Below are 49,691 nucleotides of genomic sequence, written 5' to 3' on the forward strand. Positions count from 1 at the left end.
GAAAGGATTGGTTGGGACGGTTAAGAAATTGAAGAGTTTTAAAAGGAATAAAAAGGAGAAAAGTACAGAAGTGGAGCAAAACGTGTGAAAAATCAATTGTATACAAAATAAAAATCCCTCTTTTATATTCGTTAAAGAGGGATTTTTATTTTGAAAAAAGTTTGTAATCAAAGTCATTTTATTAATCAAATAGTTCATCAGGGATATGCTTTATAAAGGTTTGATTCGTAAAAAAATGAACAGCTAAATTCTCAAGGGGAACATCTTCAATTATTACTAATGTATCATTTTTAATCGGTAAAAAAGCTATTCCTTTTCCATCAGCAATAAACTCTTCCATAAGCGAATAAGAATCCAACTGTTGAAGTTGTCGCTGAGATAGATTGTTTTCTTTTAGAAATTGTATTGTCTTATTCCTAAAAGGGCACTTTTTGTCATTGCTAACGAAGAAAATTTCTTTTGAATAATCAATGGTACATTTTTCTTTCGCTTTTAATAAGCCTACAGAAATTGAGGTTGTGAACACTTTTTTAAACGATGCGTCAGGATAATCCTCATAAGTTATGACCATATCAACTTTTTGTTGCTGCAGTAATTTTTGCAAATGACTACTACTTTCTACATATATTTGATAATTTCTGAAATTTACTTTAATACGCTTACTTAAATAATTTGTCAAAATAGATTGTGACGTCGCTATTATATAAGAAGAACCACTCGTTTTAATTTCATCTTTTACTTCTTCTAATAGAGTTAATATTTTATTCGTGTAATCTAATAAAATGTCACCAGCAGGTAACAAGGAAACACCTTTGTTATCTCTATGTAGTAAAGGCGTTTCTAATTCTTGTTCTAATTTTTTGATTCGCTCAGTTACGTTCGGTTGAACATATCCTAACTCTTTAGCAGCTTTACTAATAGAACCCTCACTGGCCACAGTTTTGAATATAATAAGATCATTTATTTCCATGTATCTCAGCCCCTTATGCACTATCATTATAAATGATACCAAACATAATTTATACCTATTTTACGTTAGCTACTTATCGATTTATCATAATGTATATAAGATTGAAAGCGAGTGATAAACATGATTGGAATGCAATATAAGGTCATTTTGCCAAAGGATTATGACATGGAAATTATTAAGAAAAGGGTAAAGGATAATGGCTATAAAACTGATGGTTTCCAAGAACTAAATTTTAAAGCTTATTTAATTACGGAAACGGAGAAAGACGGGAATTTGTATAACTGCTATGCACCTTTATATATTTGGAATGGTCATGAAGGGATGAATAAATTTATCTTTGAAGGGTATTACGATAACATTTTACAATCTTTTGGATGGCAACAAATACATATAGGTGTTCCATTAGTGGTTAATCTAAGTGATGGATTTAAGAAAAGTAGATATGTTGTTGAATATGCAGGAAGTATTTCTCAAAGTAAAACACTGATTGGGACTCAATTAAGCACTATGAATGAAGATGTACAAAACAACGAAAAGTGTTTAGGGAATGTAATCGTTTATAATCCGGATAAATGGGGATATAGTAGGTTTGAGTTTTATGAAGAGAAGCCTGATATTGTAGTGAATAAGGGTGTTACAGTATATGAGATTTTACACATTTCACGATGAAATTTTGTTGTATATTAAAAATAAGAAAAGGAATGAAAGTCTATGCCTTTTGTGAAGATTTATTATCCTGAAAATAAATTAAAACAAAGAAGAGCTGAAAAAGATAAGTGAATGTAGCCTATATAAATGTAACTACAGCTAAAACCTCTGAAGATGTGACGTAAAGTAAGCGATATCTACAGTGGAGATGGTTTTTCTATTTTTTTAATCATAACTTACAGAATTATTCTTTTGAATAAGACGTCTTTCACCAGTGTTAATTGGTTCAATATCTTATAAAATAATGTATAGTAAATTAAAAACTAAAAGTGGAGTAAACATATGGACAAAAATCGGAGTTGAAAATGGAATATTATAAGGTTAGTTTTATAAAAATGAAGACTATAGTTCTATTATTGTTAGTGAATTCTAAATAGTAAATTACATTTTAGCTTACTGAACATGTGATAATCCCCATGCCCAGTAAGCTAAAAAAATTATAAATTTGTACATCAAAATTCCGGGCGTTTTGTAAGGTTTACACCAACCCCACTTTATGGAAGCCTATTAATCGTTTACGTCTATTGTCTGCTCTAGCCAATACATGCTCAGGAACCCTATAATTTAAGAGGGGATAAAATGACTGAGAAATATAAGATTTACTATAAACAACTTGCTGTACGATTCTTGGTTTTTGATTAAGGTTTAAACCGCCACGGTGCCAAACCTGATTGTTAAAAATTAGACAATCACCAGCTTTTGCTTTAAAAGTCACGGGTTTTTTTCCATTATAAACAGGGAGTTCTTGTTTAGTGTCTGGAAATTTACCGCTTCTATGGCTACCAGGAACTAATTGTGTAGGTCCCATATCTTCCTCAACATCCGCGAGATAGTATAGACAGTTGACAATAAATACTGGCATTTGAATATTATTATCCCAATCAACATTTTTTGGAAGTGGGAAAAACATTTCATCATCAATTAAATCGATATGCCATTGATCTATTCCTGTTCTTCTAGGGGTCTTAATTGCATTCATACTACGCAAATGACAATTATCCCCTAAAATTGCTTCGACTAAATTAATAACTGGAGGCAAATCGATTAAATTTTCAAAGACTTCACCACGTTCGAACATCATACCACGAAAAATAGGAGCGTACCCATTCCTTGGACCTCGAAAAGCTTCTTCAACCCCGGTATTCAATAAATTGATTTGGTCTTCATTTAGAACATTACTCATAAAAACAAAGCCATCACTATGAAATTGTTTCACTTTATCACTTAGATCATGCATAAAATATATCCCCCTGAATCCTAGAGTTTTTTATAATTTCCTATTGCTGAAGATAATTATTAGATAAAAAATTCACTTTACTGTTCAATAAAAACTAATATAACAGTACGAAAAAATGCAACCGATTGCATTTTGGAGGGGAGGAAGGTTTATTTAGAAAAAACATATTCTATCATCTCCGCCTCTTGGATGAAAGTGTTTTCATTCCACCTTCGGTAATTAGTCTAACATTATTTTTGGTAAAAATAAACAAGAGTAGTAACTTCAATTGTTTATTTTTCGAGTTTGATTTTTTTGAAAAGTATGTTTGATGAAGTAACAGGCAGTAAATATTATGAAAATATCTTGATTTATAAGCTTTTTGTATATTTTTCACAAAAAAATAATAGTAAAGAAGTTAATGTAGAAGTAGATATTGAATTATTATTAGAATATTTAATTTATTTATCAGGTTGCGTTTTGTTTTGTTGGATAATTCATAATTAGATAAAAATAGTCAAAAAATGTATTTACAATTTATAGTAATAGGTTTATAATCCATAACTGTGCAAACGTTTTCTTTTATGGTTTGAATTTTAAGAATCAATAAAATATTTGCTTAGTAAAATACATACGAAAGGATGAGATAGGTGAAAGTAGTTATTCTTTGTGGTGGTTTTGGAACGAGAATGCAATCGCATAAAGATAATATTCCTAAACCGATGATTATGATAGGGGACAAGCCAATATTATGGCACATTATGAAATACTATTCTTCATGGGGACATAATGAATTTATTTTATGTTTAGGTTATCAAGGGTGGAAAATAAAAGAGTATTTCATGAATTATAAGTTAATCAATAGTGATTTTTCAATATCTCTTAATCAGCCCAATGATATTCAATACCATAATAGATTGAGTGAGGAAGATTGGGAAATTACGATGGTAGAAACAGGTTTAGATTCAATGACAGGGAGTCGTATTAAACAAATTCAAAAGTATATTGGAGATGATTCAACCTTTATGCTTACTTATGGAGATGGAGTTTGTAATCTTAATATTAATCGTCAATTGGACTTTCATCATTCACATGGAAAAATACTAACTGTTACAGGTATTTCAAGAACAGGGCAGTATGGGGAGTTGCAATGTGACAGTGAGGGGCATGTAACAGAGTTTCAAGAAAAACCTCAAGTTGCTGATGCAAAAATTTCTGGTGGATATTTCATTTGTAACAGAGGGATTTTTGAATATCTAGACAATGATAAAGAATTAGTATTTGAAAAAGAACCGCTACAAAAATTAATGGGAAATAAACAAATGATGGTATATAACCATAGTGATTTTTGGGGAAGTATGGATACATATAAAGATCAATTAACTTTAAATCAAATGTATGAAAATATGGAGGCACCTTGGAAATTATGGAATTAACTAAAGACTTGTCTATATTTAAAGGGAAAAAGGTACTTGTTACTGGGGATACAGGATTTAAAGGTGCATGGCTTTGTATGTGGTTAGATATGTTAGGTGCAGATGTTGTCGGATATTCACTACCTCCTGATAAAAAAGATTGTCTTTACAATATATTAGGTTTAGAGGAAAGGATTTTACATATTGATGGAGACATACTAGATTTAGAACATCTAAAAGAAGTTTTCAGAAAACAAAATCCAGAATTTGTTTTTCATCTGGCTGCTCAACCACTTGTAGGAGTTTCGTATACAGAACCCAAACGCACTTTTGATGTTAATGTAATTGGTTCAGTGAATTTGTTAGAAGTTGTTCGTCACAATAAGTCGGTTAAGTCGGTAGTATATGTTACGTCTGATAAGTGCTATAAAAATAAAGAATGGTTATGGGGGTATAGGGAAAATGATGAATTAGGAGGAGGAGATCCTTATAGCGTTTCTAAAGCAGCTGCAGAGCTAATATTTACTGCATATATAGATGCTTATTTTTCTGAGGACAGTAAAATTGGTTTAGCGAGTGCGAGAACAGGAAATGTAATTGGTGGAGGAGATTGGGCGGAGGGGCGAATTATACCTGACTGTGTTAGAGCTCTTTCAGCGAAAAAAGTAATTGAATTAAGAAAGCCCTATGCTTTTAGACCTTGGCAGCATGTACTTGACGTATTGTATGGTTATTTGCTACTAAGTATAAATTTGTTTCACAACCCTAAAAAGTATAGTGGAAGTTGGAACTTTGGGCCAACTAATACTTCCATTTTACCAGTACAAAGATTAGTAGAAACGTTTATTGATAATTGGGGGAACGGGTCCTATAACTCCGAAAATTATAATGAAAATTTTTATGAATCTAATAGTCTAAGTGTTAATTCTGAAAAAGCTGTTTATCAATTAAAGTGGAATTCAAAATGGGATTTTAATCGTACAGTTAGTGAAACAGTAAACTGGTATAAAAATTTTGAAGAAGGTAAGGATGCTTATCATTTCACGTTAGAACAAATTCAGGCATATATGAAAATACATAAAGAAAGGGAAGTGAAACCTTGAAAGTATTAATTTTTTCGCGTGAGTATCCGCCTAATACAATTGGCGGAACAAGTACAGTAGCCAGATCATTGGCTGAAGGTCTAGCAAAATCAGGATATAAAGTAGGAGTAATTACAAATAATATAGAGGAAATTTTAGTAACAGAAGTAATTAATGATGTTAATATATATCGAATTAGCAATAAATCTTTATATACAGAAGAAGCTGGTATAAGTGACAATTCTCTTGTTTCTCATAGAAGATTAATGAAGGGTGTAAATCATTTCGTAAATAAGTTTGGTGCACCATCAATAATTATTTTTCCGGACTTGTTTTGTTTTCCTGAAGCTTCTATTTTAGCAAAACAGTTTGGATGCCCACTCATTAATATCCTTTTACAAGATTTTTCAAAGATGGTTCCTTACGATAGAAATGGGGTTCATCGAGTTTCAAATAATGTTGAAGCTAGAAAAGAGTTAATTCTTGAATTGGAGAGAAAAGCATTAATGCACTCTACCCATACTGTGTTTATTAGTAATGCGTTATCCGAAAGTATACATAAGCAGTATGAGGATTTATCGAGAGATAAAACAAGCGTAATTCATTTAGGAATTTATCCAGATGAACTTGCAAGAAAAGAAAATGTAAATTATAGACGAAGAAGAAGCGTTCTAGCAAAAGAGGAAGAAATTATAATTTTAGGTTGCGGTAGATTAGTACCAGTGAAAGGATTTGATTATTTAATTAAAGGATTTGCAAAAGTTTGGAGAAATTACCCAAAAGTTAAGCTCGGAATTATTGGTGTTGGACCAGAGCTAGAATATCTCAAGGAACTAACTAAAAAGTTAAATGTAAGCGATTCAGTAATTTTCTTAGGTGATATAACACGAGAGGAGGCAATTGAATACTTTCATGTAGCAGATATATGTGTAGTACCTTCATTATGGGAGTCGTTTTGTTATGTTGCTGCTGAATTTATGGCTGTAGGTAAGCCTATAATAGCCTCTTCGGTTGATTCGTTAAATGAGTTATTACGTGATAACAAAGAAGCTTTGAAATTAACTGTAAACGAAGATAAGTATGGTATACGTGAGTTAGATGAAAATGAAATTGCCTATAAGATTGAAAGATTGTTAAATAATCAAGAATTAGGTGATAGTTTAGCAAACGCGGCTAGAGAAAGAGTATCAAGGTATTTCATTAATCAACATTTTATTAATGGTGTATCAGAATTAATAGAGGAGAAACTCCATAAGAACACAGATAAAATTGCGGGGTGTTCTGAATGAAAGAGAATATTCAATCATTAAAAGAACTTATTGATAAGATAACACCTATCGATAAATATGCCGAAAGAAAATTTCACATTAGCCAAATGCGAATAGCAAAGCCATTAAAAAGTTTAGGGGCGTTAGATAAGATAGCCTATCAGATTGCAGGTGTACGAGGAATAACTCAGATAGATGATTTCAAAAAAAGTATTGTTATTTTTGCAGGTGACCATGGTATAGCATCAAAGCATGTATCATTATTTAAATCAAATGTTACGAGTAAGGTATTCAAAACGATAGCCGATGGTTTAGCACCTATTAATGTAATTGCTAAGCAGGTTGGGGCAGATATTACTTTAGTTGATTTGGGTTTGAAAGAATGTATTGATTCAGATAATTTTCTTAACTGGAAGGTTAAGGAAGGAACGAATGATATGACGAATACAGTGGCAATGAGTATATCTGAAACAATAGAGGCTATATTAAAAGGTGCTAAAGTACTAGAGACTGAAAAAAATCAAAATTCAAATATTATAGCAGTTGGGGAAATTGGTATTGGAAATACCACAGCCGCTAGCGCTATAACTTCAGTTGTTTGTAATATCTCACCAAATGATGTTGTAGGAAAAGGAACGGGTATATCGTGCGAAAAGGTTAAATATAAAACTGAAATTGTAAAAAAGAGTATAGATTATCATAATCTCAAGGTCACTGATGATCCTCTTCGTATAATTAGTTCTATTGGTGGACTGGAAATAGCTGGGGTAGTAGGGCTAATTCTGGGAGCAGCAGCACGGAAAATACCTATAATTATTGATGGATTTATAACTACAGCTGCGGCTAGTATTGCGCAATTATTATGTCCAGATATATCTAATTATCTTATTGCGTCCCATGTCTCTTCTGAACCTGGGCATAAATTCTTACTGGAAAAGATGGGGTTGTCACCATTACTTGATTTACAGATGAGATTAGGAATGGCTTCGGGAGCGGCAATTGCAACTTCATTAGTAGAAATAGCCTGCAAAGTAAGCTGTCAGACTGGACCATATATCGATATGAATATTGAACATATTGATCGAAATTTAAACTGGGGGAGTACTGAACATTAATGATTAATAAAGTATCCACAGTCATATTTGATTTAGATGGAACGTTGGTTAATAGTTGGAAAATTCATTTGGAAAGTTGTAAATATGCTTATTCAAGGGTTATGAATAAAACTTGTAGTACACTTCTAATCAAAAGATATGCTATGCCTACAGAAGAGGCTACACTTGGTTGTTTAGTAGGAGAAGAAAATAAAGAAAGAGCATTAAAATTTTATAATAAGTATTTCCTAGATAATTTGTGTGAATTATTTTTAATACCTCCAATTGATATACACAATATGTTGGAGTACCTAAAAGATAGGAAAATGAAACTAGGGATTTTTACGGGCAGATCAAGAGAAACGACTTACGCACTACTTAAATATACCGATTTAATTAAATATTTCGATGTAATTATTACTTCTAGTGATAATATACCAAGTAAACCCAATCCAGATGGATTAGCTTTAGCAATAGAGATGTTGGAGGCAAAAAAAGAAGAAAGTATATTTATTGGGGATACAGAGAGTGATTTGGATATAGGTAAGAAAGTAGATGTTTATACAATCAAAGTAGATTGGTTTACTGAAAATTTTTCAATGAATAAATCATACGAGGTAGTTACCGCTAGTACGCCAATGGATTTGAAAAATAGAATAACTTCAAAGATATGAGGGGTTTTTAGTGATATACAATCAGATCAAGAAGAACAATCCAGAACACATCGCTTTTATAAGAGACGAAAAAGAGGTTAGTTACAAAGAGTATATAGAAGAAATTGAAAAATGCCGTAGTACGATTATTAAGATTGGGTTATCTCAAAGTAAATTAGTAGGATTATGTTTAAAAGATTCATATAGATTCTCAATACTTTTCGTTTCATTATGTTCTTTGAAAATTCCAATTATACTATTGGATCCTTATACAAAAAGTGAAGAATTTCAAACTGTTATCAACATGTATAAGCCAAGTATTTTAATAACAGATACAAAAAAACTAATAGATATAGAAGATGATATGGTAATTGAAGAAAAAATGGAGTTTGAGAAGCCAATAAGACTATTTAATTTAAGAACACAAAATTTGTTCTTTAAGAAGAACAAAAGTGTTGATGAAGGGAACTTAGTTATCTTTTTATCATCGGGATCCACCAATATTCCAAAAGCTGTTTTGAAATCAGAGAAACGATTATTAAATGAAGGTTTACAACTTAAAAAAACATTAGATTTAAAAGAAGAAGAAAGAATACTGTCTATTGCACCAATATTCCATGCGTATGGTTTTGCTTTTGGGTTTATTGCACCATTAATTTCGGGTGTAACAATAACTTATTTACCCGCGTTAACTCTCGCAACAAAGATTGAGAAGGTAATTTTAGAAAGGGAAATTGAAATTTTAATTGCACTTCCAGTTCATTATGAGATGTTAGCAAGCCATTGTAAAAGTAAGTTAACAAACTTGAGATACGCTCTTACCGCAGGAGGGATATTAAACCAAGAAGTGTTAACAAAGTGTGAGGAATTAATTGGATTAAATTTAAACAATGTATACGGTATGACAGAAACAGGTGCCATTTCAATCTTACATGAAAAGTATGAAAATAAACTATATAATCAACCATCTGTTGGAAAAGTAATATCGGATACAAGTGTATTACTAAATTATTCAGATCCTGTGGAATCAAAAGGGTTACAAATTTTCGAAATACTGATCAAAAATAAAAGTATGACAATGGGTTATCTAGATGGTGAAGGTAATTTGGATTCCATTATCGATAAAAAAGAGTATTTTAAGACTGGAGATTTAGGGATATTAGATGAAAAGTGTCATCTTTATATATATGGGAAGCAAAAACTCACTATTAATGTATCCGGAAAGAAGGTAAATCCTTTAGAAGTTGAAGAGGTTATTCAAACTCATCCTGCTGTTAAAGAAGCAGTAGTAGTGGGACAAGAAGATTCAATTAGAGGAGAAATACCAGTCGCCCATATAGTTTTAAATCATCCTTCTAAGCAAGAAGAAATATTATCCCATTGCAGAAGGTATTTATCAGCATATAAGGTACCTAGAAAGATATTTTTTCAAGAAAAACTTGAGCAGACTTCAACAGGTAAGGTGAAAAGGCAAGCGTTGAAAGAGAATTTATAATCTAATTATAAAAAATAAAAGACAAAAAAGGGGTTAATAAAAATGAACACACATGTTGAGATGGAAAACATTCAAAAGGTATTAAAAAACATCATTGCTGAGGGTGTAACAGAAGGAACCGAAACTAATATTTCACCAAATGAAATCCCTAACGATAGCAATTTAATTGATTATTATAATATAGATTCAATAATGGTTTTAGAAATTTTATTGAAAATAGAACAAACATTTGAAATAGAAATTCCAGATGAAGAACTTAGTGTCGATCTTGTTAGCACAGTTGAATCTTTAACTACTTATATTATAGAAAAGTTAAATAAATAATAAGAAGAACTATGGGGGGAGGAAAAGGTGTGTATTCAATAAAAGTAAATAATCTTCAGAAAGAATATCGCTTTCATCGAAAGGAGCCTGGGTTTCTTGGTTCTATTAAATCTATGGTAAATAGAAAGTACGAGCAGAAAATAGCGGTTAATGATTTAAGTTTTAAATTAAAACAAGGAGATTTTGCTGGTTTTATTGGTCCTAATGGAGCAGGTAAAACTACAACTCTAAAAATCTTAACGGGAATTTTAACGCCCTCCCATGGTGAAGTTGAAATAATGGGATGTGTACCGTGGAAGAGAAGTTTGGAACATCGAAGACAAATATCGATTATGATGGGAAATCGAGGACAACTAATTTGGGATTTACCTCCATTGGAAACTTTTGAACTTAATAAGGAATTATATTCTATATCAAGTAAGGATTATAAAAATCGGCTTGAAGAATTATCTGGTTTATTAGAAGTTGAGCATTTGCTCAAAGTTCAAACAAGAAAATTATCTCTTGGTGAAAGAATGAAAATGGAAATGATTGCAGCTCTTCTTCATGCTCCTAAAGTTCTGTTTTTAGATGAACCAACTATAGGGTTAGATTTGTTTGCTCAAAAAAAAATTAGGGGTTTTCTCAAAGAATATAATCAACGTTATAATGCTACAATTCTGCTAACAAGTCATTATTTAGATGATATACAAGATCTTTGTGAGAAGTTAATGATATTAAATAAAGGGAATTTAGTATATAACGGTTTAACAGCAGATATAATGAAAGATTTTGATGTTAATAAGTATATATCTGTTAGTTTTAAAGAAAAAATATCCTCATCACAAATTGAACGATTAGGAGCAAAAGTTACATTGCAAGAGCAAAACAAAATGGTATTATGTGTGAATAAAAATGAAATGAAAAATGTAGCTACAATTTTATTAAATTCTTTTCCTATAGAGGACTTAACAGTAGAGAATATCTCAATAGAAGGCGTAATAGAGAAAATTTACTCAAAATCCAACAAACAGCTAATTAGGGGTTAATCACATGAAAAAAGCTATACCAATAAATGCTTATTTTAAAATTGCACAAACAAGTTGGCTTAGAGGAATAGAATATCGTTTTGGGGTATTCTATATGATTTTAGAAGCTTTTTTACCCACAGTTGCAATGTTTTTGATGTGGAAAGCTATTTATGCAAACGGAGATACAGTAGCTAATTATTCACTTAATCAATTAATAACTTATTTTATTGGTGCTCGAATAATAAACTATTTAATTTGGTATCAGGTAGATTGGGATTTGAATGAGAAAATAAATAAAGGAATATTAAGCAGTCTGTTATTGAAACCAATTGATGTTCAAGCTTACTATGTTTCTGAAATGATAGGTGATAGGTTTGTAAAGTTTTTCTTGGGTTGTATACCTTTGTCCATAATCATGCTAATTTTAAAAAAATATATTAGTATATCTTTAGATTTAAAGTCCATAATAATATTTATTATTGCAATTATAGGATCAGCGGCTCTATGGTTTCTATTGTCATGGATAATTGGCTGCTATGCATTCTGGGCACATAACCTGGTAAATATTTTATTTGTAAAGCATTTAATTATAACTATACTGTCAGGAGGATTTTTTCCGCTAGATTTGTTACCACATACAATAGTAAGGGTAATAGATTTTACACCTTTTCCATATCTAGCATTTTTTCCATTAAAAATAATTACTGGATCCGCTAGTCAAGATTATATAGTACATGGACTTATAGTCCAACTGATTTGGATAATATTATTTTTCATATTAGGGAGAGTAATTTGGAGAAAAGGGGTTAAAAATTATGTGGAAGTAGGTGGATAAAATGAATAAAATAAAGGTTTTTAAAAAAATAGCTACATTAAGTTTACAAAAGGATTTAGAATACCGAGCAAATTTTTTCGCTATGGTTGTATCAGGATTACTTTGGATTAGTGTACCATTAATATTCTTTAAAGCTATATATTTAAATGTAGAAAATATATTGGGATGGCAATGGGCCGAAATGTTAATTTTAGTAGGGACATATATGATTATTGATGCAATTATGATGTTCTTAATGATACATAATATGGGTATGCTTCAAAATGACATTATGGATGGAAGACTGGATTTATTGTTGATAAAGCCTATTGATTCTCAATTTTACGCATCATTTAGAACTTTGAATTATACCCAAATATTGAATGTAATTCCAGGGATGATAGTTGTAATTATTGGAATGAATTCAATGTCCAATGTTTTAAATTCAATTAATTTATTGGGATATTTTCTCTATTTATTTTCAGGAATGATTATTTACTACTGTATTTGGTTTATGTGGACCATTACAGCTTTTTGGTGGCCAAGTATTCAAAATAGAGAAGGAATGTTTTTAAGTACAATAATAATGGCTAGATTTCCAGATGATATTTATCAAGGCATAATAGGAATGATCTTCAAGTATATGTTCCCCATTGCTTTAGTTGCTAGCCCTGCTGCAAAAATAGTTACTGGAAAATTAGATATTGTATTGGGAATACTTACTTTTGGGATTAGTATAGTGCTTTTAATTATTACACGTTTTGTGTGGAATAGGGGATTAAAAGCGTACAATAGTTCTGGAAACTAAATAAAAGGAGTTTTATTAACATGGCAAATATCGCTGCTAGCATTGTACTAATCACAAGAAACAAGCTCGAACGTATACAGCATACTTTGAAATCGCTTTCTCTACAGAATACCAGGGGGATTCTTTTTGAAGTAGTTATTGTTAATAACGGTTCTACTGTGGATTACACGTCAGTAATAGAGTTGTATAAGGGGCAACTACATATGCAGTATACAGAAAGAGAAGCTGCATCTATTGCAAAAGCTAGGAATATAGGAATTAAAATGGCAAAAGGAGATATCATCATTTTTTTAGATGATGATATCTTATTTGGATCGCAATTTATATACGACCATATAAAACCGCATTTAGAAAGTAAAGATGAAGTCGTTGTTGTAGGTGACCGTTATAATGTATTTTTTGGGAATATAACTTCTCATAGGACAGAAACAATCATACATAATGCATTATTAAATGATATAAATCAACTAAATGGAACAGCTAGAGAAGATTTTTATGCCAAACAAACGTTTAAATTGTTTGGGTGGCATCCAAATGGAGGGCATATTGCATGGACCTGCTTTGTAACACGAAATGCCTCGGTTAGTAAAAAGTTGTTAGAAAAGGTAAATTATTTTGATGAAAAGTTCCTTGGTTGGGGGGGAGAAGATATTGAATTAGGATATCGCTTATATAATCAGAATGCTAGATTCATATATCAGAAAAACGCTAAAGTTTATCACATGGAACATCCAGTTGGTAAAAATAGAATTGAAAATTTGGCTAAAAATATGAACTATTTCTGTGAAAAATATTCTGAGCACTTAGATCCCAAATTATTTGTAAAATTTATAAATAATCAAATATCATTAGAGGAATTTTATAACTCAAATAATGCTTTAAAGCTACACATTAAAAATAGTTCACAAACCTATTTTAAAATGATTAGGTAATGAAGAACTGGAGAGTAGGAGGAAAATAAAATGAAGGTTTTAGGATTGGGTGGATCTTTACATGATTTTTCAGCATGTTTAGTTGATAATAGTGAAATTAAGGTTGCTGTAGAAGAGGAAAGGTTAGTACGGGTTAAATATGCATATAAGCTAGGTGAACGTGTTTCGAGGTGTAAGGCTGCAAAATATTGTTTAGATTCGGAAGGAATTTCTATTGATGATGTAGATTTAATAGTGGCAAATGATTATCTAACACCTGGTTATTACCTTAAATATAGAAAAAAAGTTAAGTTAATTAGTCATCATCTTAGTCATGCAGCTAGTGTATTTTATCCATCGAAATTTGAAAAATCAGCTATTTTAGTTTTAGATGGTGGAGGGAGCCAAATAAATAGTAAGAATCAAATATTTGGAGAAACAATAACATATTATTTAGGAGAAGGATCTCAGATTTCTACTTTAAAGGATATTAAAGGCGAAGTAGTAGGTGAGGATTATGAACAGGTTTATACAAATTCATTAGGATTTTTTTATGGAATAGTTACTAATAGCATAGGATTTAACTCACAGGGTTATATTGAACCTGGTAAAACAATGGGCTTAGCTCCTTATGGTACGGACAAATATGTGAAGGGATTTTATAAATTCTATAATTGTGATATAAATGGAAATTTCAATCAAAGCTTAGAGCAACAGAGAGAAATGGAACAGTACATAAATCACGTATTGGAAAATATGAAAACGCTTAAGAGATTGGAGCAAGCAAAAGCTGATTTTGCTTTTGCAGTTCAATATCATACTGAGGATATTGTAATTAAACTTTGCAATTATTTATATGAAAAAACTCAAATAAAAAACTTATGTATTTCTGGAGGTGTAGCTTTAAATAGTGTTGTAAACTATAAAGTTTTAGAGAATACTCCTTTTGAAAATGTATTTGTAATGCCTGCAACAGGTGATACCGGTACTGGAATTGGAGCGGCCCTTTATGGGTATTATGCTTTAGGAGGAAAGCATAGGAATCCCTCTAAAACAGATTTTTCTCCGTACTTAGGAAAGGAATACACTGAAATAGAAATAAAACAGTCTCTAGAACAATATAAAGAATCAATAATAGTATCAGAACCAAAAAATTTGCATAAAACGGTTGCTAGATTAATTAGTGATAAAAATATTATAGGGTGGTTTCAGGGGAAATCAGAAGTAGGTCCAAGAGCATTAGGAAATCGTAGTATATTAGCAGATCCTAGATATAATGATATGAAGGACCTTATAAATACAAGAATTAAGCATAGAGAACCGTTTCGACCATTTGCACCTGCTGTTTTAGAAGAAGAACAAGATAAATATTTTTCTATGAAAGAAAGTTCTTACTATATGTTGTTTGTTCCGAAAATCCATAATTCTAAACAAAAGGATGTACCTTCAATTACTCATATTGATGGGACTGGAAGAATGCAAACAGTATCAAAGGATATGAATCTGAATTTTCATAAATTAATTTCTGAGTTTAAAAATTTAACAGGTATTCCAATTCTTTTGAATACTTCATTTAATGATAATGGAGAACCGATAGTTGAATCACCAAATGATGCTATTAAATGCTTTTTAAATATAGATTTGGATTATTTAGTAATCGGAAAGTATTTAATTCAAAAAAATAAAAATTAGGAGAGAATGCCGTGTGCATATAAAAGAATACGAACTAAGTAGTTATGGGCGACTAGTGACATATACTAAATCTTCGATGACTGAATTACTAGAAATATACCATAATACTATTATAAAAGTGAATTTAATACGGCAGAATACAGATCTGCCTATACTAAAAGTATTTAATACAAAATTACCTGATTATTTCCTAGTTAGAGAAGCAACTTTAGAAAGTGAAGAAACAGGCGAAATATTCTTATATGCCATTTCTATTGTATTTATAGAAAAGTTTCAAAAAGAAGTTATGGAAGATTTGATAAAAGGGGTTGAGCCAATCGGAAAAATTTTAGATAAGTATAAGCTAGATACCAGTAGGAAAATTGAAAATGTAAATATATATCAAGAAGAGGGGATGGCTAAACATCTTCAAATAGGGTGTGAAGACAAAATTTTAGGGAAAACCTATACTATTAACAGTGAAAAAGAACCACTGTTTCTAATTTCTGAATTTTTCCCTTTAAAAAAACTAATTGAATAGGAGAAAATAATGGGTAAAAAAAAGTTGCCAATAGAAAAACCACCAGTTTATGGATATCAATTTTACGCCTATCCATTAGCCATTATCTTAAATCACGAAGAAGCGTATCCATGGTTCTATAGTAATTACATTCAAGTAGCATTTGATAAGGAATTTAAATCACCGGTACCATTTTGTTTTTATATGTATGATCATACTATTTGTCCATGGTTAAAAGTACAGAAGCTACAAAGAGATTTAATTAAATTTACAAATCAGGACATAATAGATTTTGTAATAAAGTCCCTGAATGAAAATTATTATGTGTATTTGAATGTAGATGAATATTATATTCCGGATAGACGTACCTATAAAAAGAGACATTTTTCTCATGATATATTAGTATATGGTTATGACATAAATTCAGAGACGTTTGATGTATTAGGGTTTAATAAGAATGTTTCTTTTAAGAGTTCAAAAGTAAGTTTTTCTGAATTTAGAAAATCCTATTTATACCTAGAGAATATAGAGAATGAATGTAATCAAGTTTACTTATATAAGTTTAATCCAGAAGGAGAATATGAATTTAATAAAAAATTAGTGATTGAATCTTTGGAAGATTATCTTCATTCGAGAAATACTTCTGAGAAGTTTAGTATGTTATTGGAACCCTGGGAAAGATTTTATGGTATGGAATCTTATAAGCAACTTTATAATTACTTCAAAGCATTAATCCAGGGAGAGGTATATATAGATATAAGAAATACACATATTTTGTGGGAGCATAAAAAGGTTATGGCCTCCCGGATTAACTTTATGTTAGAAAATCAAATAATAGAAACGAAAATATATCAAGATGCAAAGAAAATTGAAGATCGAGCATTAATTATACGCAATATGTTTGTTAAATATAGCTTAGTAAAAGATAATGATATTATTTTGAAAATTGTAGATAGGCTAGAAGAATTAAAAAATGATGAGGAAAAATTGATAAAAGATTTGATTAATGCATTAAAAATATAGATAAATTTCATTATTTCATTAGGTAGCTTCTTGGGCATGAATCCGATATTGTATCGGACTCATGCCTTTTAGTTTTGCCTTAATTCTTTTATGATTATAGTACGCTATGTACTTTGTTAGTTCGTGTTTAAAGTGGTCTATATTTTTAAATTCTTTTCGGTATAGAAATTCAGACTTCATGATTCCAAAGAGATTTTCAATTACTGCGTTATCGTAACAGCTGATGCATCCATATCAAAATTAAAATTGGTTATTAAATATTTAGGCATTAATTTATGAAATGCAGTAGAATTTGAAGGTGCTTCAGCTCTTATGTGCAGTTGAGATAACTAACTCAATTGGGAAATCAATAACACAGCTGTAATTACAACTATACTCCATTTTTTGAATAGATTTTGGCTCGTTTCTAGGATTCACATCGTTAAATAATCCATCAATTTTCTGAAAATAGATAAATCAGAAATTCATTAATAAGAATATTTGTAATTAATAAATGATTAACTTGAATTCATTTTACATACCTTCACAAATGTAATTAGCCGTACATAAGGATATTGTAGTAGATAGGATAAGGGTATAACCAGTGTTATATTACGCTATAAGAGTGATTATGAATATTCATTTTTTAGTTTTTTACATTTATTCAATAATTATTTATTATTTTCATACCCTAAAATCTACAAAGATATCAGAGTGTTAGGAAACCTAAAGGGTTTATCTAAGCACTCTTGTTTGTTTATTGGTGATTCAGGAGTTATATAGATTGGTTTAGTGGATACGTAATATAATGTCGAATACTTTTTCACTTGCATTACCATCACTTGAGTGGTAAAGTGATAGTAAGATGAACGCTAGGAAGTGATGAAACATGCGTGATAATACGATAGGATCATTAATATGGTTACGTTTAATACGATTTACGAACCAAAGTAATCAAATGTCAAATGAGTTTTTAAAACGTTTTGATTTAACGACAGCTCAATTTGATGTGCTTTTGCAAATACGTACGTATCAACCACTAACACAAATGGAGTTAGCTGAAAAGGTAACTGTTACACAAGGTGGCATTTCTCGAATGTTAACTCGTCTTGAAAAAGAAGGATATATTGTACGAAAACAAGATTGGAAAACGAAAACAATTAGTCTTACAGAGCAAGGAGAAGCAGCTTTAGAGAGAGCATTGCCAGAGCAACTTGCATTTCAATCTTCGTTTTTTGATGATGTATTAAATGAAGAAGAGCAGAAAATATTATACGAGCTGATGACGAAAGTTCATAAGCATAGCGAAAAAAAAGAATTACCGCAAGAGTAATTTTTTTTACATCATCAATTGACTAATCAAGTGATGATGTAGGTAATACGGAGATATACTTGACTTACCAACGTTTTTAGAAGAAAAACTAATACTACTTTATTAAAGGGGAGAGTAACTATGGAAAAATACCGTATAGATACAAGAAAAGGAATTGAGTTTGGGTTATATTCAATTGGCGATCATGTTTTAAATCCACATAATGGGGAGAAAATTACGCCAGAGAAAAGAATTCACGAACTAATTGAAACAGCTAAGTTAGCAGATGAGGCAGGGCTTGATGTGTTTGCTGTAGGCGAAAGTCATCAAACGCATTTTACAACGCAAGCTCATACAGTTATTTTAGGTGCGGTCGCGCAAGTTACGAAAAATATAAAAATTGCAAGTTCCGCAACGATATTAAGTACATCTGACCCAGTTCGAGTATATGAGGATTTCGCTACCATTGACTTGATTTCTAATGGTCGTGCTGAAATCGTAGCTGGTCGTGGATCTCGTATTGGAGGATATAGTTTACTTGGTTACGATGTAAATGATTATGAAGAGTTATTTGAAGAGAAGATGGATCTTTTATTAAAAATTAATAAAGAGGAACATGTAACATGGAATGGGCAGTTCAGAGCACCACTTGAGCATGCTTCAGTTATCCCTAGATCTAAAAATAATAACCTGCCAATTTGGCGTGCGGTTGGTGGACCGCCAGCTAGTGCGATTAAAGCAGGACGTGCAGGTGTGCCAATGATGATAACAACACTTGGTGGCCCAGCAATTAACTTTAAAGTGTCAGTAGATGCTTACCGCGAGGCTGCTCAGCAAAGCGGATTTGATTCAGCTAGTTTACCAGTTGCGACAACGAGTTTATTTTATACGGCAAAAAATTCACAAGATGCACTTAGTGAATATTACCCTCACATTAATGCTGGTATGCTTACACTGCGCGGTGGTGGGTATCCGAAACAGCAATTTACAAATGCAATAGATTACCGTGATGCTTTAATGGTTGGTAGCCCACAACAAATCATTGAGAAAATGCTTTACCAATATGAATTATTTGGCCAACAACGCTTTATGGCACAAATTGATTTTGGGGGTGTACCATTTGATAAAATTGAGAAAAATATTGAATTAATTGCTACTGAAATTTTACCAGCCGTTAGAAAACATACAGCAAAACAAATAAAAAAACTGAGAGTCTAATCGACTTTCAGTTTTTTTATTTGTTCTGGAAAAATGACAAAAAAATGAACTTTTAGTCGAGGGAGAGGGAAGTTATTTTCTATTTTTGAATAACATTATTTCGAGTTTGAATTTTGAAAATACATTTTTCTCTTGACAAAAAACAAGCATTTATCGTGGGTGGTTTCGAGGACATTTTTTCGGGTGAAAGTCAAGTGTATGAAGAAAAAAACGATTGTTTTATAAATATAAAAGTAAGAAGTATATTGAAAAAACACATTTTGCTAATGAGAAAAATCTGATTCAAAAAAATGACAAAAGACATATTTCAGACAAAATGATGTCAATAATACGTCAAAAATAACCTGAATTTACTATGCAGGTATATTATACAATTCGATTAACGAATAAAACACTACAGAAATAGTGAAAAGGTAAAAAATAGCATTACAATAGTTTGAAAAACTGAAACTTCATATTTTTCGACAATACATACAAAATGTTTTTGTCTTTTCATATTTCTTAATAATTGAGTTTGATAAGATTGCTCAATTAACTTTTATTATAAAAACTATGAAGGAAGTGATTTTAGTATGGAAACGCTCGAATTGGCACGAATACAGTTCGCATCAACAACGATTTTCCATTACTTTTTTGTTCCGCTGTCAATTGGTTTAGCTTTTATTATTGCGATCATGCAAACGTTGTATGTGGTAAAAGGGCAAGAAGTATATAAGAAGATGGCAAAGTTTTGGACGCAATTATTCCTTATTAACTTTGCAGTAGGTGTAGTAACAGGTATTTTACAAGAATTCCAGTTTGGTATGAACTGGTCAACGTATTCACGTTTTGTAGGTGATGTATTTGGTCCATCACTTGCGATTGAAGGATTACTGGCATTTTTCATTGAGTCTACATTCCTAGGTTTATGGGTATTCGGTGAGGATAAATTACCGAAGCGAATTCACTTAATGTGTATTTGGCTCCTTTCAATTGGAACGATGTTATCAGCATTCTGGATTTTAACTGCAAGTGCATTTATGCAGTCACCTGTCGGGTATGAAATGGCAGCTGATGGTCGTGCACAAATGAATGATTTCTTAGCCATTATTCAAAACCCACAACTATGGGTACAATTCCCGCATACAATTACAGCAGCAATTGCAACAGGTGCATTCTTTATTGCGGGTGTAAGTGCATGGAAAATTACAAAAGGACAAGAAACTGTAGTATTTAAAAAATCTTTCCGCATTTCTATCATTGTTGGAACAATTACAACGGCGCTTGTATTATTCTTCGGTCATGCACAAGCGCAACAATTAATTAAGACACATCCAATGAAGATGGCGGCAGCTGAAGCGCTATGGAATACAAGTGAGGATCCAGCGCCATTTACAGTATTTTCGAAAATTGATACAGAGAAGAAAGAAAATTCGTTTGAAATTCAAATCCCTTATATGCTAAGTCTATTATCGTATGATAAGTTTAGCGGTCAAGTTGAAGGGATGAATCAAATTCAAAAACAATATGAAGAAAAATATGGACCTGGGGATTATATTCCTCCAGTGCATACAATGTTTTGGAGTTTTAGAGCGATGGTAATGAGTGGAACATTCATGCTTCTTCTAGGAGCTTACGGTTGGTTCTTATCAAGAAAAGATCGTTTAGCTGAAAAAACGTGGTATTTAAAATTAATGGTGTATGCAATTTCTCTTCCATTCATCGGTAATACAGTAGGGTGGATTATGACTGAAATGGGTCGTCAACCTTGGGTAGTATTTGGTGTAATGAAAACAGAAGATGCTGTATCACCAAATGTAACATTCGGTGAAGTATTATTCTCACTTATTTCATTCACATCAATGTATTTAATTATGGGTGGAATTTGTGTGTACTTATTTGTTCGTACCATTAAGGGCCACACGAATAAGAAAACGAAAAAGGATTATCAAAGCCATGATCCATTTGATAAGGAGGAAGAGTATGTTATCTCTTAATGAGTTATGGTTTTTAGTTATTGCAATCTTATTTGTTGGATTCTTCGTACTGGAAGGTTTCGACTTTGGGGTAGGAATGGTTTCGAGGTTTTTAGGAAAGAATGATTTTGAAAAACGAGTTTACTTAAATACAATAGGACCGTTCTGGCACGCGAATGAAGTATGGCTTGTTTGTGCTGGTGGAGCCATGTTTGCGGCATTTCCGCACTGGTATGCAACTTTATTTAGTGGTTTTTATATTCCGTTTGTATTTATGCTTCTTGCTTTAATTTTAAGAGGTGTTTCCTTTAAATTTCGTGCGAAAATAGATAATCATAAATGGAAGAGTGCGTGGGATTGGGGGATGTTTATTGGAAGTATGTTACCTCCTATCCTTTGGGGAGTTGCGATTGCAAACTTTATGGTAGGTGTACCTATTGATGAGAGTAAAAATGTTGTAGGTGGATTCCTGCAATTACTTCATCCATTTGCGTTACTTGGAGGAGTAATGTTTCTCCTACTATGTATTGTTCACGGATTACAATTTCTTACGATACGTACAACTGGTAAATTGAGAGAACGTGCACGAATTGCTGCAATAAAAATTGCACCATTTTCATTAATTACACTTCTTGTTTTTGCTGGTGTGGGGTTATGGAAAACCGACATTTTCACTGCTCATGGAACAGAATGGATTATGGTACCAATCGGAGCTTTTGTAGCACTATTAGTGTCCACTTTATTAAACAAAAGAAGAAGAGATGGTTGGGCTTTCTTTATGACGAGTTTAACAATCATTTTACTAAGTGCGAGTGTATTTATCGGTATGTTCCCACGTGTTATGATTAGCTCTTTAGGAGCAATGAATGATTTGACAATTTACAACGCAGCATCAGGAGCTTATGCATTAAAACTTATGACTTACTTTGCGATTGCTATTTTGCCTTTCGTTATCGGAAGTCAAATATGGAGTTATTATGTATTTAGACAACCTGTTAAGTCAGACAACGATTTGGAGTACTAATGAAAAGAAAAAGAGGACTTCCGTCTTATCCCGGTAGCCGTATTTTATATGTAGCGTTAACGATTATTAGTATTTTAGAAGCTTTTAGTATTATTGCGCAAACAATCTTTTTAGCACGAGCTATTACGTTTTTATTTCATGGAGAGACAGTACAAACAATATTAAGTGAAATTGTTTATTTTGGTATCGCGTTTGCAGCGCGTCACATAGTAGTTCGAACATCACAAATATTAGTGGAACGTTTTGCTGAAAAAACAGGGTCGTTACTAAGAAAACAACTAATAGAGGCATATTTCACATTAGGTCCAAGGTATGTTCAAACTGTTGGAACTGGTCATCTGGTTACCTTATCAATTGAAGGGATTGAGAAATTTAAAACATATATTGAATTAACGATTCCTAAAATGATTAGAAGTAGCATCGTTCCAGGTCTAATTGTACTATACGTTTTTACGCTAGATATTGAGTCTGGAATCATTTTAGTTGTAACGATTCCTATCGTGATCATATTTATGATTCTTCTCGGATTAGCAGCGCAAAAAATGGCAGATAGTCAGTACGAGATATATCGTGTACTTTCGAACCATTTTGTAGATACGTTAAAAGGTTTAGAAACATTAAAGTATTTAGGGAAAAGTGAACAGCACGAAGGAAAGATTGAAAAAGTAAGTAAAAGGTATAGAAAAGCAACGATGCGTACTTTGCGAGTTGCTTTTCTTTCTTCTTTTGCATTAGATTTCTTTACGAGTTTATCAATCGCGTTTGTGGCAGTTGGATTAGGGATACGTTTAATAGATGGAACGATTATACTATTACCAGCCCTTACAATTTTGATTTTAGCTCCGGAATATTTTCTGCCGATTAAACAAGTGGGAGCAAATTATCATGCGACATTAGATGGACAAATTGCGATGGAGCAAATAGAAGAGATTTTGCAACAACAAAAAGGAATACAAAAGAAAGATTTAAATGAAGATATAGTATGGAATGCCTCTAGTAGCTTGAAATTACAAGATATCAAAGTTAATAATGCTGAATCTGAAAAGGCTATATTAGAAGGGATTAATTTTACTTGGGAAGGTAACGGTGCTATTGGTGTTATTGGTGAAAGTGGTGCAGGGAAATCGACGTTAATCGACGTATTAGCAGGTTTTTTATCTCCTTCGAGTGGAAAGATTTTAGTAAATGGTGTAGAAGTTGATGGATCTACTCGTGAAGATTGGCAAAAAAATATTGCTTATATTCCGCAGCAACCCTATATATTTCCGCTTTCATTAAAGGATAATATTCGTTTTTATGAAACAAATGCAACAGATGAAGAAGTTGAAAGAGTTATTAATGAAGTCGGCCTTCGTTCACTCGTTACATCACTTCCAAATGGGATGCACGAAAGAATTGGAGAAGGTGGACGTATGCTAAGTGGCGGACAAGAACAGCGTGTTGCTATGGCGCGTGCACTTTTAAGTAAAAAACCAATCATTTTATTAGATGAGCCTACGGCACATCTTGATATTGAAACCGAATTTGAAATAAAGCAAGCAATGTTACGTCTATTTAATGGAAAGTTAGTATTTTTAGCAACTCACCGTCTACATTGGATGAAACAAATGGACCATATCCTTATTTTAAATAAAGGAGAAATGAAAGAAAGTGGGACGTATGAAGAACTTTTAGAGAATGAGACATTACATTTTCATAGGGAAGAGAGGGGAGAGAAATGAGTAACTGGGTTAAACCTTATATAAAACAAAATAAAGGTAGAATGACTTTAACTATTTTCCTTGGTCTTCTTGGAGTTAGTTCAGGAGCGATGTTACTTTTTATTTCAGGTTATTTAATCTCAAAATCTGCCCTTAGACCAGAAAATGTAATGGCTGTATATGTTCCTATTGTTGCAACAAGAGCGTTTAGTATAGGGCAAGCTGTGTTTCATTATATAGAGCGCTTAGTCGGACATGATGTCGTACTACGTATATTAGAAAAAATGAGAACGAAGCTATATAGAATAGTAGAACCACAGGCGTTATTTTTTCGTTCTCGATTTCAAACGGGTGATATGTTAGGAGTGTTATCCGAAGATATAGAGCATTTGCAAAACCTATATTTACGTACAATATTTCCTAGTATATTAGCGCTAGTTGTTTATAGTATCTTCGTACTTGTTATCGGTGCATTTGACCTTGTGTTTGCATTTATTGTAGGTTGTATGTTAGCTATTATCGTGTTTCTTCTTCCATTTGTATCATTACTTTTGATGAAGAAACACCATGTTACTTTAAAGCAAGGCAGAAGCCGTTTGTATCAAAAACTGACAGATGCTGTTTTTGGATTATCTGATTGGCAAGCAAGTGGTCGTAAAGATGAATTTATTAATGAGTATGTAAAACAAAATGATCAGTTGTTAAAAATCGAAAAGAGAGTGAAACGCTGGTATCATATTCGGGACAGTATCATTCAATTAGTAGTAGGTATTGTAGTTATTTCGATGATCATATGGACTGGGAATGGAGCGGCAAGTGAACAAATTGCTCCTACAGTTATCGCAGCTTTCGTATTAATGACTTTATCTGTAACGAACGCGCTTATTCCTATTGCAGATGCCATCGATCGAATACCGTCGTACGTAGAATCTACCCATCGTCTTAATGGCGTAGAAAGTGATAGTGTTTTACATGATGAAACGGATTTGCATGGAGAGAAAGATTATATTGAACCAAAACATGTAGATATTGAACTGAATCACGTATCGTATAGTTATCCAGATAGTAATGAGATTGTATTAAAAGATGTATCATTACAAATAAAAGCAGGGAAGAAAATTGCTATTTTAGGGAGAAGTGGGACAGGGAAATCTACTTTACTAAAATTGTTAACAGGGGCGTTAAGCCCAGTAAATGGCCAAGTTGTATTGAATGGTGAACGAGCTCATACGAATCTTTTATCTAAATATATTTCTGTATTAAATCAAAAGCCGCATTTGTTTGATACGACAATTGGAAATAATGTACGAATTGGCAAACCAGAGGCGACGGATGAAGAGATATGGAAAGCTTTAGAGAAAGCACAACTAGCTTCACATGTTACTTCTCTTCCAGACGGATTACAAACAAAAATGCATGAGATGGGAAAGCGGTTTTCTGGTGGGGAAAGACAAAGGGTTGCTTTTGCTAGAACTCTTATGCAAGAAACACCCATCATTGTACTTGATGAACCGACTATCGGTTTAGATCCGAAAACAGAATTATCTTTAATTGAAACAATGTTTTCTGCAACGGAAGAAAAGACGGTTATTTGGATTACGCACCATCTTGTAGGAATAGAACATGTAGACGAAGTTATATTCCTTGATCGTGGCCAAATTGTCATGCAAGATAGTCATAAACAACTTCTGAAAGAAAATGAAAAGTATCGTAAACTTTATGAGTTAGATAAAGGAATATAATTTGAATAAGCAATAATTGTAAAAATAGCTACGCCTAATGGTGAAGCTATTTTTTTTTGTTAGATTGCAGGTGTATATGATTGTTACGAATTAAAAATGAATTTCATATTATACATATAATGGAGGGATGTGCATGAAGGAGCAATATAAAATCATTGTTTTAAGTGATGAATTATCAGGGGATAGGATTCGAAATACATTAGACAAAAATAAATGTAAAACAATAGTTCATGTTATAGACGTTTCAGATGTTGTTCGAATAGAAAATTTTTTTCAATATATAGTCATTTGGAGAGTGGACGCAGAAAAACTTACAAATGACTTGATAAATAGGGGCGTGCAAAGTTCAAAAATTATTAATTTAACAAAATACATGTATGAATGGAAGGATAAATTAATTTCTATCTATCAAATAAATCCGGATCTTATGTCTTTATACATTTCTATAAAAAAAGCAAAGAGTGATCCGACGTATGAATTGTTTGCTACCGGTTTGTCTTATCCACATTGTGGCATAAGTACGGAGCTCCTCTCAAAAAAGTCAATAAAATTAACACTTCCATCTCAAGATCTATACTATGATTATTTAATAGCGTCACAAATTCTATCAAACACTCATTCATTTCAATATTGTTTAATAGGAATAGCCTATTTCTCGTTTTACTTTGACATGTCGTTATCCTCTGAAGCATATAGAATTCACAAAGTATATTATCCATTGTTTCAAGATGGTCATCATACTGTAGTTCATTCTCCTCTATCCACTGATGGATTCTTACATCTAAATACTCCGAAACCACTTCTTTCTATTTTTAATTTGCATTTTGAATATATTTTATTAGACGAACTAAAAGATGAATCATTGATACTGCCTTGGATAAACGCTGAATGGAATATCATTCCACTTCACATTCCTTTTGAAGAACACGGGAAAATAAGAGCAGCTTCACATGCTAAATTGGTGTATCCTCATACTTTAGTTGAAAATAAAATGATTTTTAAGAAATATTTAGAATTACTGTTGAAAAACGATATAAAGCCATTAATTGTTGTGTTCCCCGTTACTTCACATTATTTCAATTGTAGTAGTAAGAAATTAAAAGAAGATTTTTATAGAGTTATAAATGAGTTTCAAACTCAATATTCTTTTCAAATCATAGATCTATTTGATTCGCCATTATTTTGTGAGGATGATTTTTATGATAGTGATCATATGAATAAAAAAGGTGCAAATAAAATGTCCGCGTTATTAAATATGTTTATTCAGGAACGAAAAGTATGATATTTTGTTTCATGTTTGCATAAAAGTATATAGGCTCCATACAGTTAAAGTAATGTGATTTTTGTGTCGCGTATATAAATAGTATGCGAAGAGGTGAGAGAGTTAAAATGAGAACTCGTATTGAAAGAACTGAAGAGGTGGTAGAGCAACTTCCATTGGTAAGTGTATTAATTCCTACGTATAATCGTCCTCACTACTTTGAAAAGGCTTTATGTAGTGTGTTAGAACAAACGTACCCTAATATAGAAATTATAGTTGGAGATGACAGCACGAATGACGAAACAGAAAAGATGTTACAAAAATATTTATGTAATCATTCAAATATTATTTATATAAAAAACAGATCAACTCTCGGACAGTTTGAAAATGCGTTAATGTTATTTCATGAAGCGAATGGTGAGTATATAAATTTTTTAATGGATGATGATATATTTCATGTGAATAAAATTGAAAAGATGATGAAGTACTTTTTCAATGATCTAGATAATGAAATTAAGCTAGTAACATCTCATCGTCAAGTAATTGATGATAAAGGGAAAGAACTACGACATATTTATTCAACTGTCCGTTTATTTGAAGAGGATACGATTATAGAGGGGACAGAATTAGGAAATAAGGTAATTGTGGAGCAAAAAAATTATATTGGAGAACCGACAACAGTTTTATTTCGTAAAAATGATTTGCAAGAACCGTATGGGATTTTTGATAAGAGGCGGTATTTATGTAACGTAGATATAGCTTCATGGTTATCTTTATTAAGTAAAGGAAAAGCAGTATATATAGCAGAAACACTTAGTTACTTTCGATTACATCCAGATCAACAGTTAAATGAATCTAATAAAATGATGGATGGGTTAGAAGATTTTTCACACAGTATTATAGCAGGAGAACAATATGGTTTCTTATCCACCGAAAAAGAGTTAGACAAAGCGGTAACTAATTTTCTAGATTATGCAAGAAGGATAGTTCCATCATCCATATTATATACATTAGACTATTACCAAAAAATTAGAGCGAAGAAAATAAACATAGAAAAGAAAAAACAACATATAAATAATAATTCTTCTTTACCGAAAGTAAGTATACTTATTCCTGCGTACAATAGACCTTATTACTTGGAATTAGCGCTCAACAGTGCTCTGAATCAAACATATGAAAATATAGAAATTATTATTTCTGACGACAGTACAAATAATGAAGTCAATGCTATGATTCAACCGTACTTACGTGAATATGAGTGTATTACATATGTTAAAAATGAAACGCCGTTAGTTGCCGAAAACTTTAATAAGTGTGTAGAACTTGCGGATGGGAACTATATAAACTTTTTATTAGATGATGATTTATTTCATCATGAAAAGATCGAGAGAATGATGCAATACTTTTTGACGTTAGAAAATATTTCATTTGTGACGTCATATCGTGAACTGATTGATGAGAATGGAGAGATATTACCACCTTCAACATTAAATATGAAAATCGCGAAAGAAACTACACTTTTTGAAGGAAAAGAATTAGGGAATTATATGTTAAAAAACTTGAAAAATGTAGTTGGTGAGCCGACAACTGTTTTGTTTAATCGGAATTTGTTTGACGGGAAGTTTGGATATTTTAAAGGAAAGGCTTATTCTGCTATTAATGACATTGCAACTTGGCTAGATATGATGAGGAAAGGAAAAGTAGTTTATATACAAGAACCTCTTAGTTATTTTAGACAACATAGTGGACAAAATCAAAAACAAATGCATTTTATTTTAATGACAATTGAAGAGTGGATTGAATTAATTATAGATGCATATAATAGTGGATTTTTAAGTTCCGAAAGTGAGTATAAAGAGAGTTTATCTTATTGTTTAGAAAATGCGGGATTTATAGTTAAGGATGCAGTAAGAAATGGCGAACTAGATCAAATTTATAATGAAAAGATAAAAAAAGGATTAAACAAGTTAGTTGCTCATATGTTCGAGAAAGAATCTTGTTATTGTCAATATTGCAATCAACAATTTGAAAAATTTTCACCTTGGCCAGCACATTATGATTTTCCGAAATATAAATTTGAGATGTGGAATAAAGATACAGGGATATGTCCAGTTTGTAATTCGATGGATCGTGAAAGATTGTATCGTGCGTACATTGAAACGGAAACGGACTTGTTAAATAGAAACTATACAATGCTTCATATTGCACCTGAAGCGAAGTTAAGAGATTGGTTTAACGAGTATAAAAATATTACGTATGTATGTGGTGACTTAGAACCAAAGGATCCATTAATGAAGGAAATTGATGTTACAAGGATTACATATGATAGTAATACTTTTGATGTAATATTATGTAGTCATGTGTTAGAACACGTTCCTAATGATGACAAAGCAATGCGAGAGTTATATAGAGTGTTAAAGCCAAATGGATGGGGAATTATTCAAGTACCAATCGTAATGAATGTAGATTTTATTGTAGAGAATGAATTAATTGTAACACCACAATTGAGGAAACTAGCTTTTGGTCAAGAAGATCATGTGAGAATTTATAATCAATCGGGATTTATTCAACGATTAATGAATGCAGGATTTAAGGTAGAATTATATAACATAGCGGAAAAACAAGGAATGAAAAGTGCTAGGAAATTTGGATTATCTGAAACAGATATGCTCTATATTGTCCGAAAATGATAGGAAGGAATAGATAGATATGGAGAATATTCCTTTTTTACGTGCTTCAACTGTACCTGTAAGTGAGTATTTGGACGAATTGAAGGAAATTGATACATCTCACATATATACGAATTATGGACCTATAAATCAACGTTTTGAGGAAACAATTATGTCGGCGTTTTTTCAAAACAGGGGAGCTGTTACAACAGTAGCAAACGCAACGTTAGGGTTAATGGCGGCTATTCAACTAAAGAAAAGAAGAAAGGGAAAGTATGCTCTCATGCCTAGCTTTACATTCCCTGCGACTGCCTTAGCCGCTATTTGGTGTGGATTGGAACCTTACTTTATTGATATTTCAATAGATGATTGGTATATGGATAAAACGGTACTTTTGGATAAGATAGAAGAATTAAAAGAAGAGGTTGCGATTGTTGTCCCGTACGCCACCTTTGGATCATGGATGAACTTAGAAGAATATGAAGAATTAGAGAAGAAGGGGATTCCGGTTGTCGTAGATGCGGCGCCGGGATTTGGATTAATGAATGGAGGGATGCATTACGGTCAAGATTTTAGTGGAATGATCGTATATAGCTTTCATGCAACAAAGCCGTTCGGAATTGGTGAAGGAGGGCTCATATATAGTAAAAACGAAGAAGATATACAACGTATTAAAAGAATGGGGAATTTCGGATTTGATAAAAATCGTGAATGCACGATGATGGGGTTTAATTGTAAAATGTCTGAATACGCAGCAGCTATTGGGATTGCGACTATAAAAAAGTGGGATCAAAAATTAAAAGAACGCACCCGTATTTCTGAATGGTATAAACAGTTGTTACAAAATACTGGGTTAATGAAAAAAGGGTGGAAAGTCCAAAAGACAGAAGCAGTTATTCACCAATTTATGCCTATCATTTGTCCAGAAGAAGTTCGCAACATACAAGTAATAGAAGAACTGAAAAAACAGAAAATAGAAGCTAGATTATACTTTTCACCATCTTGCCACCAACAAGTTCTTTTTAAAAACTATAAGTCTACAGATTTAACAAAAACGAATAAAATAGCAAAACGAATCGTAAGTTTACCTTTATGGGAAGGAATGACGAAAGAACTAGTAGAGCAAATTGTAATCTGTTTAGAGCAGAAGGTGGTGTCGGTAGATGAATAGTTTTTATAGTCAAGAAGAACTAAAGAAAATTGGATTTTTATCTGTTGGGACAAATGTATTGGTTAGTAAAAAAGCAAGTATATATAATCCGAGTGCTATATCAGTTGGCAATCATGTAAGAATTGATGATTTTTGCATTTTAAGTGGTAAAATCACAATTGGAAGTTATTCGCACATATCAGCGTATACAGCGTTATATGGAGGGGAAGTTGGGATTGAAATGCATGATTTTGCAAACATCTCAGCTAAAACAATCGTATATGCAGTACTTGATGATTTCAGTGGAAATACATTAATGGGGCCAACCGTCCCGAATCAATATAGGAATGTGAAAGCAGAAAAAGTTATTTTAAAAAAACATGTGATTATTGGTGCTAATTCTATTATTTTTCCAAATGTAACGGTAGGAGAAGGAACGGCAGTCGGCGCGATGAGTATGGTAAAAGAGAGTTTAGATGATTGGTATATTTACGCTGGAGTTCCCGTAAGGAAAGTAAAACCTCGTCAAAAAAAGATGCTAGAGTTAGAAATTAATTTTTTAAAAAGCATTGATTCTTAACAAAAAAGAATGAATGCTTTTTATTTTTATCCCGCTATTTGCTGGTAAAGATTCGACTGGTGAGGGCTAATTAAAGTTTCACTTTATGATAGAGCGGAGTGTATCTTAACTTATTATGTTTTAAATTTTGCTGACCAAGGCAATACTGAGCCATAGTGAATGTAAAGTTGGAGGGCGAGCGTATATGTTTGATGAGGATGGGATTGTTTTAATTATGGAACCAGCTGATGAAAGAAACTTGAGGAGATTTATTTTTTCAGTGCCAAAGTCAGTGTATGAAAAGAAGGGGCTTACATTACACTATGGAACAGCTATAGGACAAGGATATATGGATATAATTGAAGATATTATAAGCGTACATATAGAAATAGATGTTGTAACGATAATAGGGCATGTAAGAGGGTAAATAGCTATTTGAAAAAGGTTATAAACAATTTAGCTAGAAGTTATGTATAGAGAAAATTACAGACAATGATAAAGACGAAGGGAGTCTAAAATGAAAATAAAATCAATTTTATTAGTATTTATAGTTTCAATTGGTTTAATGGGATGTTCAATAGTGGAAGAAGGAAAGAACTCCATAGATTATGCTCAAAAGGCGACAGACTATGTAAATGAAATAAGTGCATTTGCAAACGATGCACCAGCATTAGCAGAAAAGGCTGTTAATGATAGCGAGGCTCGAAAAGAATTAGAAACGAAGCTTAGTGAAATTAAACAAGATATACCCGCATTCAATGAATTAACGCCACCTGATGTAGCAAAGGATCTTCATCAACAAATCGTCGGATATAACGAAAAGTTAAATACGTTAATTGATACGGCGATGACAAAGATAGAAGAAGGAAAAGTGGATGTAGAGCAATTTAAAAACTCAGAGCTTATGCAGACGGTAGATCAAGTTCGAGATTTGAAAGATAAGGTGCAAAATTTAGGTCAATAGTAAAAAGCTCCGTTTGTGATAAACGGAGCTTTTTATTATTGGATACAATAAACGATTACACCAACGATAATAATAGCTGCACCAAGTAAATGATTCCACTAAATCGTATCTCCAAATAGAAATACTGACCAAAGCATTGACCATAGTATAATAATCCCGCGATGTGAATAGGCTTTTGAAATTTCGAAATGTTTAATTACTTGTTGCCATAAAATTGCATATCCGAATAAAAGTACAACTAGTCCGAAATAAGCAACAAAAAATTAGGTGGAAGAAATTAGGAATTGAGCTGCCCATTTCATGTAAACCATAATGATAGAATATATCAAAAAGCTACATGTAAAAATACATAATTTTTAATAGTTGGTTTCATTTATTCACTCTCTTTTGCATATAAATATATATTTATACCTAATTTTTCTAATGATAGATATTGGAATCTATTTTGTTTAATCTTTCACATTCCAAATTACATAGTATCATGGCTTTTATTGTAAAACAATAGAAGCCATACATTCATTTTTTCCAAGGTTCTACAATATGTATCGTTTTATTTGTTGCATCCATCTCTACTTGAACACCAATAGGCATGGTGATCATTGGATGTGTATGGCAACAATCGAAGTCAGCTAGAAAAGGAATTCTTTGATTTTGAAGTACTTCTAACAGTATTTCAAAAGGTTTTCGATTTGTACCACAATCATCAAATTGCTCATGTTTTCCAAGAATGATACCTGAAATTTTATCGAATACACCGTTAATTTTAAGGAATGAAAAGCTTCTTTCGATAGTAGCTGCATCTTTTGAACTGTCCTCAATAAAGAGAATATCGCCTTCTTGAATATGTGGCATATAGGGGCTAGCCCAAATTCCTTGTATCGTGTTTAAATTCCCGCCAATAATACGACCAGTAGCTTTTCCGTCAATTACTGAAATCCAATTGTTTGGTCGAAGTTCTTTCTCCTTCGTCTTTTCTTCCCAATTAATAAATTCATCTGACCAAAATAATGGTTGTTTTATATGATAAGGAAGAGATTGATCATGTAGTAAAGTTTCTGCAAAATATTTGTATGTGCAATTAGCAAAAGGTTCAAATTCGCCAAAGGAAGGGACGAGAGCTGGCCCATAAAATGTAGGGATTCTTGTTTTAGCATAAATTCCTAGTAATAAAGCAGTTGCATCTGAATATCCAATCATTATTTTAGGGTTATTTAGAAAAGCATCATAATCAATATAAGGTAATATTGAATTTGAATTCATCCCACCAATTGTTGACATAATACAAGAAATATTAGGGTTTCTTATCAAGGCATTTAGTTCATCAGCACGCTCTTGTATACTACCAGAACGATAAAAATCATATCGACCTGTTAATGAACCTTCTAATATATGAAACCCTTTCTGTTGTAAGTAAGATTTTGCTCGTCCAAATCTATTTGGGGAAGTGTAGGTTACTGGTGAAGAAGGGGAGTAGATCCCAATTGTGTCTCCATATTTTAATGATTTTGGAAGTAGCATTTGTATGAATCCCTTCTATTAAATAGTTTATTTACAAGATTTTATTGTTGAATATTCTTATATTTCAGTATTATTAGTGTAACATAAACAAATTAAAATTACTGTATATGAATAAATATACTTTTTACCTTGACTGTATAAAGGAATTGTTGTTAAGGTTAAATGTGAGTGTATAAAAGGTTTGCTAAAGGAGTTTTGAAATGAATCGGTTAAAATGGGGAAGGATGACAGTCCTATTAGTCATTATTTTAGGGATATGTTGGTTCTTATTCCAAGGAAATCAAAAGAGCGTAGCGAATGTAGAAGGACAACCTTTGCAAGTGGCAGAACTACCTAAAGCAGGATTTACTGAAAAAGTAGTCCCGCCAAAGTACATCCCACCAGAAATTAACGCAAAAGCGGCTATGATTATCGATGCGAGTGATGGAGATATTATTTATCAATATAATGAAAATGAAGCTTTTGCACCGGCTAGTATGTCTAAGATGATGACAGCGTATCTCCTACTAGAGAGTATACATAACGGGAAAGTTCGCTGGGAAGATCCAGTTAAAATGAGTGCGAAGGCGGCACAAACAGAGGGAGCGAGAATCCCAGTACAAGTTAATGACACATTAACTGTTAAAGATTTATATCATGCATTAATGATTGAGTCAGCTAATAATTCAGCTGTGGCTTTAGCAGAACATATGGCAAAATCGGAGAAAGATTTCGTTCAGCTTATGGATGCAAAAGCGAAACAGTTAAAAATGTCGGAACATGCTAAATTTGCAAATGCTTCTGGATTACAAGAGCCAGATGGAAGTGAAACAAAAATGACGGCTGGTGATGTAGCACAATTGGCGTATCATCTTATAAAAGATTATCCGGAAATATTAGAAGTGACTCACTTACGTCAAAGTCAGCTAGCATTTAATAATATTAATGTTATAAGCACAAACGACATGTTAAATAAAAATAATAAAAGTTTATATATAGAAGGAATGGACGGACTAAAGACTGGATTTACAGATAGCGCAGGATACTGTTTTACGGGGACTGCAAAGCAAGGTGATAATCGAATTATTACAGTGGTCATGGGGACATCAAGTAAAACAAAACGTTTTACAGAGACAAATAAGTTAATGTCGTATGCATTTGGATTAGTTAATTAAGTAAGTAAAATACGAATCTAGATCGCTACATAAGTAAGACTGTTTGTTGTTACTAATTTTAGATAACAACAAACGGTCTTTTTATTTTAACTTTAAAAAGGAAAAAGATTCTAAATACAAGTGTTATCATTTGAGTTTATTTGTTGCTGTGATATTATAAAGTTATAAGCTTATTAATAATAAGTTTGAGGGGCGTAATATGACATATACATATGAAATAGCCTCAATTGAAAATTGGAGGGAATTATGATGGCAAAAGATTTTTACTCAGCAATTGAAGACAGAAGATCTATTTATGCAATTAGTAAAGAGCAAGTAGTTTCTGATGAAAAAATTCAAGAAGTGATTTATCATGCTGTAAAACATACACCTTCAGCTTTTAATTCTCAAAGTGCTCGCGTTGTTGTTTTATTAGGAGAACAACATGATAAATTATGGGATATTACGAAAGAAACATTAAGAAAAATTGTACCTGAAAATAACTTTGCACCTACTGAAGAAAAAATGAATGCATTTAAAAGTGGTTATGGAACGGTTTTATATTTTGAAGACAGTGAAGTTGTGGAAGGCCTTCAAGCAAACTTTGCATTATATAAAGATAATTTCCCAATTTGGTCTCAGCAATCATCAGGAATGTTACAATTTGCAATTTGGACAGCTTTAGAAATTGAAGGGTTTGGTGCTACGTTGCAGCATTACAATCCGCTAATTGATGAAGAAGTGAGAAAAGAGTGGGATGTTCCAGTAAATTGGAAGCTCACTGCACAAATGCCATTTGGTAAACCGGTAGTACATGCTGGTGAAAAAGAATTCCAACCGTTAGAAAACCGTGTGAAAATTTATAAATAAAATAATTTGATAAAAGGTGAACAGGAATATAACCTGTTCACCTTTTTTATACGTAATAAGGGTTTTTTTGTCCAGCATTTTTCATCTGATTTTTTAATTCATTTTTACGTATTTCAATAGCTGATACTTTTTGTAATGTTATCATTGAAACGAATTGAATAAAAGCATAGTATGGCTCTATATTTTTTTGTATTGGATCATCTATTATATTTCTCACAAATATGCCTCCTCTTTTTATTCCAATAAAATTCCGCATTAATGGGCAGCCCGAGTAGTGAGGGTTAATAATTAGCGGGGGGATAAAACCTTTACTAATTAAAGTTTTATTTTATTATGATATATAATACTATGATTATCCTATAAATTCCATTATCGGAAAAGAAAACAGTTGGTATAGTGTGTGTTTTCTTTAAAGGAGAAATGGTTTTTGTGAAATAAATCTTACAATTCGTCAAATTATTTCAAAATTGTAGATAGTATAGAAATTTAGTTTTCTAAAAATATTATACTATTGATAAATAGATTGATTTTTGTCATGATGAAAGTATACTTCATGTAAGGAGCTTTATAAGGAAATACATAATGTGGTTTGTATTAGGTTAATAGAATTTTTTATAGAAGATAGAAAAGGGATGTTTTATATTGAGATATTAAATGAAATGTCGAATTTTCATGCGATATATAAGAAATTTGAAAAAATCATTGCAAAAACACTATAATTAATGATAAAGTTCACATGAAGTTCACACGGATTTCACTTTGTTCATTTAAAATGAACTCTGTGTGAAAAATAAAACTCTTGCTAAAAAATGGAACTGGATGAATATTTTACTTTGATAATATTGTAAAGTATTAAAGTTTTAAGTTTTTTTTAAGAGGATAGTAGGGAAAGGAAGTAAAGACAACTTATGAAAAAAGTAATTGCAGGTTTAGCAGCAGCTTCTGTAGCTGGCGTTGCAGTTCCAGGAATGGATTCTGCTCATGCACAAGTTTCAAATGAAGCGCTAAAAGAAATTAATGGACAAACTCAAACTCAAACTCAAACGACTGTAACTGAAACAAAAACTGTAGAAACAACTTCTGAATTAAAATACACAGTAACTGCTGATGTATTAAATGTTCGTTCAGGTGCTGGTACAGGACATAACGTTATTTCTAAAGTGAAATCAGGTCAAGTGCTACAAGTAGTTGGACAAGAAAACGGTTGGTTCAAAGTAAACGTAAATGGTCAAACAGGTTATGTAAGTGGTGACTTCGTAACGACTGGTGGCAAAACAGGAACGACTGTTCAACAAGGAACAGGTACTTACACAGTAAACGTTTCTTCACTTAACGTACGTACAGGCCCAAGTACATCTCATACAGTATTAGGTTCTGTAAACAAAGGTAAAACAGTACAAGTTGTAGGTGAAGTACAAGATTGGTTTAAAATCAACTTCAATGGTGGAACTGGATACGTAAGCAAAGACTTCGTAACAAAAGGTGGTTCTGCTGTATCTAACCAAGCACAACAACCAACTACAAACAACAATACTACAACAGTTCAAACTGGTGGTTCTTATGTTGTTAACACTGGTGCTTTAAAAGTACGTACAGGCCCAGCTACATACAACGCTGTAATCGGTGGAGTAACAAATGGTAAAGTACTAAACGTTACTGGCGCTGAAAATGGCTGGTACAAAATTAACCATAACGGCCGCACGGGTTACGTAAGTGCAGACTTCGTTAAGTTTGTAAAAGGCGGAGTAAACAACGTTACAAATAACAATAACAATAACGTTACAAATAACGTTCAACAACCAGGTAAAGACGTACAAAAACCAACAACAGGTGGAGATACATCTTCAATCGTTGGATTCGCTAGATCTTTAGATCATTCAAAATATGTATTCGGTGGTGAAACTCCTGATGGTTTCGATTGCAGTGGATTCATTCACTACGTATTAAATCAAACTGGTCATAAAGGCGCTCGTCAAACAGTTGCTGGATACTGGAGCTCTAAAACAAAAACTAGCAATCCACAACCAGGTGATTTAGTATACTTCTCTAATACTTATAAAAAAGGTCTTTCTCACATGGGTATTTATTTAGGAAATGGTCAGTTCATTAGTGCGGAGAATGACCAAGTTGGTGTAAGAATTAGTTCAATTAATAACTCTTACTGGGCTAAACATCTAACTGGTTACACAAAAGCATATTAAGAAAAAGTAGTTTATATACTTTTCGTATAGAGAAAAGGCTTTCCAAGGAAACTTGGGAAGCCTTTTTATAGTTGTATAAATTGGAAGTTTAATAGTTTTTATTTTAAATTTCCATTTAAAAATCGATCATATAAGTCATGGAAATAGTTAGGACGAAATAAGTTCGCTGCATGTCCTGCTAAAGGTATTTCCTTATATAGAACGTTAGGTAAAATAGATTTCAAATCAAATAGACAAGATTTATAGAGATGATCATGCTCTCCCATTACCCATAGTATAGGGTGAGGAAGTGATTTTAATTTAGACTTTAAATCGAATTCTAACCGATGTCGTAATGACTGGGCAATAATGGATGAATGTAATTGTAATCCGAAACGGTAGTAAATATTTCTTGAAATGACTGCAAACGGATTTGCTTTTAGTATACCACTTGGAAAAATAGTATTTGCGTATTGAGAGAGCCATTTAGAGTATTCATCCCCTCGCTTCTCCCAAAAATTTTGGAATACGCTATATAAGCGAGAAGGGTTATTGTAATGTCCTCCAATATGACAAATACTTAATACTTTTTCTGGATGCATTTGTGCAAAAATTGTAGAGATGTAACAGCCGTAACTTAGCGCACAAATATGAGCTTTTTTAATACCTTCTTGTTCATATAAGTTTAATAATTGATCTACGAGACGCTGTAATGAAAAGTCGATTGCTTCTCCTTTATCATCACCGTGACCTAATAAGTCATAAGTTATAATGTTGTAGGAGGCAGAAAATCGTTTTTGCTCCTTTTTGAAGGCGCGACGATTGCCAACTAATCCATGAATAAAAATAATTGTTTCCTTTTCAGAATGTATATTTGTTTGCAAAAAGGATACTCCTTTCACTAACTGGAGATTTATATCGTGTTTTAAATTATTTATCTATAATTCACATAGAATAATATTAAGTACCAGGTAATAATATCAGATGTTTATATCTGTTGTAAAGATGAGTTTTTATGTATATTTTGTAAAAATAGAAAAAGTGTGTTTACATTCAGTTTACATTTGTATCGTATTCTAATTTTAGCAAGAACAGTTTGGTTTAACACGAGGAGATGAACAGGAATGGAAGTTAGAAATGAAATGAAGAAAAAAGGGAGCTGGAGGCAGTTTTTACGCCTTATTCAAGATACAAATCCTCCGAAAGGAATTTTAGTTTTTGCGTTATTAATGAGTTTGCTTTCTACGGGAGCGAGTTTATTTATTCCTATGCTAACAAAAGGATTAGTAGATAATTTTTCGCTTTCTTCAATTAGTGCAGGACAAATTGTTGGGTTAGTTGCTTTCTTTGTAATGCAAACTATTGCGGCAGGGTTGTCTATATATTTACTAAATTATATTGGGCAGAAGATTGTAGCGGGACTAAGAGAACGTTTGTGGAAAAAGGTACTTATCTTGCCGGTATCTTATTACGATCAAAATAGAACAGGTGATACCATTAGCCGTATGACGAATGATACAGGTGTTGTGAAAACGTTAATTTCTGAGCATTTGTCAAACTTATTAACAGGTGGTATTTCAATTGTTGGATCGTTAATTGTATTATTTGTGTTAGATTGGAAAATGACTGCGTTACTTTTAACGGTTATTCCGTTGTCTGTATTAATTCTAGTTCCACTTGGACGAAAAATGTATAAGATTTCAAAAGCGCTTCAAGATGAAACGGCATCTTTTACAAGTGTGTTAACGCAAGTGTTATCAGAAATTCGTTTAGTGAAATCTTCAAATACAGAAAAAAGAGAATATGAAACGGGTAATACAGGTATACAAAAGTTATTACAATTTGGTTTGAAAGAAGGAAAAGTGCAAGCATTAATTTCGCCAGTTATGTCGTTTGTTTTAATGGCACTACTTGTTATTATCGTAGGATATGGCGGGATGAGAGTTTCTAGCGGTGCATTAACAACTGGTGAACTTGTAGCGTTTATTTTGTATTTAGTTCAAATTGTAATGCCGATGAGTCAATTATCTATGTTCTTTACACAATTCCAAAAGGCAATTGGTGCAACGGAAAGAATTAGTACGATTTTAGAATATAAAGTAGAAGATCATGAAACTGGTGTGAAAGTGACAAATGCTAAGCAGCCGATCGTTCTTGAAAATGTACATTTTGAGTATAACGAAGAAGAGCAAGTTTTGAAAAATATTGATTTCATAATTGAATCTGGAAAAGTGACAGCGATTGTAGGACCAAGTGGTAGTGGGAAAACAACGTTATTCTCATTACTGGAACGTTTTTATGAGCCAACTAGTGGTGCCATTAAATTAGGAAAAGAATCAATTACGAGTTATTCATTACAGTCATGGCGACGTCAAATCGGTTACGTATCACAAGATAGTCCGTTAATCGATGGAACGATTCGTGATAATATTTGTTACGGCGTTGAAGGTGAAGTAACGGATGAAGAAATTGAAAAAGTAGCAGCAATGGCATATGTTGATGCATTTATTCATGACTTACCAAACGGTTATGCAACAGAAGTTGGAGAACGCGGTGTGAAGCTTTCTGGTGGGCAAAGACAGCGAATTGCCATTGCCCGAGCGTTACTTCGAAATCCGCAAATTCTTATGCTCGATGAGGCAACTTCAAGCTTAGATAGTAAATCTGAGTCTGTCGTTCAAAAAGCGTTAAATAACTTAATGAAAGGCAGAACAACGTTAGTGATTGCGCATAGACTTTCTACTGTTGTAGATGCAGATAAAATTATCTTTATTGAGAAAGGGAATCTTACAGGTAGTGGTACGCATGATGAATTATTACAGACGCATGATATGTATTGTGAGTTTGCAACGCAACAATTGAAAATTAAAGAGGGTGCATTTTAAAAAAAATATATTAGATGCTAAGTAGAAAGGAAATGGTTCCTTTGATACCTAAAATTTTAATAGTAGACGACGATCCGCACATTAGAGAACTCGTTTCTGTATTTTTAGAACGAGAAGGTTTTCAAACGTATGAGGCAATTGATGGAATAGATGCACTTCGGAAAATGGATGACGTAAAAGTCGATATGGTTATTCTTGATATCATGATGCCAAATATGGATGGGTTTGATGTATGTTTTGAATTAAGAAAATACTATGATATCCCGGTTCTGATGCTAACTGCCAAAGGGGAAACATCACAAAAAGTAAAAGGATTTCACCTTGGGACAGATGATTATCTTGTAAAGCCATTTGACCCTATAGAACTAGTAGTGAGAGTAAAGGCATTATTGAAACGTTACCAAATTACAGTTTCACAATCGATTCAAGTTGGAAATGTATTATTAAATCGTAAAACATTCGAAGTTACATCTGGAGAACAAACGGTTATGTTACCGTTAAAAGAATTTGAGCTGCTCTTTACTTTAGGGTCTAAATCGGGAAGAACTTGTTCGAGAGAGCAATTAATTGAAGAAATATGGGGATATGATTTTGAAGGGAATGAACGTACACTAGACGTTCATATTAATCGGTTACGTGAGAAGTTTCAAGAAGAGCAGTCGAAATTTAGTATTAAAACAATAAGAGGATTAGGGTATCGCTTAGAGGTAAGTAAATGAGAAAAAGAAAACGAATGAGTAAGTTGAAGATGCTGAAAGTATTTGGAGCGGTATTAGCGCTCTTTTCTTTTCTTACTATCGTTTGGTCTATCGCATTTTATGTAGCAACTAGTATATTGAATGCTTTTGACGTAAACGTATCGCCATTTGTTGCCTTTCTAATTAGTGATATGGTCGGTTTTGTATTTATTATTCTTATTTGGACATTAATTGGAATATTAATGAGGCCAAAACGAGAGGCAATGATTTGGACTATTATTGAACCGATACAAAAAATTGCAAAAGGAGACTTCTCCGTAAAAATACGAAATGAAGAAAAGTATGATGGAGAAATTGGTGTGCTCGTAAAAAGTATAAATGATATGACAGATGAACTGAATACGATGGAGAAAATGAGACAAGAATTTGTATCGAATGTTTCTCATGAAATACAGTCACCATTAACTTCTATAAAAGGATTTGCTAGAGCACTACAAGACGATAATCTTTCTGAGGAAAAAAGAAAACATTATCTTACCATTATTGAAACTGAAACAACGAGATTATCTAAACTAAGTCAAAACTTATTGAAGCTAACTCTTTTAGAATCAGAAGAGTATATACCAGAAAGAGTGAGTTATCGATTAGATCAGCAGTTAAAGCAAATTGTGTTAAATAGTGAACCACTCTGGGCTGAAAAAGAAATCGAGTTAGAACTAGATTTAGAAAAAGTACATGTTATTGCTGACCAAGAAAGTATGAGTCAAGTGTGGATTAATTTAATTCATAATAGTATTAAATTTACTCCAAGCGGTGGCACGATTACTATTCAGTTAAAGGAACATGAAACAGTAGTGGAAGTGCGCATCCATGATTCGGGAATCGGTATATCAGAAGAACAGAAACAACATATTTTTGAGCGTTTTTATAAAGCGGATTCTTCACGAAATCGTGCCTATGGAGGAAGTGGCTTAGGTTTAGCTATTGTAAAGAAAGTACTCGACCTTCATCAAGGAGAGATAAAAGTAGAGAGTGAAGAAGGAAATGGAACAGAATTTATTGTGTGTATTCCTAATTATGAAGAAAAATAGTGTTAGAAGGAGAGCCTTCTAACACTATTTTTCTTTAAAAATGCATTTACCGTTACTGCAATTATATTGATAAGCTTTTCCTTCGCTATTCATACGGTATGAGTAATCAGATTCTTTATCTTTCTTAAAGTCAACGTATGCTTCTGCACCGTTTTTATCGTCATCTATATCAATGAATTGAACGTTTCGTATAGAATAATCTTTCTTTTCTCTTAAACCTCTTCCTTGCAAGTTTGTATGAATACCATCTACTAACTGGTTAAACAACGACCAGTTTAAATTAAGATGTTCAAATGACTCAGTATGTCTTCCTAAAATACCGTTGTCTTGTATTATTTTTTTATTATCATCGTATGTATAAGAGTATGTAAAATATGGTTCGTCTTTATATACTACTGTTGCATAATAGCCAATATTATAAATGGGAGTATATTTTCCGGTTATGTCTTGCATTTCTTCTTGCTTATAACCTTTTTTAATATGGAGATAATTGCTAGTATCTTTTTCTATTACTTTATAATTTAGTGGATTACCAAATATAAAGTACAGGGCAAACAAAATGATAAATAGTCCGACTGCAGTTAGTAACAAGACTCATTTTTTTCTTTTCATACACATACACTCTCCTATGCTGGATTTGTTTTTATTTTACATGAATAATGGTAAAAACATGAAACTTATAAACAAAACCTTTCTATAGTTACCTACAAGTAACCTACGCACATGAAAGTGCATCATTGCCTTTTTACATAAACATAGATACAATTTTAATATAATACATAACTGAGATGATTAAGGAGTGTTATACTTGGCAGAATTATTACAAGGTAAAAATGCTTTAATTACAGGAGCAGGTAGAGGGATTGGTCGCGCTGTAGCAATCGCATTAGCGAAAGAAGGCGTAAATGTAGGCTTATTAGCTCGTTCAGAAGAAAACTTAAAAGCTGTAGCGAAAGAAGTAGAAGCAGAAGGTGTAAAAGCTGTTATTGCCACTGCTGATGTTTCTTCATACGAAGAAGTCACAACTGCGATTGAAACGTTAAAAAATGGTTTAGGATCTATCGATATTTTAATTAATAACGCTGGTATTTCTAAATTCGGTAAGTTTTTAGAACTAGACGTTGCTGATTGGGAAAAAATCATTCAAGTAAACTTAATGGGTGTATACTATGCAACTCGTGCAGCTTTACCGAGCATGATTGAACAACAATCTGGTGATATCATTAACATTTCATCTACAGCAGGGCAAAAAGGTGCACCTGTAACAAGTGCATATAGTGCTTCTAAATTTGGTGTCCTTGGCTTAACAGAATCGTTAGCGATGGAAGTTCGCAAACATAACATTCGTGTAACAGCTTTAACTCCAAGTACAGTAGCAACTGATATGGCTGTTGATTTAGGATTAACTGATGGAAACCCTGATAAAGTAATGCAAGCAGAAGATATTGCAGAATTTATCGTAGCGCAGCTGAAATTAAATAAACGTACATTTATTAAATCTGCTGGGCTTTGGTCTACTAATCCATAGGAAGTAAATTTAACTTTAAAAGAAGGGATATCTATTCTATAAGGGGTAGATGTCCCTTCTTTATTTTTTGTATTCGAGACAGAATTATCGGTATAATTAAAAGTGAATGGTAGAAAGCATTGGGAAATTGAAAGGGATGGTATTTGCATGAGTGAAATTGAGAAATGGACGGCTGTTGATCAATATATGAGTGATGTATTAATACCGAAAGATTCTACATTAGAAGGGGTTCTTCAAACTAATGCTGCAGCTAATTTGCCAGCACATGATGTATCACCAACGCAAGGGAAGTTTTTACAATTATTAGTACAAATTCAAGGGGCTCGTAATGTTTTAGAAATTGGCACGCTAGGCGGGTATAGCACGATATGGCTTGCTAGAGCATTGCCATCTGGAGGCCGAGTTGTTACATTGGAAGCAAGTGAAAAACATGCTGAAATTGCACGTAGCAATATTGAGCGTGCTAATTTGACTGATAAAATTGAAATACGAACAGGATTAGCGTTAGATTCTTTACAACAAATAGAAAACGAGAAGTATGAACCGTTTGATTTTATTTTTATAGATGCTGATAAACAAAATAACCCTGCTTATTTTGAATGGGCACTAAAACTATCACGACCGGGTACTGTAATTATTGGGGATAACGTAGTACGTAAAGGAGAAGTTATTGACAATACTAGTACCGATCCTCGTGTACAAGGGATACGTCGTTTCTATGAATTAATAGCTGCTGAGCCACGTGTTAGTGCTACAGCGCTTCAAACTGTCGGAAGTAAGGGATACGATGGATTTGTAATGGCAATCGTAAAAGAATGAGGTAAGGAGATAGATAGAATGAAAAAGATGTTTGAAAAATTATAACATGTATCTTGTATAACGAGATTAGCTCGTGGGCCTCCGACATACATAACACTATATTATATATCAAAAAATTGGAGGCTATAAGTAGATGAGAACTGAAAAAGAAATGCTAGACTTAATTATTAATACAGCAAAAGAGGATGGAAGAATTCGAGCAGTTATCATGAATGGATCGCGTGTAAATCCAAATGTGAAAAGAGATTGTTTTCAAGACTATGATATTATGTATGTTGTAAATGATATACAATCTTTTACGTCTAATCATAATTGGGTTCATAGATTTGGAGAAATAATGATAGTACAAATGCCAGAAGAAATGTCGTTAGTTCAACCAGATGAAGATGGGAAGTTTCCGTATTTGATGCAGTTCATGGATGGGAATCGGATTGATTTAACGCTAGTTCCAGTTGAGTTAATAAAAAAGTTCGTTGGACAAGATAGTTTAAGTAAATTACTTCTCGATAAAGATAATTGTATGGAAGGATTCCCGCCAGCAAGCGATAAAGATTACTTAATAAAAAAGCCTACAGAAAAAGAGTTTTTGGATTGTTGTAATGAATTTTGGTGGTGTAGTACGAATGTGGCAAAAGGGCTATGGAGAGAAGAGCTTTCTTATGCAAAAGGAATGCTTGAGGGACCAGTGCGAGATATGTTCATCGTAATGCTAGAATGGTATATTGGTATGAAAACAGATTTTACAGTTAATGCAGGGAAGTTTGGAAAGCATTTCGAGCAATATATTGAAAAAGATATGTGGGTGCAATTTAAAAGAACATTTTCTAATGCAGAATATGAAAACATATGGAAGTCATTCTTTGTCATGGGTGATTTATTTAGGGAAGTGGCGAACGAAATCGCTAACACATATGAATATCAATATCCGCAAGATGATGATGATAAAGTGACGAACTATTTAAAACATGTGAAAGCTTTGCCAAAAGATAGTACATCGATTTATTAATAATAGTAAGCAGTAAGACTGTCCTAATTAAGGACAGTCTTATTTTTGTTTATGAATAACAATTTCTCTAACAAAGTGCAGATGAATCACATATGAAAATTTAGGGAGGTTTTTTATTATGTATTATTTTTATTCGCCAGAAATGTTTGCTCCATATCAATGGGGACTAGAACGAGATGTTTCGTATGCTTATATGCCATATAACTCATTTTATTATGGAGACTATATAAGCGCATTGCCATACGCATATATCCCTCAAAGCTATGAAGTACAAATGAAAGCAGATGATCGTGGATCGTGGACACCGTTTACATGGGTTGAAAAATATGCGTACGCATTTTCAGGACCGTATAATAAAGCGGAAGTAGCTCTTACATTTGATGATGGACCAGATTCAGAATTCACGCCAAAAATATTAGATAAGTTAAAACAACATAATGTAAAAGCTACTTTTTTCTTACTTGGTGAAAACGCAGAAAAATTTCCGAACGTAGTAAAGCGTATTGCAAATGAAGGGCATGTAATTGGTAATCATACGTACAGTCATCCGAATTTAGCGAAAGTAAATGACGCTGAGTACCGTAATCAAATTATAAAAACGGAAGAAATATTAAAACGTTTAGCCGGCTATGCTCCTAAATTTATACGTCCACCGTATGGTGAAATACTTGAAAATCAATTGAATTGGGCAACTGAGCAAAATTTTATGATTGTACAGTGGAGTGTTGATACAGTTGATTGGAAAGGTGTAAGTGCCGATACGATTACAAATAATGTGTTAGGGAATTCATTTCCAGGTAGTGTCATACTGCAGCATTCTACTCCAGGTGGGCATTTACAAGGATCTGTTGATGCACTAGACAAAATCATTCCGCAGTTAAAAACGAAAGGGGCACGTTTTGTAACACTTCCAAGTATGTTCCAGACATCGAAAGAAAGAAAGTGAATGTGTTATAAATTGGAAAAATAAGGGTTGTGTCGTATAATGAAAGTGTAAGTTAGGGGGGGATATAATTGATTGATGCACTAGTAAACATAGGAATAAGCATATTGATTGGTATTATTTTTATACTTGCGGCAATTATTCTTCAAAAAAATCCACCGATCGATATTAATGCGGCATATGGTTATCGTACGAAACGATCTATGAAAAATAAGGAATTATGGGATGCGGGTAACAGGTATAGTGCAGAAGTGATGAAGCAAAACGGATTCATCATGATGTTAATTGGAAGTGTTATTAGTATACTGTTTAGATATCCACATACAATAATAGCGATTATAGTGGTTATGCTGTTATTAATCATTCGTTTATTTATACAAGTAGAGAGTAGATTAAAAATACTTGAACAATAATAAAAAAATAGGACTCTACGCAATATTATGCAAGGAGTCCTATTTTATTTATAAACTATTATTTTTTAATAATTCTTTTCCTTGCTCTATAACAAATTCATAGTATGCAAGATCATACGGATAAATATCTTCAAATGTTATCGTAATCGGTGTATTGTTTAAGACTGAAATAGTCGTTAAAGATGAAATCTCTCCTTTTAAAAGTTGTAGAAAAGAAGTTGCATGTACTTTCATCACATCGTCTACTTCTTCACCTGGTGCGAATGGAAGTGGATTGATGACATTGTGAAAATACATATGACAAAATTCACGATCAGTAAGATTTGAAATTTCATAATCTATTTTAAAGATTCCTTTGTATACTAAATCAGTAGTTTGAAAGGAAAGCCCCAATTCTTCTTCGATTTCACGAAGACCACCAATTTGTACATCTTCATCATGCATAATATGTCCAGCTGAAGTAATATCCCATATACATGGAGCTTCTTTTTTGTTTTTAGAGCGTAATTGGAAATATAAGAATATATCGTTAGCATCTTTTTCTACAAACCAACAATGAAATGTTTCGTGCCAATCACCGTCACGATGCACTTCATCGCGTAATTTCTTCCCAAGTGTATTTCTTTCAGAATCAAATATTGTTAACCACTCTGTCATTTTAATTCCCCTTTCTGCAAATTTTATTATACAATATTCGTATTGAATTTTGGGAAAATAAAGAAAAAGGGGCGATTATAAGTGGAGATAGAGCGTATGGAAATAAAATCGATTATTTCAACAGAGGAAGAGTTACGGAAAATATTGGGGCAACCAAGTGAGCGAGCATTGAAAAAAGTTATTTCATCATTAGACCACCATTGCGTAGATTTTCTTTCTAAATCTCCTTTTCTAGTATTATCCACTGGAAATAAGTTGGGGGAGTGTGACGCCTCGCCGCGAGGAGACGCACCTGGATTTGTATACGTACTCAATAATAATAAAATTATCATTCCAGAAAGACCAGGAAATCGTCGTATAGACTCCATTTTGAATATTATTTCAAATCCACGTGTAGGACTAATCTTTTTTATTCCAGGTCTTGGGGAGACACTCAGAATAAATGGCCGAGCGTATATTACAAACGACGAAGAAATTTTGAAAGAAATGCAGGCGAATGGACGCAATCCGTTGCTTGGAATTGTTGTTGAAATAGAAGAGTGTTATATTCATTGTGCAAAAGCGTTTATTCGTTCTAAGATGTGGGATCCAGAATCTTGGTTAAATAAAAAAGAGTTACCATCAGCAGTAAAAATGTTGCTGGAGCATGCGAAAGTGAATACTTCAGAAGAAGATGTTGCACGTTCTTTAGAAGAAAGTTATACAAAAAGATTGTATTGAAAATTTTATTGATATAGTTTTGTAAGGTGGATATGTACGGGTTTTAGAATGGGGAACTTATATATGAACCGTTGATTTATAAACTGGAGAAATAACAAAATAGGTAAATTGAGTGGCGGTTGCATAATGCTATTGTAAAATATAATAAAAAAAATTCTTGAAAATAGTTAGTAAAAATAGGCTTGCTTTTTAAAAAGTTGATAACTATAATAAGTTAACAAATAGACATGAACGAAAAAGTAACGATAAGGACAAGAAATCATTTTTACGGTTTACAGAGAGGGAAGTCTAGGGTGTGAGCTTCCTAACACGAGAAATGATTTTACCACCTTTGAACTTCAATAGTGAACGAGTAATCTATTAATTATTGACGGTATCAGCCGTTATCTGAACTTGAGCAATCTAGGGAGAGATACGTCTAGATTGGAACAAGGGTGGAACCACGAAAACACATTCGTCCCTTTCCTAGGGATGAGTGTGTTTTTTTACGGATTTGTAGATTGAAAATTTAAAATGATTGAAAAATAGTATTGATTTTGTTTTTTATGCGAGTATAATGAGTTAACAAATAAACATGAACGAAAAAGTAACGATGAGGACAAGAAATCATTTTTACGGTTTACAGAGAGGGAAGCCAAGGGTGTGAGCTTCCTAACACGAGAAATGATTTTACCACCTTTGAACTTCAATAGTGAACGAGTAATCTATTAATTAT

General features: G+C 32.6%; 47 protein-coding genes, 2 pseudogenes and 1 other annotated feature (1 of these 50 cut by a window edge). Of the genes and pseudogenes, 40 read left to right on the forward strand and 9 right to left on the reverse strand.

Annotated elements, in window-relative coordinates; translation table 11 throughout:
- On the forward strand, positions 1-88 hold the end of the coding sequence (locus tag AC1Q8M_RS05620; protein WP_002083259.1) for a branched-chain amino acid ABC transporter permease. The gene continues 866 nt to the left of window position 1, outside the view; 88 of the gene's 954 nt are visible here — the last part of the coding sequence; its start codon lies off the left edge, out of view; the stop codon is at positions 86-88.
- 93 nt (positions 89-181) lie between these two features.
- On the opposite strand, the gene AC1Q8M_RS05625 is transcribed toward AC1Q8M_RS05620, so the two are convergent.
- Positions 182-970 carry a LysR family transcriptional regulator gene (locus AC1Q8M_RS05625; protein WP_000404994.1) on the reverse strand — a complete coding sequence of 263 codons (789 nt, stop codon included), beginning with the start codon at positions 968-970 and terminating at the stop codon, positions 182-184.
- A gap of 120 nt (positions 971-1,090) precedes the next feature.
- Here AC1Q8M_RS05625 and AC1Q8M_RS05630 point away from each other — a divergent pair, with 120 nt between their 5' ends.
- Positions 1,091-1,639, forward strand: a complete 549-nt coding sequence (locus AC1Q8M_RS05630) for a DUF4865 family protein (protein ID WP_086422356.1) — start codon at positions 1,091-1,093, stop codon at positions 1,637-1,639.
- 517 nt (positions 1,640-2,156) lie between these two features.
- Here the strand turns inward: AC1Q8M_RS05630 and AC1Q8M_RS05635 are convergent.
- Positions 2,157-2,915 (reverse strand): phytanoyl-CoA dioxygenase family protein, encoded by a 759-nt coding sequence (locus AC1Q8M_RS05635; protein WP_000543792.1) that lies wholly within the window; start codon positions 2,913-2,915, stop codon positions 2,157-2,159.
- Between the two features lie 629 nt (positions 2,916-3,544).
- Between AC1Q8M_RS05635 and AC1Q8M_RS05640 the strand changes: the two genes are divergently transcribed.
- The 14 genes from AC1Q8M_RS05640 to AC1Q8M_RS05705 are packed head-to-tail and all read left to right on the forward strand — an operon-like array spanning position 3,545 to position 16,982.
- Complete coding sequence (locus AC1Q8M_RS05640; protein WP_098365898.1) at positions 3,545-4,330, forward strand: glucose-1-phosphate cytidylyltransferase; 786 nt, start codon at positions 3,545-3,547, stop codon at positions 4,328-4,330.
- Positions 4,321-5,412, forward strand: coding sequence for a CDP-glucose 4,6-dehydratase (gene rfbG / locus AC1Q8M_RS05645; RefSeq protein ID WP_041488150.1), 1,092 nt, complete (start codon positions 4,321-4,323; stop codon positions 5,410-5,412). The genes AC1Q8M_RS05640 and rfbG overlap by 10 nt, the downstream gene beginning before the upstream one ends.
- Positions 5,409-6,680 carry a glycosyltransferase family 4 protein gene (locus AC1Q8M_RS05650; protein ID WP_044783463.1) on the forward strand — a complete coding sequence of 424 codons (1,272 nt, stop codon included), beginning with the start codon at positions 5,409-5,411 and terminating at the stop codon, positions 6,678-6,680. The genes rfbG and AC1Q8M_RS05650 overlap by 4 nt, the downstream gene beginning before the upstream one ends.
- A complete protein-coding gene (gene cobT / locus AC1Q8M_RS05655; protein WP_000662058.1) occupies positions 6,677-7,774 on the forward strand; it encodes a nicotinate-nucleotide--dimethylbenzimidazole phosphoribosyltransferase in 1,098 nt (365 codons plus the stop codon). The genes AC1Q8M_RS05650 and cobT overlap by 4 nt, the downstream gene beginning before the upstream one ends.
- Positions 7,774-8,427 carry an HAD family hydrolase gene (locus tag AC1Q8M_RS05660; RefSeq protein WP_000608988.1) on the forward strand — a complete coding sequence of 218 codons (654 nt, stop codon included), beginning with the start codon at positions 7,774-7,776 and terminating at the stop codon, positions 8,425-8,427. The genes cobT and AC1Q8M_RS05660 overlap by 1 nt, the downstream gene beginning before the upstream one ends.
- Positions 8,428-8,437: 10 nt before the next feature.
- The gene (locus tag AC1Q8M_RS05665) at positions 8,438-9,901 is read left to right on the forward strand and encodes a class I adenylate-forming enzyme family protein (RefSeq protein ID WP_000639966.1); all 1,464 of its coding nucleotides are present in this window, start codon (positions 8,438-8,440) and stop codon (positions 9,899-9,901) included.
- Between the two features lie 42 nt (positions 9,902-9,943).
- Positions 9,944-10,225 carry an acyl carrier protein gene (locus AC1Q8M_RS05670; protein ID WP_001091896.1) on the forward strand — a complete coding sequence of 94 codons (282 nt, stop codon included), beginning with the start codon at positions 9,944-9,946 and terminating at the stop codon, positions 10,223-10,225.
- Positions 10,226-10,254: 29 nt separating this feature from the next.
- The gene (locus AC1Q8M_RS05675) at positions 10,255-11,253 is read left to right on the forward strand and encodes an ABC transporter ATP-binding protein (RefSeq protein WP_000286890.1); all 999 of its coding nucleotides are present in this window, start codon (positions 10,255-10,257) and stop codon (positions 11,251-11,253) included.
- Between the two features lie 4 nt (positions 11,254-11,257).
- A complete protein-coding gene (locus AC1Q8M_RS05680) occupies positions 11,258-12,070 on the forward strand; it encodes an ABC transporter permease (RefSeq protein ID WP_000709301.1) in 813 nt (270 codons plus the stop codon).
- 1 nt (position 12,071) lies between these two features.
- Complete coding sequence (locus tag AC1Q8M_RS05685; protein ID WP_001033633.1) at positions 12,072-12,857, forward strand: ABC transporter permease; 786 nt, start codon at positions 12,072-12,074, stop codon at positions 12,855-12,857.
- A 20-nt stretch (positions 12,858-12,877) separates the two neighbouring features.
- Positions 12,878-13,789, forward strand: a complete 912-nt coding sequence (locus AC1Q8M_RS05690; RefSeq protein WP_071739673.1) for a glycosyltransferase family 2 protein — start codon at positions 12,878-12,880, stop codon at positions 13,787-13,789.
- A 30-nt stretch (positions 13,790-13,819) separates the two neighbouring features.
- Entirely contained in the window at positions 13,820-15,460 is a 1,641-nt protein-coding gene (locus AC1Q8M_RS05695; RefSeq protein WP_492334120.1) for a carbamoyltransferase family protein, read from the forward strand.
- 13 nt (positions 15,461-15,473) lie between these two features.
- Entirely contained in the window at positions 15,474-15,980 is a 507-nt protein-coding gene (locus AC1Q8M_RS05700) for a chorismate--pyruvate lyase family protein (protein ID WP_000547679.1), read from the forward strand.
- A gap of 9 nt (positions 15,981-15,989) precedes the next feature.
- Positions 15,990-16,982 (forward strand): cysteine peptidase family C39 domain-containing protein, encoded by a 993-nt coding sequence (locus tag AC1Q8M_RS05705; RefSeq protein ID WP_098360761.1) that lies wholly within the window; start codon positions 15,990-15,992, stop codon positions 16,980-16,982.
- 18 nt (positions 16,983-17,000) lie between these two features.
- On the opposite strand, the pseudogene AC1Q8M_RS05710 reads toward AC1Q8M_RS05705, so the two are convergent.
- Positions 17,001-17,204, reverse strand: a pseudogene (locus AC1Q8M_RS05710) (IS3 family transposase); the annotation flags it as partial.
- A gap of 646 nt (positions 17,205-17,850) precedes the next feature.
- Here AC1Q8M_RS05710 and AC1Q8M_RS05715 point away from each other — a divergent pair.
- From AC1Q8M_RS05715 to AC1Q8M_RS05770, 12 genes are all read left to right on the forward strand, one after another.
- Positions 17,851-18,294 (forward strand): MarR family winged helix-turn-helix transcriptional regulator, encoded by a 444-nt coding sequence (locus AC1Q8M_RS05715; protein WP_001205523.1) that lies wholly within the window; start codon positions 17,851-17,853, stop codon positions 18,292-18,294.
- Positions 18,295-18,414: 120 nt separating this feature from the next.
- The gene (locus AC1Q8M_RS05720) at positions 18,415-19,491 is read left to right on the forward strand and encodes an LLM class flavin-dependent oxidoreductase (RefSeq protein WP_000417551.1); all 1,077 of its coding nucleotides are present in this window, start codon (positions 18,415-18,417) and stop codon (positions 19,489-19,491) included.
- Between the two features lie 572 nt (positions 19,492-20,063).
- A complete protein-coding gene (cydA, locus tag AC1Q8M_RS05725) occupies positions 20,064-21,467 on the forward strand; it encodes a cytochrome ubiquinol oxidase subunit I (RefSeq protein ID WP_000448870.1) in 1,404 nt (467 codons plus the stop codon).
- On the forward strand, positions 21,454-22,470 hold the full coding sequence (gene cydB / locus AC1Q8M_RS05730; RefSeq protein WP_000950083.1) for a cytochrome d ubiquinol oxidase subunit II: 1,017 nt from the start codon (positions 21,454-21,456) through the stop codon (positions 22,468-22,470). The genes cydA and cydB overlap by 14 nt, the downstream gene beginning before the upstream one ends.
- Positions 22,470-24,191 (forward strand): thiol reductant ABC exporter subunit CydD, encoded by a 1,722-nt coding sequence (cydD, locus tag AC1Q8M_RS05735; RefSeq protein ID WP_097846346.1) that lies wholly within the window; start codon positions 22,470-22,472, stop codon positions 24,189-24,191. The genes cydB and cydD overlap by 1 nt, the downstream gene beginning before the upstream one ends.
- A complete protein-coding gene (cydC, locus tag AC1Q8M_RS05740) occupies positions 24,188-25,912 on the forward strand; it encodes a thiol reductant ABC exporter subunit CydC (protein WP_097846345.1) in 1,725 nt (574 codons plus the stop codon). The genes cydD and cydC overlap by 4 nt, the downstream gene beginning before the upstream one ends.
- A 133-nt stretch (positions 25,913-26,045) precedes the next feature.
- On the forward strand, positions 26,046-27,194 hold the full coding sequence (locus AC1Q8M_RS05745; protein WP_492334121.1) for a hypothetical protein: 1,149 nt from the start codon (positions 26,046-26,048) through the stop codon (positions 27,192-27,194).
- A gap of 107 nt (positions 27,195-27,301) precedes the next feature.
- Positions 27,302-29,863, forward strand: a complete 2,562-nt coding sequence (locus AC1Q8M_RS05750; protein ID WP_001260417.1) for a glycosyltransferase — start codon at positions 27,302-27,304, stop codon at positions 29,861-29,863.
- Positions 29,864-29,882: 19 nt separating this feature from the next.
- Positions 29,883-31,013 carry a DegT/DnrJ/EryC1/StrS aminotransferase family protein gene (locus AC1Q8M_RS05755; protein WP_000427961.1) on the forward strand — a complete coding sequence of 377 codons (1,131 nt, stop codon included), beginning with the start codon at positions 29,883-29,885 and terminating at the stop codon, positions 31,011-31,013.
- Positions 31,006-31,572: an acyltransferase gene (locus AC1Q8M_RS05760; RefSeq protein WP_098855576.1), complete on the forward strand. Its 567-nt coding sequence runs from the start codon at positions 31,006-31,008 to the stop codon at positions 31,570-31,572. The genes AC1Q8M_RS05755 and AC1Q8M_RS05760 overlap by 8 nt, the downstream gene beginning before the upstream one ends.
- 184 nt (positions 31,573-31,756) lie before the next feature.
- Positions 31,757-31,978 carry a hypothetical protein gene (locus AC1Q8M_RS05765; RefSeq protein ID WP_000459099.1) on the forward strand — a complete coding sequence of 74 codons (222 nt, stop codon included), beginning with the start codon at positions 31,757-31,759 and terminating at the stop codon, positions 31,976-31,978.
- 90 nt (positions 31,979-32,068) lie between these two features.
- Positions 32,069-32,515 carry a DUF6376 family protein gene (locus tag AC1Q8M_RS05770; protein WP_000695203.1) on the forward strand — a complete coding sequence of 149 codons (447 nt, stop codon included), beginning with the start codon at positions 32,069-32,071 and terminating at the stop codon, positions 32,513-32,515.
- Between the two features lie 101 nt (positions 32,516-32,616).
- Here the strand turns inward: AC1Q8M_RS05770 and AC1Q8M_RS05775 are convergent.
- Positions 32,617-32,888: pseudogene (locus AC1Q8M_RS05775) on the reverse strand (hypothetical protein); the annotation flags it as partial.
- A 143-nt stretch (positions 32,889-33,031) separates the two neighbouring features.
- Complete coding sequence (locus AC1Q8M_RS05780) at positions 33,032-34,033, reverse strand: S66 family peptidase (RefSeq protein WP_098390506.1); 1,002 nt, start codon at positions 34,031-34,033, stop codon at positions 33,032-33,034.
- Between the two features lie 200 nt (positions 34,034-34,233).
- On the opposite strand from AC1Q8M_RS05780, the gene AC1Q8M_RS05785 reads away from it, so the two are divergent.
- Together AC1Q8M_RS05785 and AC1Q8M_RS05790 are read left to right on the forward strand one after the other, a co-directional pair.
- Entirely contained in the window at positions 34,234-35,187 is a 954-nt protein-coding gene (locus AC1Q8M_RS05785; protein ID WP_001080881.1) for a D-alanyl-D-alanine carboxypeptidase family protein, read from the forward strand.
- Between the two features lie 246 nt (positions 35,188-35,433).
- On the forward strand, positions 35,434-36,036 hold the full coding sequence (locus tag AC1Q8M_RS05790; RefSeq protein ID WP_176522234.1) for a nitroreductase family protein: 603 nt from the start codon (positions 35,434-35,436) through the stop codon (positions 36,034-36,036).
- A gap of 46 nt (positions 36,037-36,082) precedes the next feature.
- Here AC1Q8M_RS05790 and AC1Q8M_RS05795 read toward each other — a convergent pair whose 3' ends face one another.
- Positions 36,083-36,253, reverse strand: a complete 171-nt coding sequence (locus AC1Q8M_RS05795; RefSeq protein WP_001244281.1) for a hypothetical protein — start codon at positions 36,251-36,253, stop codon at positions 36,083-36,085.
- 691 nt (positions 36,254-36,944) lie between these two features.
- On the opposite strand from AC1Q8M_RS05795, the gene entFM reads away from it, so the two are divergent.
- Positions 36,945-38,237, forward strand: coding sequence for an enterotoxin EntFM (entFM, locus tag AC1Q8M_RS05800; RefSeq protein WP_492334122.1), 1,293 nt, complete (start codon positions 36,945-36,947; stop codon positions 38,235-38,237).
- 98 nt (positions 38,238-38,335) lie between these two features.
- On the opposite strand, the gene AC1Q8M_RS05805 is transcribed toward entFM, so the two are convergent.
- A complete protein-coding gene (locus AC1Q8M_RS05805) occupies positions 38,336-39,100 on the reverse strand; it encodes an alpha/beta fold hydrolase (protein WP_023521720.1) in 765 nt (254 codons plus the stop codon).
- Between the two features lie 240 nt (positions 39,101-39,340).
- On the opposite strand from AC1Q8M_RS05805, the gene AC1Q8M_RS05810 reads away from it, so the two are divergent.
- The 3 genes from AC1Q8M_RS05810 to hitS are packed head-to-tail and all read left to right on the forward strand — an operon-like array spanning position 39,341 to position 42,890.
- Positions 39,341-41,101: an ABC transporter ATP-binding protein gene (locus AC1Q8M_RS05810; protein WP_098855574.1), complete on the forward strand. Its 1,761-nt coding sequence runs from the start codon at positions 39,341-39,343 to the stop codon at positions 41,099-41,101.
- Positions 41,102-41,142: 41 nt separating this feature from the next.
- On the forward strand, positions 41,143-41,820 hold the full coding sequence (hitR, locus tag AC1Q8M_RS05815) for an envelope stress response regulator transcription factor HitR (protein ID WP_141534775.1): 678 nt from the start codon (positions 41,143-41,145) through the stop codon (positions 41,818-41,820).
- On the forward strand, positions 41,817-42,890 hold the full coding sequence (hitS, locus tag AC1Q8M_RS05820) for an envelope stress sensor histidine kinase HitS (RefSeq protein WP_141549507.1): 1,074 nt from the start codon (positions 41,817-41,819) through the stop codon (positions 42,888-42,890). Before hitR ends, hitS begins: the two co-directional genes overlap by 4 nt.
- A gap of 24 nt (positions 42,891-42,914) precedes the next feature.
- On the opposite strand, the gene AC1Q8M_RS05825 is transcribed toward hitS, so the two are convergent.
- Positions 42,915-43,481 (reverse strand): DUF3139 domain-containing protein, encoded by a 567-nt coding sequence (locus tag AC1Q8M_RS05825; protein WP_000927526.1) that lies wholly within the window; start codon positions 43,479-43,481, stop codon positions 42,915-42,917.
- A 217-nt stretch (positions 43,482-43,698) separates the two neighbouring features.
- On the opposite strand from AC1Q8M_RS05825, the gene AC1Q8M_RS05830 reads away from it, so the two are divergent.
- The 5 genes from AC1Q8M_RS05830 to AC1Q8M_RS05850 all read left to right on the forward strand — a co-directional run bounded on the left by AC1Q8M_RS05830 (position 43,699) and on the right by AC1Q8M_RS05850 (position 47,599).
- A complete protein-coding gene (locus AC1Q8M_RS05830) occupies positions 43,699-44,418 on the forward strand; it encodes a 3-ketoacyl-ACP reductase (protein WP_000818985.1) in 720 nt (239 codons plus the stop codon).
- 147 nt (positions 44,419-44,565) lie between these two features.
- A complete protein-coding gene (locus AC1Q8M_RS05835) occupies positions 44,566-45,237 on the forward strand; it encodes an O-methyltransferase (RefSeq protein WP_025118476.1) in 672 nt (223 codons plus the stop codon).
- A gap of 133 nt (positions 45,238-45,370) precedes the next feature.
- The gene (locus AC1Q8M_RS05840) at positions 45,371-46,243 is read left to right on the forward strand and encodes an aminoglycoside 6-adenylyltransferase (protein ID WP_001258528.1); all 873 of its coding nucleotides are present in this window, start codon (positions 45,371-45,373) and stop codon (positions 46,241-46,243) included.
- 118 nt (positions 46,244-46,361) lie between these two features.
- Positions 46,362-47,189, forward strand: coding sequence for a peptidoglycan-N-acetylglucosamine deacetylase (locus tag AC1Q8M_RS05845; protein ID WP_000291203.1), 828 nt, complete (start codon positions 46,362-46,364; stop codon positions 47,187-47,189).
- A gap of 71 nt (positions 47,190-47,260) precedes the next feature.
- On the forward strand, positions 47,261-47,599 hold the full coding sequence (locus AC1Q8M_RS05850) for an SdpI family protein (RefSeq protein WP_141549512.1): 339 nt from the start codon (positions 47,261-47,263) through the stop codon (positions 47,597-47,599).
- 48 nt (positions 47,600-47,647) lie between these two features.
- Here AC1Q8M_RS05850 and AC1Q8M_RS05855 read toward each other — a convergent pair whose 3' ends face one another.
- Complete coding sequence (locus AC1Q8M_RS05855; protein WP_000141386.1) at positions 47,648-48,256, reverse strand: NUDIX hydrolase; 609 nt, start codon at positions 48,254-48,256, stop codon at positions 47,648-47,650.
- 81 nt (positions 48,257-48,337) lie between these two features.
- Between AC1Q8M_RS05855 and AC1Q8M_RS05860 the strand changes: the two genes are divergently transcribed.
- Positions 48,338-48,976, forward strand: coding sequence for a pyridoxamine 5'-phosphate oxidase family protein (locus AC1Q8M_RS05860; protein ID WP_000402144.1), 639 nt, complete (start codon positions 48,338-48,340; stop codon positions 48,974-48,976).
- A 233-nt stretch (positions 48,977-49,209) separates the two neighbouring features.
- Positions 49,210-49,441: a binding site (T-box leader), on the forward strand.
- The last annotated feature ends 250 nt before the right edge of the window (positions 49,442-49,691 follow it).

This window comes from Bacillus sp. GW823-FHT06A10 (genome assembly GCF_058795375.1).

Bases quoted from the DNA above. Each gene is read 5' to 3' on its own strand.
- AC1Q8M_RS05625 (WP_000404994.1), bottom strand. From the start codon at position 970: ATGGAAATAAATGATCTTATTATATTCAAAACTGTGGCCAGTGAGGGT.
- AC1Q8M_RS05630 (WP_086422356.1), top strand. From the start codon at position 1,091: ATGATTGGAATGCAATATAAGGTCATTTTGCCAAAGGATTATGACATG.
- AC1Q8M_RS05635 (WP_000543792.1), bottom strand. From the start codon at position 2,915: ATGCATGATCTAAGTGATAAAGTGAAACAATTTCATAGTGATGGCTTT.
- rfbG (WP_041488150.1), top strand. From the start codon at position 4,321: ATGGAATTAACTAAAGACTTGTCTATATTTAAAGGGAAAAAGGTACTT.
- cobT (WP_000662058.1), top strand. From the start codon at position 6,677: ATGAAAGAGAATATTCAATCATTAAAAGAACTTATTGATAAGATAACA.
- AC1Q8M_RS05660 (WP_000608988.1), top strand. From the start codon at position 7,774: ATGATTAATAAAGTATCCACAGTCATATTTGATTTAGATGGAACGTTG.
- AC1Q8M_RS05670 (WP_001091896.1), top strand. From the start codon at position 9,944: ATGAACACACATGTTGAGATGGAAAACATTCAAAAGGTATTAAAAAAC.
- AC1Q8M_RS05680 (WP_000709301.1), top strand. From the start codon at position 11,258: ATGAAAAAAGCTATACCAATAAATGCTTATTTTAAAATTGCACAAACA.
- AC1Q8M_RS05685 (WP_001033633.1), top strand. From the start codon at position 12,072: ATGAATAAAATAAAGGTTTTTAAAAAAATAGCTACATTAAGTTTACAA.
- AC1Q8M_RS05690 (WP_071739673.1), top strand. From the start codon at position 12,878: ATGGCAAATATCGCTGCTAGCATTGTACTAATCACAAGAAACAAGCTC.
- AC1Q8M_RS05695 (WP_492334120.1), top strand. From the start codon at position 13,820: ATGAAGGTTTTAGGATTGGGTGGATCTTTACATGATTTTTCAGCATGT.
- AC1Q8M_RS05705 (WP_098360761.1), top strand. From the start codon at position 15,990: ATGGGTAAAAAAAAGTTGCCAATAGAAAAACCACCAGTTTATGGATAT.
- AC1Q8M_RS05715 (WP_001205523.1), top strand. From the start codon at position 17,851: ATGCGTGATAATACGATAGGATCATTAATATGGTTACGTTTAATACGA.
- AC1Q8M_RS05720 (WP_000417551.1), top strand. From the start codon at position 18,415: ATGGAAAAATACCGTATAGATACAAGAAAAGGAATTGAGTTTGGGTTA.
- cydA (WP_000448870.1), top strand. From the start codon at position 20,064: ATGGAAACGCTCGAATTGGCACGAATACAGTTCGCATCAACAACGATT.
- cydB (WP_000950083.1), top strand. From the start codon at position 21,454: ATGTTATCTCTTAATGAGTTATGGTTTTTAGTTATTGCAATCTTATTT.
- cydD (WP_097846346.1), top strand. From the start codon at position 22,470: ATGAAAAGAAAAAGAGGACTTCCGTCTTATCCCGGTAGCCGTATTTTA.
- cydC (WP_097846345.1), top strand. From the start codon at position 24,188: ATGAGTAACTGGGTTAAACCTTATATAAAACAAAATAAAGGTAGAATG.
- AC1Q8M_RS05745 (WP_492334121.1), top strand. From the start codon at position 26,046: ATGAAGGAGCAATATAAAATCATTGTTTTAAGTGATGAATTATCAGGG.
- AC1Q8M_RS05750 (WP_001260417.1), top strand. From the start codon at position 27,302: ATGAGAACTCGTATTGAAAGAACTGAAGAGGTGGTAGAGCAACTTCCA.
- AC1Q8M_RS05755 (WP_000427961.1), top strand. From the start codon at position 29,883: ATGGAGAATATTCCTTTTTTACGTGCTTCAACTGTACCTGTAAGTGAG.
- AC1Q8M_RS05760 (WP_098855576.1), top strand. From the start codon at position 31,006: ATGAATAGTTTTTATAGTCAAGAAGAACTAAAGAAAATTGGATTTTTA.
- AC1Q8M_RS05765 (WP_000459099.1), top strand. From the start codon at position 31,757: ATGTTTGATGAGGATGGGATTGTTTTAATTATGGAACCAGCTGATGAA.
- AC1Q8M_RS05770 (WP_000695203.1), top strand. From the start codon at position 32,069: ATGAAAATAAAATCAATTTTATTAGTATTTATAGTTTCAATTGGTTTA.
- AC1Q8M_RS05780 (WP_098390506.1), bottom strand. From the start codon at position 34,033: ATGCTACTTCCAAAATCATTAAAATATGGAGACACAATTGGGATCTAC.
- AC1Q8M_RS05785 (WP_001080881.1), top strand. From the start codon at position 34,234: ATGAATCGGTTAAAATGGGGAAGGATGACAGTCCTATTAGTCATTATT.
- AC1Q8M_RS05790 (WP_176522234.1), top strand. From the start codon at position 35,434: ATGATGGCAAAAGATTTTTACTCAGCAATTGAAGACAGAAGATCTATT.
- entFM (WP_492334122.1), top strand. From the start codon at position 36,945: ATGAAAAAAGTAATTGCAGGTTTAGCAGCAGCTTCTGTAGCTGGCGTT.
- AC1Q8M_RS05810 (WP_098855574.1), top strand. From the start codon at position 39,341: ATGGAAGTTAGAAATGAAATGAAGAAAAAAGGGAGCTGGAGGCAGTTT.
- hitS (WP_141549507.1), top strand. From the start codon at position 41,817: ATGAGAAAAAGAAAACGAATGAGTAAGTTGAAGATGCTGAAAGTATTT.
- AC1Q8M_RS05835 (WP_025118476.1), top strand. From the start codon at position 44,566: ATGAGTGAAATTGAGAAATGGACGGCTGTTGATCAATATATGAGTGAT.
- AC1Q8M_RS05840 (WP_001258528.1), top strand. From the start codon at position 45,371: ATGAGAACTGAAAAAGAAATGCTAGACTTAATTATTAATACAGCAAAA.
- AC1Q8M_RS05845 (WP_000291203.1), top strand. From the start codon at position 46,362: ATGTATTATTTTTATTCGCCAGAAATGTTTGCTCCATATCAATGGGGA.
- AC1Q8M_RS05855 (WP_000141386.1), bottom strand. From the start codon at position 48,256: ATGACAGAGTGGTTAACAATATTTGATTCTGAAAGAAATACACTTGGG.